Origin of the sequence: Caldanaerobius fijiensis DSM 17918 (assembly GCF_900129075.1) — a bacterium.
GTDB classification, from domain to species: Bacteria; Bacillota; Thermoanaerobacteria; order Thermoanaerobacterales; family Caldanaerobiaceae; genus Caldanaerobius; species Caldanaerobius fijiensis.
In genome coordinates this window covers 1-57,671 of sequence record NZ_FQVH01000009.1, presented here as the reverse complement: position 1 = coordinate 57,671, position 57,671 = coordinate 1, and the positions used below count along the sequence as shown (strand labels likewise).

The following is a 57,671-nucleotide window of genomic DNA, read 5'->3' as shown; positions in this document are numbered from 1 at the left end:
TTTTCGTCCCCTTTCTTTATGTTCAAAAACGACATGGCAGAAGAATACACATCTAAAAATGTAGTGGTAACCGTAGACATAACGACTATTAGCAGGGCATAAATCCCCAAGCCCGCTTTCAACATTATCTCCGTTGGATCACTGCTTTTGAATGCGAGAGCTGTACCCAATCCTATAATATACATCCACGCACTTCCTATAAAGTAACCAAACCATGTTGCAATAGCTGAACCCTTTTCTGATTCCGCTGCCCTAGTGTAATCAGATACCAGTGGAAGCCACGATAAAGGCATCACTACCGCCAGCTCAAATCCCTGCCCAAAACTCATGCCACCACTAACTTTAGCTGGTATACCCCCTCTAAACACCAGAAAGCTCATAACGATGGTCAAAACAAATAGCAATACCACTGCAGTGTTGTTTATCTCATTAAAACCTCTATTACCAGAATATAACCACAATATAACCAGAAACCCTGTAATCATTGCCCAGACGTAGAAGTTATCAAATCCCCACAACTTTATAGATATGGTATTCATTGAACGCCCGGCCACAATAATCATCACAGCAGTCCATCCTATAAGTTGAAGGATATTGAGTAGCGAAAACAAATAAGAACCGTATACTCCGAAGGTGTAGCGGGTAGATTCCATGGAACTAGCCCTTTCTCTAAAGCCTATTATACCAGTCAGCACAAGAAAGGTATTTCCAAGGATGTGACCCAACAGGATGGCTAGTACACCTTTTTTAAATCCCATGGGAGCATATAAAGCCCCGGTCATTATCTCAGCCATAGAAACAGCTGCTCCAAACCAAAGCAAAAACATGCTTCGATTAGAGATCTTAACGTTCACGGGCATCTCCTCCTATGCGAAGGTTCCAAAAATGATTGGTAGGGCCTACCCCATGTCCTATATCCAGCGAGTTTTTTATAGCACCTGTGATGTAATGCTTTGCTCTTTTTATAGACTCCAGCAGGTCATATCCTAAAGCCAGATTAGCAGCAATGGCTGAGGAAAATGTACATCCGGTGCCATGGGTGTTTTCCGTATCAATCCTCTCTGATGTAATCTCATAAAATTCCTTCCCATCATAAAAGACATCCAAAGCATCGCCGGTGAGGTGCCCACCCTTTACCACCACCGTCCTGGCTCCAAGGTCCAGTATCCTCCTGGCAGCCTCTTTCATGTCTTCTTTGTTTTCAATCTCCATGCCGCTTAATGCTCCCGCCTCCATAAGGTTAGGTGTCACCACAAGGCTTAATGGGATAAGCTCTCGCTTTAAAGCCTCCATAGCTTCCGGTTTTAATAAGTGACTTCCACTTTTTGAAATCATCACCGGATCCAGCACAACCTTATCAGGCTTATAAGTCTTTAAGCCTTCAGCAACGGCTTTGATGATACCTTCACTGGATACCATGCCTATTTTCACAGCATCAGGATACAAATCTTCAAAGACCGCTTTCATCTGCAGAAATACCATCTCCGGGCTTATATCTTCTATCCCGAGAACACCCGTGGTATTCTGCGCTGTAATAGATGTGATGACACTCATGCCGTAAACTCCATGAGCCGAATAAGTTTTTAAATCAGCCTGTATACCCGCTCCGCCACCCGAATCAGAGCCAGCAATAGTAAGTGCCAGTTTCATAATACCACCTCCGCATAAATTAAGCCCACCTGCATGGGTGGGCATTTTCGTAAAATCAAAGTATTTTATTCAAACACTTTGATGCTTCCCTACGCAGGCATTATCCTGACAGGTTCCAAGGGTCGGGAACTAATCCCCTCTCAGCCTCATACGAAGCTCCCCTAGCATCCATTCTATTTAATTTTTACATAACTTCACTGCAATCCCCTGTGCCATATTATGTGTTTTGCTTTAGTATATCACAATTTTAAATCAAATCCAAGTAATTAGTTATGACATGTCGCTTTAAATATATCCATTGTCTGTTTAGCTGTTTTCCTCCATGAAAACTGAGCTGCTCTTTTTAAACTTTTTTCTCTCAAAATGTTTATAAGCTCTTTGTTTGTTAATATTTCTGCCATTTTATATGCGATTTCCTCAGGATTTAAAGGATTTACAAGCACCGCTGCATCACCTGCAATTTCTGAAGTAGCCCCTCTGTTAGAGGTTAAAACCGGCAATCCACAAGCCATAGCTTCTATTATAACCAAACCAAAACCTTCGTATAATGATGGAAAAACAAATAAATCTGCAGCATTGTATAAGAAAACAAGTTCTTTTTCTGTTAAATCATTAATACAAATTAAATCATATCCAATTTTTATCCCTAGCCTTTCTAATAGTACGCGTTTTTCTTCAATTTGATTTATATATTCACTCACCATTACAAGTTTGTGTTTTAAATGATACTTATTCTTTGAAATTAAATATGCCATTATAAGGTTATTTATATTTTTTCGTCTCTTAGCACTCCCTACGTAAAGTATAAATGGCTCATTGATACCATATTTATCTCTTACATGACTTTTTGCCTTTTCCTTATTAATTGCAGAAAATTCATCACCTGGAGCTAAATAAGTCACTTCTACTTTATTTTCGGGTACTTCAAGATATTTAATAATATCACTTTTAGATGCATAAGATCCCGTTATTATTTTAGCAGCTTCTTTAGCTGATATTGGAACCCATTTTTTTAAATAATAATACTTGCTTTCTTCATAATCATACGGATCAAAATAATAATAAATATCATGTATCATTACTATCCCAGGACTTGAAATATTTGCTGGTAAAACAAAATTTGGTGAAAAAAAACAATCTATGTTTTCTTTATTAACAGCTTAAGCTAAATAACATCTCTCCCATTCTGCACTTCTTGGGTTCAATACTTCCTTTGTAGAAACAAAGCGCATGTAAACATTTTTACCATGAACTGACGTACAACCTTTTTTCTGAAAAAGGATTATATCATTTTTCTCTTCCTCGTTAATAGCTAATAAAGAATAGATAAGCCGTTGTGCATATGTTAATATTCCACTATTCCCATTTTCTTTTGATAAAATGTCAAATCCGCAAAACACATCTATTCCAATTCTCAATTTAACTTTCACCGTCCTCCCTTTCCTGATTTATAAACAACTTATAATACAATCCTTTTTGCTCCATAAGTTCATGGTGTATACCTTTTTCTACTATCTTGCCTCTCTCAAGCACTACTATCTGGTCCGCATTGGTTACCATCCCAAGATCATGGGTTATTATTATCACCGTTTTGTCCATTGCTAATTTATCTATCTCTTCTACAAATCTTCTGGAAGCTTCTTTATCTAACCATGATGTGGCCTCGTCAAATATCAATATCTCTGGATTTCTTAACAGTACTCGGGCTATTGCAATTCTCTGCTTTTGACCACCTGATAAACCTGTTCCCATCTCTCCCAGTTCCGTTTCATAACCATCAGGCATTTTTATTATAAAATCATGGGCATTAGCTCTCTTCGCTGCCTCTATTACTTCTTCATCAGTAGCATCCCATTTCCCAAACCTTATATTCTCTTTTATACTCGCCTTGAACAAAAAGGGCTCTTGAAACACCACTCCTATATGATCCCTCAACGAATTGTCTTTTATTTCACTTATATCTATCCCGTCTATGTATATATGCCCTCTATTAGGCTTATAAAATTTTAATAACAAATCTGCTATAGTGCTCTTGCCAGCTCCGCTCAAACCAACCAATGCCGTCTTACTTTTTGCTTTTATTTCTAAATCTATACCCTCTAACCTGAACTCTGAGCCAGGGTACTGAAAAGATACATTTTTAAAGAAAATATTTCCTTTTATATTTTTTAACACTTTCAATTTTTTTTCTTCTTTTTCTTCTTCGATTATATTTAAATTCTTTATTCTATCCCATGCTCCATCACTAGTTCGTATACTGGCAAATAGGTTTCCAAAATTCTGCAAAGGCACTATTATATTCCCTATATACATGATCGACGCTACTGCTGTACCTGGCTCTAACCTTCCTCTTTGTATCTCGAAAACCGATATTAAAAATGCTAAAGCCTCTAATACATAAAAAAATAAATAAGGACCAGAAGAACTTTCCAGAGAAACAAATTTTTCTTTAAGCGACTTGTGCTTTATATCTTCAATAATATTTTTTAACCGATCATTTACCAAATCACAAGCGTTTAATGCTTTTATCTCCCTTGCTGCCACTAAGCTCTCCTGTAATGTAGAATTGTAATTGGATATTTTATCCTGTAATTTAGTACTTATTTCTCTTAATCTTTTCGATAAATAGTACGGTAGAAGAGTAAAAACGATGCAAAACGCAGGTACGAGCCATAATAGTTTTACATTTATAACTTTTATAATTACAATCGTTGTAAAAAACAATATTATATCTACAATCATTTCACCGACGGCTTCATATTTTTCGGCATACACAGGAATATCGTTTGTAAGGCATGACATTATGTCACCTATCTGCATCCTTTTGAGTTTGTGTATAGGTACAGAGCAAACGTGAGAATAAATCCTGTTCCGAAAATCAACAATAATATTCTGTTTAACCTGCGTATACAAATATGAAGATAAATTTATAAAAATTTCACCTAAAACTCTTCCTATAAAAAGCAAGATAATAACTTTATACAAACTTATATCAATTTTATTATTTTCAAAGCTATCAATAAGGATTTTAAATGCCCACGGATACAAAAGCCATGAGGACATCATTCCAATCAAACCTATTAATACGGCCAATACTTCAAAAATAATACTTTTTTTATTAAATTTCATTTAATCCCTCCACATAAAATTCTTATATAGTTTATTGTGAACTCCACAAAATTCTAAAACAATAGAATTTTCGCAATATATATTCAAAGAATTTCCCCACTTTTGTTTAATCTACACCATATGAGATGATAAAGCTAAGTTTAATCAAACTCTTTGATGCTTTCGTTGATTTCTCTGAACCTATCCTTTCTTCTTTCTACAACCATTATTACTTTTTTATCGATCGTTATAGGGATTTTAGCTTTGAATCTATGATTTGTGCCATCGTTCAAAAAATTCTTTCTACCCATACTCCTCAGTTGCTTGTTCACAATTTTTAACTCTCTAAAGAATTAAGAGAACTTTGCAGTTTTCCCGCGGTACCCGACCCTTCTCAATTCTCTAGATTTAAATCTCTATTTTTTCATGACCTTTAATCTTTCTTCTATAATCTCGTTAATATTACCGAATATATACCGTACTATCAGTTTTACTCTCTCTAATATCCTAATCGGCGATACTATTAGCTTCGAGCTTTATGTCAAGGAGAATAATCCCAAAATATTTGATTCTCTATATCGCAATGTTAAAAAATTTTCTAAACCCAATCCCGATTTTAATCCTCATTCCCATGCCTGTAATAAAATACCTAAGTCTGCTTCCTCTAACCTCGATGTCAAATTCTTTCACATAAACGGATATTTTCTATTCCATTAAAACCGCTGTTATTATTAACAGCTTAGCGTTGTCCAACATATAAGCTTCTACAATGATTCTCTTGACGTCAAAATATTCCTTCCACCGCCGCTGAATCTAAAACCTTGTATGAATCTGGAACTTCAGTACTCGCTCTTAATAGTTCCTTTAAATAACCCTCATTTTTTCTACAGGTACTTTTTAGGCGACGTTTACTTTGACACTTTTGATAATTTATCTAATATCTTTCTGTTAAACAGCCATGTTTGAGCAAACACAACCAGGAATGAAAATCTATTTTCGTGTTAAACATAGAAGCAACTCTATAGTGCTATGAAATTCTAAAAAATGGTATAAACTCTATAAAAAGCAAATGGTCATTGAAAAATCTATCGATAACTTAAAGATTTTATGTCTGTGAATAACTTTAAAAGCAGGTATTTTAATTGCATGTATAACATAGCACAGGGTTAATTATTACAGCCAATGTCGGGATGTGGACAATTCTTTATCTTTAAAACAACTTTTAGACTAACAAATGTTATCTTTTGATTTGACACGCCCGACATTTTTTAACAATTAGGTAGGTTTATTAGCTTGCTTTTTAAAGCATACTCTTTTTATTATGTAATTACCTCGATATTTTGACTCTTATAAATACTTTATTTTATCCCCATATTAGTATTTTCGCTGTTATTTATTTATTTTGCAATTATTTAAAGATTAAAAAACTGCAAACATGACTAGGATCATAAATAAATATCAAAAAAATTCCTTATGATCTAGCATGAGAAGCATATGATTCATATTTTGAACCACCGCTACCTTTTATAATTCTTATTGCTGAACCATATTTAATAATTGATGGTTTGGAATATTGTTTTTTAGTAATGCGAAGCATCCTAACTACCTCCCTTCCAAATACTATTAATTTTTTTTAATTATAATATTTTAATTTAACAATCAATCCTGTCATGTTTGCAGTTTATAAGCAAAATTAATTTTTAAAATATCTTAACCATATTTCCGCCGATAAAGTACGACCAATCGAAAACAAATATGGATCTTTTACATATCCTTGTTTTGCATAGTTCAAAATCTGCAAAAATTTTTCCTTATCAATAAATTTTAATTCATTAATTATAATTGAATTATTAATAATTTGTTCGAGCCAAGGCCACTCTTTTTTTAGGCCTATATAAAATCGCCGTTCACCACCCGCTTTATTTTTTCTGTTAAGAACATCTTCTGGTAAGATACCTTTTAATGAATATCTCAAAATATATTTATTTAATTCCCCTGCACGTATTTTTTTATCTATTGGAATTCCAAATATAAATTCTATTAAAGGTAGGTATAAAAATGGATACTTTATTTCAACTAATTTAGCAAATACATTTCCGTCTAATATTTCATGAATATTATTCATTATACTTATTTGATAACTATCAGTAATTGTATCCACTTTTATTGTTCTGTAATACTTTTCTATTCTCTCATTCAAATTAGTAAACATTATCAATTTTTTACTAACCCAAGGTGGAACAGTACTGTTAAACAAACAAACATTTCTTTTTAATATAGGTAATAAACAATTTTCCTTTATTACCTTAAATACTGGACATTTTAACTGTCTACTCCATTTAAGAGATTCAATTAACACCTTAATTAAGGATCCTTGACGTAAATAATCAGCTAAATAATAATTATTCCATGATAATAAATGATCTCCACCTTCTCCACTTATAATAGTATCTATATTATATTTTTCAATTATATTGAGCATAAATTTATTTTGGTCATGTATTAGAATATTCATATTAGGTTCGTCATAAAATAATTTATCTTCCCCCTCTATTTGGCCTAAATTTTTTAAAAACCAAAATTCCCTTCCATCTACAATAATAGGATTAAAATTTGGATTACTATTTATAACACTCTTTGCAAAAGGCATGTCGTCTTCTTCAACTAATAATGAACCATAATCAATAGTAAATGTATTAATTTTATTTTTTAAATCCCTTCTCTTCTCTACTAGCTCTCTAACTAAACATACAATAGAAGATGAATCTAATCCTCCACTCAATTCTATTAAAACATTGTTACTAATGTTAAAATTTCTATAAACTGATTCCATTAATAAGCTTTTAAAATGCTCAAAATAGTCATCCTCGTTTTTATAATTTACCTTTTTTATATTTGAGATATTCCAATAATTTACTAATTTAGCATTTTCATCGTTTATAATTAATATACTACCAGGCATTAAACGCTTAATATTTTTATACGGAGTAAGGTGTTGTTCAAAAAGGCCAAACGTCAAATATTCTGAAAAATATACATCATCCAAATCACTTCTTACTAAATTATATTTTAATATATTACTTAAGTTAGTCGCTAATACTACTACATTATTATAAATGCTATAAAATAATGACTTAATACCTATAGAATCTCTAACGCATATTAGTTGTTTTTTATTTCCATCCCAAATAATAAAAACAAATTCTCCATTAATTTCCTTTACAAAATCAATACCAAACTTTTTATAAGCTAACAATAATACTTCATTTACATTCGTTATATTAATCTTATTTACTTTTCTAGCTATTTCATTAATATTATTTACTTGCCCATTGCCTACAATTAAATAATTATCTTCTCTATGTACACTTATCATATTTACATTATTTTGTTTAATTTCCTTATAAAATATTGCACTTTTTTCGCTATTTAACTTTTCTGATAAAATAAGTTGAATAGATTTATCGTTTACCCACTTATATATTATGTTATTTAATTCAAGGTTTTTCGCTATATCTTTCCTATTTAAAATTCCTACTATTTCGTTCATATTACATTCCCTCAAATCTCCTCTATAACTGAATAATCTTTCTTATTAAATTCTATATTGCTTAATACAATACCATTATATTCCACCCAAGCATGAGCGGAAAACGGATATTTACATACTCCAATCTTTAATTTAGCATTATAAATATTCTTCTTTAACAATAAATAAAACAATATCAAAGATTGTTCCAAACATTCAGCTGAATATATTTGAAAAATATTTACATTATCAATTTGCTGTTTGATATATAATACATCTAAAGAGTTTTTTTCATTTGCTGGTCGATTCTTTAAATAAGTCCTTGCTTTCATCCTCTTTAAAAAATTCAATATTCTTCGTAAACCAAAAATATATAACAAAATTTTAATCACTATAAAATAAATATATATCTTGACAAATTGAATACATTTACCTATTTTCAATTCACTCTCCACCTATATTGTTTTATTTTTTTATGTTATTATTTGCTTCAAAAGCTAACCTCAGCACTTTTTTAATTTTTAAACCCATCACTTTTTATAAAATTATTCAAAATCAACTCATCGATTAAATTTTTCACATCACTTTCTAATCTAGATATTTCCACATCATATTCTTCCATAAGTGTGTCTATAATTTCTCTAACCATCTTGCCTTCAGAAATAAGTATCCATATTCTTGAAGCCACCTCATCTAAACCAAAAAAAATACCTCTTTTATTATCTAATAAAATAACTTCCTCATTATTAATAACCCAACTAATATGGTCTAATATTTTATACCTAATTGATTCTTCATCCAACATCAGAAGAATTAACCTTCTTTCTTTTTCATATTTTAAACGTTACTATATATTAATTTTCGCCTCAATTATAATTTTTTTTTATTTTTCTTCAATACTCTAAAATACCAAAAATAGTCCATATTTAGCGATTATATCATTTTATTGTTAATTTTCTCTCTTTTCCTCACTTTTACTCACTGTATCACCAATTTACTTACAATTTCGCGGAAGGAAAGATACAGAAAGATAAATGGTCAGCCGATGCTGTTGTTGGTATTAAACCCTTAAGTTTAAATTAAAACCAAAGAAAGATTTGACGTTCGCTTAGGTTCAAAGCCTGCGCAGCTTCCCTGATAGTCAATATTCCATCAATGGTTTTATTGATAACGATTAATTTTTGTACTTCTCTTTTTGTCATACAATATCGTTCCTTTCTCATACTGACATTATTACAGAATACTTTTAATATGACAATATCATAGAATAACAACAAAAAATCACAAAATATATTGACAAATCGTATAATTTTATATAAAATAAACTTGTTAGCACTCATCAGTTTTGGGTGCTAATACTCATTATTAGCCGATTTTATACTGTTTCTAATATCCATATCTCTTTATAATCTGTGTGCGCCATTTATATCATTTATATAAATTCAATTAAATAAAAAGAGGAGGGGGTTGCATATGGTAAAGGCACTTCTTCTTGCAGGAGGTAAAGGTACAAGGTTGCAGCCACTTACTTATAAATTGCCTAAGCCAATAGTGCCCATCATGGGTAGACCTCTTCTTGAAAGGGTTATAATGAATTTAAAATCCAATGGTATCGATGAGGTAATTATAAGCACGTTTTATAAGTCCCAGCATATTAAAAATTATTTCAAAGATGGACAGGAGTTAGGCGTAAAAATCCACTATGTCTCCGAAATATCGCCGTTAGGTACCGGTGGTGCAATAAAAAACGCAGAAAAGTTCTTTGACGATACTTTTGTCGTTTTAAATTCTGATATAGTCAGTGATATCAATTACCGGGAATTAATAGAATACCACAGGAGCAAAGACGCCCTTGCGACCATCGCTATGACAGAGGTAGATAACCCATCTCAGTATGGCGTCATAGAATTTGATGATGACAATTACATAAAATCTTTTAAAGAAAAACCCAGACCCGGTGAATCCAGTTCCAGCTGGATAAATGCTGGCGTGTATGTTTTTCAGCCGGAAATATTTGACGAAATCCCGGCTAAAAAAGCCATTTCCTTGGAAAAAGATATCTATCCGACTCTTTTACAAAAAGGATACAGGCTGGCCGCTTATCAGTTTTATGGGTACTGGCTGGACATAGGGACAGTGGAGAAATATACAAAGGCCCACAAGGATATATTGAGTAGAAGGTGCGATTTCTGTCGGTTTGATGGTAAATCAGAGGATAGTGACAATGTGATTGTAGCAGAAGGCGTAAAAATTCACCCTGAAGCAGAAATTATAGGTCCTGTATATATAGGCAAAAATACGGTGATAGAGGCCGGCGCAAGGGTAGGTCCTTATTCTGTCATAGGTGAAAATAACCTCATAAGCAAAAACAGCAGAATCATTGGCAGCATATTGTGGGATAATGTTATCGTAAATGACGGCGCAGAGCTGATAAACACTGTGGTAGTTTCAGATTGCTGCATAGACTCAAACAGTCGTATTTCCCATACCGCTTACATCAATGACGTCTACACAGAAGGACTGCAGCTTATATAACAGCAATTACTCTAAAAAGCACAATTTAAATTCCAATCTGAAAGGAGGGACTCCTGGTTCTTATTTAAACCAGATGTGTTATGGTACGGAATATTGGTAAATGCGCTAAAATTGCTTTTCTTACCACATATCCACCTAGGGAATGCGGTATAGCTACATTTTCTCAGGATCTAGTAAGAGCTTTGAAAAAAATCAATTCTGGCTTTAATATAAATGTGATCGCTATAAATGACAACCACTATGATTATCAAGAAGAAGTGTTTTATGAAATCAACCAGCACAGCAGAGGCGACTATATCCAGTTGGCCCGCAAACTCAACGATTCCGATGTAGACATTTTAGTGATAGAACACGAATACGGGATTTTTGGCGGAAATTGCGGCGAATACCTTCTGGACTTGCTTGAAAACATCAAAATACCTGTCATTACATGTTTGCACACAGTACTGTCAAATCCTTTTTTTGAAAAGCAGAAAGAAATATTGATGGCAATTGGCAAAAAGAGTGCAAAAGTTGTTACAATGGCTCATAACACGGTAGAATTGTTGACCACGATTTATGGTATAGATAGAAGCAAAATAGAGGTAATACACCATGGTGTCCCGTATAAAGATGTAGTGCCAAGAGAAAAGTTAAAAGAAAAATACGGGTACAGTGGAAGACCCGTGATAAGCACTTTCGGATTGATAAGCCCCGGAAAAGGGCTGGAGTATGGGATTCAGGCAATACAAAAAGTGGCTCAAAAATACAATGATGTGCTCTATTTAATCCTGGGGCAAACCCATCCCAACATAAAAAGAGAATATGGCGAAAGTTACAGGGAAAAATTAATTGAACTGGTGAAAAGCCTGGGCTTAGAGAATAACGTAAAATTCGTAAATAGATATCTAACCAAAGATGAAATAATAGAGTATCTCCAGCTTTCAGATATATATATGACACCTTATTTAGGTAAAGAACAGGCTGTAAGCGGAACACTGGCTTATGCTGTTGGATATGGCAGGGTGGTGGTATCTACCCCTTATAAGTACGCCGAAGAGATGCTGGCAGATGGCAGAGGAATGTTGGCTGATTTTATGAATCCAGACTCTTTAGCAAAGTGTATATTATATGTACTTGATAACCCTGAAGAAAAAAAGAAAATGGAAGAGAAAACATTGAACTTCGGAAAAAATATGACATGGGAAAATGTGGCAAAGCGGTACATCGACCTTTTCGCGGCAATAATAAATAGCTCAAAAAAGGTAGGTGTTGCTTGATGAATTCCACAACTCTAAATACCAATCACCTTTTTAATTTGACAGATAACGTAGGGATTTATCAGCATTCTAAATATTCAGTGCCAAACCTTAAAGAAGGGTATACCACAGATGATAATGCCAGGGCCCTGATAGTTGCCGTGGCCCTGTATGAAAACTACAAAGATAAAAAATATCTGGATCTAATCTACAGGTACATGTCCTTTTTACTTCACGCTCAAAACGAAAATGGTAAATTCAGAAATTTCATGGACTATGAGAGAAACTTTAAAGATAAAGAAGGCACAGAAGATTGCTTTGGAAGGGCTATATGGGCCATAGGATATACCCTGGCTGATAAAAATATACCTTGGGGGATAAAAAATACATGCGGTCACATGATGATAAGGGCATTACCCGATATACGGGATTTAAAATACGTGAGAGGAATGGCTTATACCCTTATTGGCTTAAGTTACGTAGATTTATACATTAAAGAGAGTACAGTTGACAACAACAATGAAAATATGGGAGAGGTATTTTCAATTAAAACATGGGATATAAAGGAATTGATGAAACTTTTAGCTGATAGGTTAGTAGATAAATATAAAGAAAACAAAGACGAAGGCTGGTACTGGTATGAGGATATAGTAACCTACGGAAATTCAGTATTCCCATGGGCGCTGTTTGAAGCCTATAACATATTTGAAGAGGAAAAATATTTAAATGTAGCTCAGGAGAGCTTAAAGTTTTTAGAAGATATCTATTTTAGAAACGGCTACTTCAAGCCTGTAGGATGTAAGGGATGGTATAAAAAAGGCAGTAAACCTGCAGATTTTGACGAACAGCCCATTGAAGCCAGCGAAACCGCATTGATGTATTTTAACGCATTTAAAATATTCAATGATAAATACTTTTTAAATATGGGCATTCAAACCTTTAACTGGTACCATGGAGAAAATTCTCTCAAGGTAAAGCTCATTGATGAAGATACCGGTGGGTGTTATGACGGTATAACTGAAAACGGCATAAACTTAAACGAAGGTGCAGAAAGCCTCCTCTCATATTTGATGGTAGCGTTAGAAAAAGATAAGGTTCAAAATCTACAGCGGGCGTGGCAATAACTGCCCACAACCCGCCGTATTACAATGGTTATTCTTTAAATCAAATTCCCAACAGCTTTGACGCGTATTCTCACAGCATTTCCTGGAAGATAAGCAAGCGGAACATCTTCCACATAAACAATGTCTACAGAAGCAGGATCAGCACCAGCTTTAACAGCTTCAGATATTGCTAACTTCTTCGCATCACCAATTGCTTCTTCGCGTGACATTTCATTTAATGCATAAATGCGATCTACTTCACCACTAACCTGGGCAATTGCAGCTCCCAGCGCGTTGGCCACGCCAAAATTTTGTGGTCGAACTACTTCACTTACACCATCGATATCATCACCAACAAGAATACTGCCGCCACCGACAAGAATAAGGGGTTGCGGTTCTTTACGGGTTTTTATCTTATCGATCGCTTCTTCAATCATCTTTTGCATTTTATCGTAAGCTCTTTTAGCAAACTCTAAAGGTAAATCTTTGACTTTTTCTCTGTCTCCAATATTTGCCAACCCCAAACGTACTGCTATGTCCGTGGCCGTAACCGTGTTTCCACCAAAAACAAGAGCCTCTTCCGTTATCCGATAGCCAACGCTGTCAGGTCCGATTTTAACCTCTCCATTCTCTTCCCGAACAATCGAGCCACCACCAAGACCAATCGAAATCAAATCTGGCATCCTAAAGTTAGTTCTGACTCCGCCAATTTCTACTGCAATTGAGGATTCCCGTGGAAAACCTTGGGCAAGAATACCTACATCACTGGTAGTACCACCTACGTCCAGAACCATAGCATTCTCAAAATTGCTGAGAAAAGCCGCCCCGCGAATACTGTTGGTTGGACCACAGGCAATAGTCAAAATTGGATAGCGTATAGCATAGTCTATTGACATCAATGTACCGTCATTCTGACAAAGGAACACCTTCGCATTGGTAATCCCTTCACGAACCAATGCTTCTTTAAAACTATTCGCCGTAGTTTTAGCAACTTCTACCAATGCAGCATTTAATATAGTAGCATTCTCTCTTTCTATAAGGCCAAGGGAGCCGATTTCGTGAGAAAGAGAAATGGGAATTTCACCAAGTTCTTCCCGTAGTATCTCCTGAGCCCTTAATTCATGCTGATTGTTTACTGGTGAAAAAACCGAAATTATTGCAATGCTCTCCACTTTGCCTTTAATTTCTGCGGCAATTTTCCTGAGTTCATCTTCATCCAATGCACCTATTTGCCTTCCATCAAATTCGTGGCCACCAGCAATTAGATAATAATAATTTCCTATAGCTTTAACAAGGTCATCAGGCCAGGCAACCAAGGGCACAATCGCCTCGGTTGCAGGGCGCCCGATTCTAATAATCGCTGTTTTGCAGAGCCGTTTACGCTCTACAATAGCATTGGTTGCATGGGTGGTACCCAGCATAGCATATTTAATCTTCTTGCGATCAACCTTGCTTTTTTCCAAAACCCGAGTCAAGGCCTCAAATATCCCACTGGAAACATCTTTTGTTGTCGGAACCTTCACGCTTTCTACCAGCTGCAAATTTTCGTCAACCACTACTGCATCGGTATTAGTACCGCCAACATCAATTCCTATCCGATATTCCATTTCTACTACCTCCCTTACTCCTTAATAAGCTCTTCAATAGGAACGTAATCAACATCATATCCAAAATAACGCGGCCCAACGGTAGCTATACCTTTTTCGCTTCTCCATTTTTTATCACATGGAATGCCAAGAATAAATATCCGTTGGCCATAACGCAACCCTTCAGTTGTAATAGGCGTCGCTGTATGCGCATCTACCGTACAGATGAGATCAGGCACTGTAGCCACAATCTTTCCATTGCGACGAGCTATTAAATTTTCGTTCTGGAAGTCAATTATCATTCTCTCACCTTTATACTGGTCAATTCCTTCTATATGGGCTTCACCTCGAACAAATCCGCCAGTAGTGCGCCTTTGAACATCAGAAATTTTTCCTTTAAAGAGGATATATCCCCCAGTAGCACTTAAAAGTGCTTCAATGGGATCACTGCCATTCTTACGAGCTTCTCTAATCGCTCGACCAATTTTGGCTGAGTATGTTACTATGTTTCTAATGCCGGCCTGTTTTAAATCTTTACCTCTCATTGGATAAATGGCAACCATAACTGATCCACCCATAACCACTGTAGCATTCCTAGCAAGGCTTTCTGTCCAGAAATTATTAATAGTATTAAGTAACAAAGAATTACCTTTCTCATCTGCTAAGACCATAGGTGTTGCTGAGATACCATATAAGTGGAAAGTAACCATCTGCAATTCTGGAAAAGCCCGTCCCATTCCATCAACGTCTACAAGCGGAAGCCTTTTCTCTGCTGCCACGGCTATTGGAATCATTGAATTAACCCCACCCGCTTCAATGGGGATAACGGCATAAACCTCATCTTCAAGGTAGCTTTGCAAACTGTCAAATGCCTTAAAAATTTCTTTCCCTGATGGGATTTTTTCTACTAATACCGTTGGCGCTCCCATCATCGCTGCAGGAACTATTAACGCCTCATCTGGAACCTCTTCCACATCAATAAGCTCTACCGGCCCATTCTTTTTTAATGCTTGAATAGCCATTAGCTTACCAACGTAGGGGTCTCCCCCACCACCAGTCCCAAGAAGTGCAGCTCCGACTGCAATATCTTCAACCATTTGTACATCAATCTTAGTCATTTCTATTCCCCTTTTCCTAAAGTTTAATATATTTTTTCATTGATAAATTTTGCGTTTTTATTTGGCACTATAACCATGTATAACTTCATTAATAAATAGTATACAATCATCCCAGCTAATAAAGAATTTAATGTCGGATTTAAGCCTCCTTTGAAGAAATACCCAATTAAAAAGGCTATAACAAGGCTAACTATGGCGATAGGATTCCAATCTTCCAAAACTTCAGGCAACTGGCCCTGTTCTCTTGATTCTTCCAATTCATGACGATATCTTCTTAATATAAAGTAATCTACTACCATGATACCTCCAATAGGTGGAATTGCAGTGCCAAGGATAGTTAAGAAATTAACAAATCTATCCAGTATCCCTAATATAGAACCTAACGTTCCTAAAAGTCCAATAATAATCGTTAAAACAGCCCTGTTCATCTTAATTCCAAATACCGCATCCAAAAAATTAGATATCCCTAGAGAAGCAGCATAAAGATTTAAATCATTGATTTTAATAGTAGATAATATCACCAGTGCTGCAGCAAGCCATCCTCCCAGATCAAGAGCTATAGTCACAACATCCGCACTCTTAACTGCATGGGACATCAAAACTGCCAAAAAAGTAACCAACAATTCTCCACCAAAAATACTGAGAAGCGTCATCCAGAAAACATCTTTAGCATTACGATTATACCTGGATAAATCAGGTGTAATGACTGCTCCAATCATAAAGCCGCCAGCAACAACTGTTATAGCAACACCAAGACTTAAGTGGGGACCAGGAGGAGAAGAATTCATAAGGGTATTAATGTCATATTTACTCAATAACCTATAAGTAGCAATACCCATTGCAAGCAAAAAACCCGGAACAGCAATGTTGGCAGTATAGCTCAACATTTTATAACCATAGACTACTAACAAAGTGATTGCCAGCCCTGTTAATAAAGACATGATTTTAATATCTATAATGCCACCTAAAGCCTTATTCATACCTTGAGCAAAAACCGAATTTTGAACACCAAACCAGCCAATACACGAAATACCAATAATCAGGCCAATTAAACTCGAACCCAATCGACCAAAACCACTCCAGCGGGTTAAAAGCGAAGTAGATAGCCCTTCCCACGTTCCAGCAACCCCACACAAAAAACTAATAACTTCTAAAAGTACTGCTCCTAGTAATGTAGCTATCAAAGTTTCCTTTAACGTCATACCATAACCAAGTGTTGCGCCTACAATAAATTGAGAGAGAGTAACTACAGCTCCAAAGCGGATCATAAACACTTCCCACATTGGACGCCGTGCTTCAGCAGGAACCCTCGATAAAGCAAAATCATCACCTTTCATTATGTTGCAATCCTCCTTCGTATTAACATGATTTCATTGCAAAAAGTATCAGCTACCGTATAGATATACACCTATTAAATTTTTTTAATAACACGTGAGTTTATTATATATCATTAAATAAATTTGTCAATAAAACCAAGTCGCATTTATTAATAAATTTTAATAAGTACAAAAATATAATTACTTTGCACACGAAAAAACCGGCATATTAGTTGCCGGTCTTTTTAATCCTGATCAGTCTACTGTCAAAGTCCCCTCTCATATCAACGTTTATGCCTATATTCATAAGTGCCTTGCCGCTTATTTCCCTATCATAACCCTCTACAGCATAAAGGGCGTTTTCGTCAAGTCCTTTCAATCGTATGGCAGGAAGTTCGTCACCGAAACTATTGGAATGAAGGAATGTAAACAGGATTGCCTCAGCCTTATCCTCGCTTACATACATAAAGGCAGCAACCTTGCTGTTCCTCGGCGATAAAAGCCTGTACTGCTGACCGTGCTGTATAATCGGCCTTATTTCCTTATACAGGCTTATGAGCTCTTTAGCCTCCTGCTTTTCCTCATCACTTAGCTTCATTAGATCCACACCTATGCCCAGATTGCCCATCATGCTTGAATGGAACCTGTACCTAAGAGAAAGTTTTCTTCCATTGAGCCAGTTGAGTCCATCGGTCACCCATGCCTCCATTATCTTAGCGCAATACGCGTAAGAAAATCCTTCCTGTATCTTCAACCTATCAAAAGCATCGGTGTTATCGCTGGTCCATACCTGGTCAAAATACCTCAATATCCCTAGATCCACTCTTCCGCCTCCGCCTGAACAGGACTGGAATACCACGTCAGGGTGCTTCTTCCTGAGCCTATCCACGATCTCATATACCCCCTGCACGTGCCTCACCCATATCTCTCTCTGTTCCTCTTCAGGCGCTGAAGGATATCCCGGCTCACTGAAGTTGCGGTTCATATCCCATTTTATAAACTTTATATTATATTCAGATAGCAATCTGTCCATAAAGTCATATATGTATTCCCTTACATCTTCTCTGGCCAAATTCAATATAAGCTGATTGCGGGCCTCTGTTCGCTCTCGGGTTGGAAAATGATATACCCAATCGGGGTGTTTTCGGTAAAGGTCGCTGTCAGGGTTCACCATTTCAGGCTCTACCCACAATCCAAAATCCATACCCAGGGCGTTTACCTTATCTATTAATGGTTTAAGCCCATTGGGAAACTTTTCTTTATTTACATACCAATCTCCAAGGCCAGCTTTATCGTTATTCCTTGCTCCAAACCAACCATCGTCCATCACAAAAAGTTCCACTCCTAAAGATGCAGCTATTTCTGCCAGTTTAATCTGTCCTTCTTCGCTTATATCGAAACCGGTAGCCTCCCATGAGTTATATAGAACTTTTCGCAAGCTGTTTCTATGATTTTCAGGCAGAACGTATTTAAGCTGATATGAGTGGAGATTTCTGCTGGCCTGACCAAAACCTTTATTGGAAAACCCTACTATAAATTTAGGCGTAACAAACTTCTCTCCAGGCTTTAAATGCCACGCAAAGTCAAAATCGTTAACACCTGCACTGACTTTAATTAAATTGAAGTTGTCCCTTTCAATGACGATTTTCCAGTTTCCACTCCAGGCCAAAGCTCCAAAGTAAACATCGCCGTTGTCTTCTGTAGCCTCCGCATTTTTATCCAGGGCAAACCAGGGATTTGCATGATGGCTGGTAGTTCCCCGCCTGCTTTCCAGCACGATCTTTGTCTCAGGAACCATCACCTGGTTTAGCTGGGTTTCGCCAGCCCATTTGCCGGTAAGATACGAAAGCCTGTATGATGTTTCCCTGGGAACGTATATAGAACCTGATAACACATTTTCCAGCCTGATGCCTTGCGTCCCTTTATTTATTATCTCAGCATATCTTTCAATGAGGTCACAATCTTCTATCACCGTATAATGAAGTCTTACCTCAAGAGGATAATAAACATCTTTCAGTATTACCGTCAGCGTATTGTCCTTTATATCAAAACTATCGTATTTAAGGACCACATCTCTTACGTTGTCGTGAAATGTGGCTTTAATGCATGGCTCGGTATACTTTATCTTAGACCACGCCATATATTCTTCTTTGCTCCTGCCTTCACCGCTGGTAAATGATGCCCAATCCCTGGAATTACGCGCTTCAGGGTAGTCCGATATATACGGAAGCTTCTCATCAAAATATATGTTGTTGATTAATCCTGTTTCGCTAACCCCCAGCGCATACGAAATATTACGGGCTTCTAAAACCCAGATTTTTCTATTTTCATCATACTTTATCATAGACAAACCTCCATTTATATGTTATTTTGCACTCATTATATTATTGAATTATATATTGTGTAAATAGAAAGATGTAGGCTTTTTATGTATTATAGTTAAATAGCATCTGTTGAAACGTTGTGTATACAATTTTAAAAGATTATCTGTCATGGCCAGAAGATGAGCATTGGGAGATAATAGATGGAAACGCATATCTTATGGCTCCACCACCAAGAATCCATCAGGAGATTTTGGGGGCCATATTCAATCAGTTTTACAATTATCTTAATAATAAATCCTGTTTTGAATGAGTATAGTATAAAAAAAGAGAGCATGTTCATATCTAAACATGCTCTCTTTATCGTATATTACATCATGTCCATTCCCGGATTTGAAGCGGGTGCTGCCGGTTCTTTCTCTGGAATATCTGCCACAACAGCTTCTGTGGTGAGAATCATGGCTGCAATACTTGCAGCGTTCTGCAATGCTGAGCGGGTAACCTTTGTAGGATCAACGATACCGGCTTTAATCATGTCTACATACTCTTCCTTATATGCGTCAAAGCCTACGCCTGGTGGTGAGTTCTTTACCTTTTCTACTACAACAGAACCTTCCAGACCTGCGTTAAACGCAATCTGCTTAACAGGTTCTTCCAGAGCCTTCATCACGATCTCAGCACCTGTTCTTATTTCGCCCTCTAAGGATTCAACCACTTTTTGAACAGCAGGTATGCAATTGATAAGTGCCGTTCCACCGCCAGGTACTATACCCTCTTCAACAGCAGCCCTTGTTGCAGACAAAGCATCTTCGATTCTATGCCTCTTCTCCTTGAGCTCTGTCTCGGTCGCCGCACCAACCTGGATCACCGCTACGCCACCAGCCAATTTTGCCAGTCTCTCCTGCAATTTCTCTCTATCATAATCCGATGTGGTTTCTTCTATTTGTACCCTGATTTGCTGGATTCTGTTCTTTATCTCCTGTTTGTCGCCGCCACCATCGACGATAGTGGTATTCTCTTTGTCAACCCTTACCTGTCGAGCGGTACCCAGCATGCTTATATCAGCTTCTTTTAGATCATAACCCAGCTCTTCAGAGATCACCTGACCACCTGTGAGGATAGCAATATCTCTGAGCATTTCTTTTCTCCTGTCACCAAAGCCAGGTGCCTTTACACCTACACATGTGAAGGTACCGCGCAGTTTGTTGACAACCAGTGTTGCCAGTGCTTCACCTTCGATGTCATCAGCAATGATCAAGAGTTTCTTACCTGTTTCTACGACCTTCTGTAACAACGGCAAGATTTCCTGCACATTTGAAAGCTTCTTATCAGTTATGAGGATCAGAGGATCGTCCAGCACAGCCTCCATTTTCTCAGTATCTGTCACCATGTAAGGCGATACATAACCCCTGTCAAACTGCATACCCTCAACTACTTCAAGGGTTGTACCCATGGTCTTAGACTCTTCAACGGTTATAACGCCATCTTTACCAACTTTCTCCATAGCTTCAGCTATGAGGTTTCCAATTTCCTCATCGGCCGCTGATATAGATGCAACTTGTGCAATGGCCTCTTTGGATTCTACGGGGTGAGATATTCTCTTTAATTCCTCAACAGCTGCCTCTACAGCTTTCTGCATACCTTTTCTGATCAGCATGGGATTGGCGCCTGCTGCCACATTTTTCATGCCTTCTCTTACAAGTGCCTGTCCTAAAAGGGTAGCTGTAGTTGTACCATCACCAGCCACGTCATTAGTCTTTGTGGCAACCTCTTTTAACAGCTGTGCACCCTGGTTTTCAAAAGGATCTTTCAGCTCTATTTCCCTTGCAATAGTAACACCGTCATTGGTAATGGTAGGAGAACCGTATTTTTTATCCAGTACTACATTTCTCCCCCGAGGTCCCAATGTTACTTTTACAGTATTCGCTACAGCATTTACGCCTCTCTCTAAAGCTCTTCTAGCTTCTTCTCCATATAGAATCTGCTTTGCCATCTCTTTCAACCTCCTTATGCGCGTTTTTAATTAAGAATAGCTAATATATCACTCTGTTTCAAGATGAGATATTCCTGACCATCCAGTTTTACTTCCGTACCGGCATACTTTGAATAAATGACTTTATCGCCAACTTTTACCTCAAGCTCCACCTTTTTGCCATCTATGTATTCACCGGTACCAACGGCAACGACTTCACCTTGCTGTGGCTTTTCTTTTGCTGTGCCAGGAAGTACTATGCCGCCAACTACCTCTTCTGCTTCGATAGGCTTTATAACAACTCTGTCCCCTAATGGCTTAATATTCATACTCCCTACCTCCTATCTCAATTTTATTGGCATTCATTTATTAGCACTCATCATTATCGAGTGCTAATCACATAAACTATGATAGACTAAAAAAAAAGAGAATGCAAATCTCTTTATAGTTAATATTCCACCATTTTAGCCAATTATACACCTTTATATCAACTTTTTAGGTCTTTTTCTTCGTTTTTCTCTGTTTTTTTCTCGTTTTCTTTTATTTCTATCGACTGGGCCTCAATCTCTTTATTGTTGTCCTGCCTATCTTCCCCCTGATTTCTTAAATAATTTAGTAACTTGTCAAAAGCCTCTTTCTGCTGGTCATTCATTAGGGTTTTAACGTTGTTTAAAAATCGCTCTTTTTCATCCCCGGAATCAGATCTCATGATATTGTTTTTATCCCCTTTTCCTTTGTTATCCTTATCATTTATAACAGATTCAGCCTTTGTAACCAGGTCTATTATCTTTATATTCTTAATTAATTTATCGAGTTTTCCCTCATCGTCTCTAAAAATAGGTTTAAATAATTCTATGATCTTTGCCATCTTATCTACCTGGCTGATGTGCTCATCGCCCATTATGGCCTTTATTTTATCGACATATTCATTCCAGTTGCTCATCAAGCCATCCAGCACTTCTAATAAATTTAATGAAAAATCAAATAACTCCTGTTTATCCTCAGCTATATGGGATTTTACTGCTTTCAGCATCTCGATCTTATTTTTTCTTTCTTTTCTCACATCTTTTATTTGATGCAAGGCTTCAGATTTATTAACATTGTTCAACCGTTTGTAACAATCATAGATATTTACGCTGTTTACGTAAATCTCCGATAATATTTGCTCGTATTCTGGTAAGTAAGGCTTTATACTGGACATAAGGTCTCTCAACTTATAAAAGTGTTCTTCTTTTAAGTGAATCTCCGGTACTTTAAACTTAGGTATATCTTCATCTTTTCCATCCTTCCTATCCTTTTCCCCTCTCATTAAAGGCAAAGTTTTTCTAGTTGTGCCTGAGTCGCCTACTTTTTCTTTAAACACCACCAGTAAAAGCAGCAAAAGCAGCATAGCCTCTCTATTCAAGCGAATCCCTCCTTAAATTCACATTTGAAACCATATGTACAGGGCCAGTCCATGCTGGCCCTCATAAATTCCTATTTTTCATTAATCATTGGCACAAAGAAAAATATGAGGAGTATTATTATTATAATCCAGAAAAAGCCTCCATCCCATTTTGCTTCTGGCATCTTGATAACCTCCTTTTTAAGTGGTCTAATACATTATACGGTGGTCACATAAAAGTGTTACTGTAATTCAAGGCCAAATAATCTTCCAAAAAATCTCCTGACGTTTCTTCTCGGCTTATCCTTTGAAACCATTATAAGGATGAGAAAAAAGAAAAGCAGGCTCTCCTCTTCAAAATGTACGTCCAGCATAATGGTCAAAAGCAAGAAAAAAAATAATAAAGTATCTCCCGATATCTTCACATTTTACAACCCCTTCCACCCACGGACTTGCCCTGTTATCCCTCAAAATCACAGAAGGTCCTATCCTGCGATAGGACCTTCTGTAGTGCAGATTAATTGAACCAACCGCCCTGGAATATAATGACAAGCAACAAGAAGAAGAACAACAAGGAACTATTATCTTCAAATAGACCTTCGAAAAATCCACCAAATCCATGGCCGTTAAATATTAAAACAAGTAGCAGGAAGAAGAAGAGTAAAGAGCTGCCATTTTCGAAAAATCCTCCCTGTGTCAATTTATTCTCTCCCATCATAAACCCTCCTTTACTTTGAATTTTGTAAACCTTCATCCTTATCCCTGTGATGATTCATTGGGAAAAATATGAAAAATAGCAAAATTATTATTATGATGAAGAACAGCCAATCGTCGTCCCACCAAAACCATTGTTTGTCTGCCATCTACACCCCTCCTTATTTTTCAAAAATATCGAATCCTGGCATGAATAAGAAGATTATGATTATTATTATGATGATCCAGAAAAATCCACCACCAAACCATTGGTTCTTTCCTGACATGTTCTCACCTTCCTTATTAGAGTATAAATAAATACGCGATTGCAGCAGCGTTTTATCTTGAGCCTAGTTTATAATATGTAGATATCCATTTAAGTGTTACACAAAAGGATGCCTTTTCATAGTATGTATTAAAACAACTATGAAAGGGTGAACATCCATGACAAACCTCCTTTTATGGACCTTACTGGCAAGATTAGCAAAATATCGGATGGCCGGAAGTAAAATAGACAGAAGATTAAAGATCAAAGCCCTAGATAAAAGCAGAAGTAGCATCACAGCCATAGTACAGACAAAGACTCTAAAAAATGATGTAATAAAGCATTTTCAAAACTGTGGCGCAAATATAAAATATGAATTACCTTTTATAGAGAGTTATGTAGTAGAAATACCTTGTGAAAATATAAAAAGACTGGCATCACATCGAGATGTAATATTTATATCCGATGACTCGGAGATTAAAAGTACCCTTAATATCGCTACAAAAGTTATTGGATCTAATATGGTAAATGATTCAGGTTACACAGGAAAAGGTATTGGAATAGCTTTTTTAGATACAGGGGTGTATCCCCACCCAGACCTCACAGAACCAGAAAATAGAATAGTTGCCTTTAAAGATTTTATCAACAAAAAGGAAAAACCCTATGATGATAATGGACATGGAACCCACGTAGCAGGAGATGCTGCCGGCAATGGATATAGTTCCGACGGAAAGTACAAAGGTATTGCGCCAGAAGCTAACATCATAGCCGTAAAGGTACTGGATGCAAGGGGAACAGGAAATACCTCAGACATTCTGGCAGGTATGCAGTGGATATTGGATAACGCTGACAAATACAATATCCGCATCGTATCTATGTCGTTAGGAGATAAAGCTATGCTACCCCCATTTTTGGATCCCATGTCAAGAGGTTGCGAACGGCTTTGGCGAGATGGGCTGGTGGTTACAGTAGCTGCCGGAAATAATGGACCCGATCCTATGACTATAACGACACCAGGCATAAGTCCATCAGTTATAACCGTAGGTGCTCTGGATGATAGAAGAACTGTAGACACGTCCGACGATACAGTAGCAGATTTCTCCAGTAGAGGCCCCACTCCCACAGGTCGGCTCAAACCCGACGTCCTTGCACCTGGTGTAAATATTGTATCTCTTAACCGGAATCCTCTAGCTGCTGGCCCAGGCAGTTTGTTATTGTTCGAAAAATTATACCGCACGGCTTCAGGTACCTCCATGGCAACACCTATGGTAGCAGGCGCAGCCGCCTTATTATTACAAAAAAACCCAAACCTTACTCCAAATCAGGTAAAAAAATTAATGCAAGAAACAGCACGACCGGTAAATGGCGCTGATAAATACTCTGAAGGTTACGGATTAATAGATATAAACGCGATGTTAAAACAGGTATAAAAATGAGCACCTCTACGTCAGGGTGCTCATTTTTACTCTCTATATTTTCTGGCTATCTTTAGACGATTCAAAGCTCTTGCCAAAGCTACCTGTGAGCGTATATACTCTTCTCTGCTCCTCTTCTGTCTCAACCTCTCCAGCGCTCTTTCTCTGGCAGCTTCTGCCCTCTTTATATCAATCTCCTCAGGCCATTCCACCGCATCAGAAAGGATGAGAGTGCTTTCAGGCTTTACTTCCATAAATCCACCTGATATGAAGGCTTCACGCCACTGTCCTCCAGTCAATATCCTCAAAGAGCCTATGCCAATAGGGGCAACCATAGGCATGTGGCCACGCAGTATCCCTAAATCGCCGTCAACACTTCTAACTATTACCATCTCCACATCGCCTTCAAAAAATCTCTTTTCAGGTGTCAATACCTCTAACCTGAATGTTCCCATAAAATCACCCCTACTTCATGCTTTCTGCCTTCTTAAGCACCTCATCTATAGTGCCCACCATGTAAAAAGCAGCCTCAGGAATATCATCCATTTCTCCCTGTACAATCCTCTTAAATCCTTCGACAGTATCCTTCACCGGTACATACCTCCCCGGCATACCTGTAAATGCCTCTGCCACAAAGAATGGTTGCGATAAGAATCTCTGTATTTTTCTCGCTCTGTTTACTATCAATTTATCTTCTTCTGTCAACTCATCCATACCCAATATAGCGATGATATCCTGTAGCTCTTTATATCTCTGCAATATTTGCTGAACACTTCTGGCAACGGTGTAATGTTCCTGTCCTACTACCTCAGGTTCCAGTATTCGTGACACTGAATCCAGGGGGTCCACTGCCGGATATATACCCATTTCCGCTATCTGCCTGGACAAAACTGTAGTGGCATCGAGATGGGTAAACGTGGTGGCTGGCGCCGGATCTGTGAGGTCGTCAGCAGGAACATAAACCGCCTGAACTGACGTAATAGATCCTTCTGTGGTAGATGTTATCCTCTCTTCCAGAGCGCCCAACTCATTCGCCAATGTAGGCTGATAGCCAACAGCAGAAGGCATCCTGCCTAAAAGCGCTGATACCTCAGATCCTGCCTGTACAAACCTGAAGATATTGTCTATAAACAACAACACATCTTGCTTTTCTACATCCCTAAAATATTCAGCCATGGTTAATCCTGTAAGAGCTACTCTCATTCTTGCACCAGGAGGCTCGTTCATCTGACCGAAAACAAACGCGGTTTTATCTATAACTCCAGACTGTTTCATCTCATACCAGAGATCATTGCCTTCACGAGACCTCTCGCCGACACCGGTAAAAACTGAATAACCGCCATGCTCCATAGCCACGTTTCTTATGAGCTCCATTATGAGAACGGTCTTGCCTACACCAGCGCCACCAAAAAGACCTATCTTTCCACCTTTCGCATAAGGCGCCAGCAAATCAATAACCTTTATGCCCGTTTCTAACATCTCAGCGACAGGGCGTTGCCTATTGTACTCGGGTGCATTCCTGTGAATAGGCCAATAATCTGATGCCTTTACTTCACCCAGGTTGTCTATGGGAGTCCCGGTCACATTAAACATCCTGCCAAGTACACCCTTGCCCACAGGCACTTTTATAGGAGCTCCTGTATTTTCAGCCTCCATACCTCTCCTTAGACCATCTGTGGGTGCCAGAGCTACACACCTTACCACATCGTCTCCTATATGCTGCGACACTTCTGCCATGATATCCTTGTCTCCCAGCTTAATTTTTATAGCGTTATTTATATCGGGAAGATTATTCCTATCAAATTTGACATCGATAACAGGTCCTATTATCTGTACGATCTTACCAATATTATTCATGCCTTCACCTCCTTTACAAACTGTTAGCAGCGACTACAATTTCCTGAATTTCCTGGGTAATCTGAGCTTGTCTAGCCCTATTGTACATCAGGGTTAATTTTTTAATCATCTCGTCGGCATTTTTTGTAGCTGAATCCATGGCCGTCATCCTGGCACCCTGTTCACTGGCAAAGGACTCTACCATAGCACCATATATTAAGCCCTTTATATACTCCGGTACCATTTCATTGAAAACTTCCTCTGGCGATGGATGATACATAAATTGGTAGTGATCCGTTTTGTTGATTTTTTCATCTAAATCAAAATTTTTTAGCTCTAAGGGGAGAAGCCTCATCACCGTGGGCTTTTGCGATAGCGCTGATATGATTTGAGTATACACTATATATATTTCATCCAAAAAATCTCTATTATAAAGTTTCAATACAATATCAGCTATATCCCTAGCGGTGTAAATCGTAGGATTCTGGGCCGTATACATAAATTCTACATCAATATTATAATTCTTCTTTGCAAAATAGTCCCTTCCCACATTGCCGATAACCATCAAGTAATTGTTGCTCGTCTTTTTTATATTTTCCTCAGCTAATTTTATCACATTGTGATTATAGCTGCCGCATAAACCTTTATCGCCTGATATGACGATATAACCTACTCGTCTCTCGCCTTTGGACTCTTTGTCGCCAAGGTACGGATGTGGGAACTTCTCGCTGTGCGCCAAAATGTCAGCAATAGTATCCTGTATCTTTCTAAAATACGGCATTGTTGTCGCCAGCTTTATCTGCGCCCTTTTGTACTGTGAAGCAGCAATCAGGTGCATGGCACTGGTGATCTGCCTTGTTTTTTTTACGCTTTTTATCCTTGACATAATCTCTCTACGGCTCTGCACCCTACTTCACCTCGGAAAAATTGGCTTCTTTATACTTCTGTATGGCTTCTTTCATCCTATTTGCCAGTTCTTCGCTTATATCTTTTTTCTCTTTTATTTCCCTTAAAATATCAGGATAATTATCTTTCACATATTCAATAAGACCCTGATGGAACTTTCTAACATCACTGATAGGTATATCTACAAGGAATTTGTTGATGACAGCAAAAATCATCAAAACCTGATACTCCAGCGGCAACGGCTTATATTGTTCCTGTTTTATGGATTCAACGATTCTCTGACCTTGCTCCAACAACTCCCGCGTACTCTTGTCGAGGTCTGACCCGAACTGAGCAAAAACTTCCAGCTCCCTGTACTGAGCCAAATCCAACCTTAACCTTGATGCCACCTTTTTCATGGCCTTTGTCTGCGCTGCACCGCCCACACGGGATACTGAAAGTCCCACATTGATTGCAGGCCTCACCCCTGAGAAAAACAATTCACTCTCTAAGAATATCTGACCATCAGTGATAGATATGACGTTTGTCGGAATATAAGCGGATATATCACCTGCCTGGGTTTCAATAATAGGCAATGCAGTAATAGATCCTCCACCCAAATCGTCACTTAATTTTGCCGCTCTCTCCAAAAGTCTTGAGTGCAGATAAAACACATCACCAGGATAAGCTTCCCTTCCAGGTGGCCTCCTCAACAGCAAGGAAAGGGTTCGATAAGCCACTGCATGTTTTGACAGATCATCGTATACAATGAGCACATCTCTTCCTTTATACATAAAATACTCAGCCATAGAGCACGCTGCATACGGCGCTATATACTGCAAAGCTGCCGATTCACTGGCCGTTGCTGAAACCACAATAGAATAATCCATCGCCCCATGCATCGTCAAAGTATGAACAACTCTCGCAACTGTTGAAGCTTTTTGTCCTATAGCTACATATATGCATATGACATCCTGATCCTTCTGGTTTAATATGGTGTCAATAGCAATAGCCGTTTTACCCGTCTGTCTGTCACCTATTATCAATTCTCTCTGGCCTCTACCTATAGGTATCATGCTATCTATAGCCAATATCCCGGTTTGAAGCGGAGTGTCTACAGATTTTCTATCAAGAATAGCAGGTGCAGGGTTTTCTATAGGCCGTCTCTCACTTGCGTTTATATCGCCTTTATTGTCTAAAGGCTGACCCAAAGCATTCACCACGCGCCCTATCAGTTGTTCTCCCACGGGAACGTCAATAACCCTATTGGTCCTCTTGACGATCGTTCCCTCTTTTATCCCTTCAGAAGAACCCAGTATAACACATCCTACATTGTCTTCTTCCAGGTTTAAAGCCATGCCGTATTCTCCATTTTCAAATTCTAAAAGCTCGCCAGCCATGCAATTATTTAAGCCGTATACCCTTGCAATACCATCTCCGCTTTCAATGACATAGCCTATTTCCTGTAGCTTTTCATGAAATTCCAGATTTTCTATTTCTTGTTTTAAGATGCTGCTTATCTCTCCTGGCTTTAATTGCATAATATCACCTACTTACATCTACATTTTGAAGTGATTTCTTTACCTCTCTCAATCTGTTTACAACAGAAAGATCCAGAATCCTATTGTCCAACTTTAATTGAAATCCGCCAAGGATACGGGGATCTACTTCATTTTCTATCTTTACAATATAATCTTTTTTTACATTTAGCTTCTTATGAATTTTTTCCAACACTTCAGCATTCAGTGGCCTCGCTGAAACCACTTTCACAACTTTTACATTGTGCATATCCATATACATGCGATTTGCATATTCATAAACATCTTTTAGCTCATCGATGTGGTTGTTTTTAATCAACAACAACACCAGGTTTACGACCCTCGCGTCATAGCCTGAAAGAGCTTTTACGATGGCAGTCTGTTTTTTTTCGTATCCGATAACAGGATTTTTTAAAGCTTCTATATAATTGCTTAACATGCTGCATACTTCGCCTAGTTGAGCAAGGCATAGCTTTATATCAGTGTCCTCGCAGGCATTATAAAATGCCGTACCATATCTTTTTGCTATTATCTCGGCCATAGCTCCAGACCTTCCTCATGGAGTAATTTATCGATGTACACTTCATCTTTAACAAAATCCAGCTGTTGATTTATAACCTTTGTAGCAATCTTTATGCTTATGTCAACTATCTCGTCTTTCATCTCATCCAAAGCCTTCTGTCTGTCGCGCTCTATCTGCTCCCTGGCCTGAGATATAATAAGCTCAGCCTGCTTTTTAGCTTCATTTACGATCTCTTCATGGGTTTTCATGGCCTGCTGCCTTGCCTGTTCTATTAATTCCCTGGATTTTTCTCTGATGTCTGCCAATTCTTTTTCATAGCTTCGCTTGATTTCATCGGCTTCAGATAACTTCTCTTGTGCCTCTCTCAATGATTCTTCAATTTTCGCTGTGCGTTTATCCATAAAATTGGTCACAGGTTTAAAAAGGTACTTTCTAAAGACCAAATAAAGGATTATAAGGTTTGCAATCTCAAAATAAAAGGTCCAGCTGGTAAAGTCAATCAAATTACCGCCTTCTTTCCCGAATTAAATATAAATGTTAAATATCATTTCACCACAAACATTATAAGTATAGCAACCAAAAGACCATATATGGCTGTTGCCTCGGATAACGCCACACCCAGCAGGAATATCTGGTTTATTTTGCCCGATGCTTCTGGCTGACGTGCTACAGCCTCAGTAGCTTTAGCAGTAGCTATTCCAATACCTACACCGGCGCCGAGGCCTGTCAAAGCTGCTATTGCTGCTCCAATTGCTACCAATGACATAATCTCACCTCCTCCCTAGATCTCGTGTTCATTAACAGCTTCAGAGACATACAACATGCTCAGAAATACAAAAATAAGCATCTGAATAAAACCGTCAAAGAAATCGAAATAAAGGCTTAACGCTGCAGGTATTACAATAGGTATAACCCTGTATATCAGTTCCATAATTATAACGCCTGCCAGTATATTCCCATAAAGTCGAACCGTAAGAGATAGAGGCCTTGTAAAAAGGTCTAAAATGCCTAAGAGAGGAATAGGTTTCACAAAAGACACCAGCCAATTTTTAAAGCCCTTGTATTTTATATAAGCTCCTATATAAATAGCCATAGTCATAACTGCTAAGGCCGCCGTTAAGCTTATGTCTCTTGTGGGCGGCTTAAAACCTATAACTCCTATGATGTTAGCAAAAACAAGGAATATCGCCACAGTACCAAAATAAGGGGCAAATGACCGCCATTTTTCTCCGATTAGTTGTCTGGTTAAATTGTTTATGGACTCTACTATAATTTCAAGCACATTTTGAGCGCCACGAGGAACCTCTTCAAATCTTCTCGTCAGCAGGATCATCAACACGATCAATATAGCCATTATAATCCACGTGACGACCACAGTATCAGTGACGGGAATCCCTTTAAACAGAGGAATAGTGAAAACCACTTTAGGCCCTACATCCAAGCTCCCACCTCCCTTGCCAAAATTACAAAATTATCCACTTGATTTTTGAATAAAACTAACAAAATTCATTATACTCCTTTTTATGTATCAATTCAAATACAAAAAAAATTAAAAGTTGAAATAATATCAAGGGATATCGTTTTTTTCTCCTTATAACGCTTATTTTCTCTTTGATTCACTTATTTTCTCTTTAATTCGCTTATTTTCTTAAAATCATACTTTTAAACCTTTTATACGGGCAACGACCTGTGTGCAAGTCCTATAGCCACTTCGTTGAGATTCAAAAGGCCTATTTCAAAGAAAATAGCTACGCTCAGATGCTCACCCCATCTGGCAATGCCGATCTTACCTCCCACATTTAATCCAAAAGCCTTTGGGGCAATCTGTGATAATGCTTCTCTCGTCACTCCTACAATAGCCCCTTCTCCTACATGGGTGTCTTCCACAACACCTTCTCTACGGGCTGCCACAGCTGCCCTCTCCAATATTTTTTTTATAGATCCATTAAAATCCCCACCAAAGTCTACTGCTACAGCTTTTATTCCTCTTTCTTTGTACCTTTGCTTTAGTAACTCTTCTTCTTCACGACTCGATATAGCCATCTTTATGGCTACTTTAGCCACGTCAATGCTTTTCATCTGGCACCATCCCTCAATTATTTATTTTGCTGGTGACATCAACTATTATACTATTAATTTACATGGCCTTTTCTCTCATATAATAAAAAAGATACTGCTGAGCATAACCTGCATAGTCTCCAAATTTTTCTTTAACAAAACGCCTTATGTCATCGATATTATTCTTACTGAAGCCATAGAGATCTGTAAGCACTCTTTTTATCCATACATCTACAGGAAAGGCCTGTGTCTTGCCATATGCAAAAAGTAATATGCAGTCAGCAACTTTATCGCCAACGCCAGGAATCTCTTTTAATTTTAGCCTTGCTTCATTTATGCTCATTTCATAAACCGAATTTAAATCAAATCCATTTTGAACCATCCTGGCAGCTTCTATAATGTACTTTGCCCTAAAACCACACTTGGTTTCTCTTAAAACCTTCTCGCTAAGATTTGCAATACGATCGGGTCCCGGGAATGTATAATAGGTACTCCCCATATAATCAACGGGATTTCCATAAAGCCTGCAGATATTCTCAATAACTCGTTTTATTTGAGGTATCCTGTTATTCGCCGAAATTATAAATGAAACAAGGCATTCCCACGGATCCTGCCTTAATATCCTCAGTCCCTTGCCCATCTCAATGGCTCTATCCAACACCCTATCGCCCTTTAGCGCTTTTGCAACAGCATCATAATCATTTCCCATATCAAAATAATTGTACCAAATAGCCTCAAAATCGTGCTTTGACGTCTCTTTTAAATACAATACTCTGTCGCCGATTTTAGATATATTCAAAACCTTTTCAAAAGCAACTCCCGTATAACTCCCGTCAGGTTCAGCATTCCATCGAAAGCATTGACCACACTCAAATGTATTTTTAAGATCCATGTCAATATCGTATACAATAATTCCTCCGTGTACTTCTTCTACCTTCAAATTCATCCCTCAATCAATATAATATTTGCTATAATATTTTAGCGCTCTAAAACTCACATGTCAAATGCGCCAATATAGCTTCGTTTAATGAATAGCATTAAAATCGATATAAAACCCATTATAGCCCTGGCAGGGTTTGTGGTAAAATTAATCATGAGGTGATTTACATGGCAACAGTTATATTAAACAGGAAAACTCCCGACAGGACAGTGCTTGGACATCCCTGGATATACCGCACAGAAATAGATCGCATTGAAGGTGAATACAAACCCGGCGATATAGTGGACGTCATCGATAAAAACAAACGGTTTATTGGGAAAGGTTATATAAATCTGAAATCCATGATCAGTATAAGGCTGCTCACGAGAAAAGATGAAAAGATCGATGAAGAGTTCTTCAGAAAGAGAATCTCCGATGCATGGGAATACAGAAAAAAAGTCATGGACGATTTGAACTCCTGCAGGATCATATACGGCGAATCCGATTTTTTGCCCGCCCTTGTTGTAGATAAATTCGGAGATTATCTGGTGGCTCAGTTTTTGTCTTTGGGCATGGATATTAGAAAAGATATGATAGTAACTCTTCTTGAAGAAATTATAAAACCCAAAGGCATATTCGAAAGGGATGACGTCCCTGTAAGAGAAATAGAAGGCCTGGAGCAAAAAAAAGGATACCTCAGAGGTTTTTTTGAGCCTATACAGGTATTTACTGAAAACAACCTCAGGTTTTATGTGGACATACAAAACGGTCAAAAGACGGGGTATTTTCTGGATCAAAAAGAAAACAGGGTTTCTATTGCAAAATATGTAAAAGGCGCCCGCGTTTTAGATTGCTTTTGCCATACCGGTTCCTTCGCCGTACACGCAGCCCACTACGGCGCGAAAGAAATAACCGCTGTAGATATATCCGATGATGCACTGGCTATGGCAGAAAAAAATGCCCGTTTAAACTCTCTAGAAGACAGAATATCCTTCGTGTGCGCCAATGTCTTTGATTTGCTACGCCAGTACGTAAGCCAAGGCAAGTCTTATGACGTGGTAATACTGGATCCGCCTGCATTTACCAAAAGCAAAAATACCGTAGATTCCGCCATAAAAGGGTACAAGGAGATAAACCTAAGGGCTTTAAAACTCATAAATCCCGGCGGTTTTCTGATAACAGCATCCTGTTCTCAACATATATCTCCAGAACTCTTTAGAAATGTGATACTGGATGCTGCCGTAGATGCAAAAAGATGCATAAGGCTGGTAGAGGAGAGGTCCCAGGCAAAGGACCATCCTATATTGCCAGGTGTGCCTGAGACCAGATACTTAAAATTCCTGATCTTTCAGGTATTGTAGTCAGCCTTATTTCATTATTTTTCATGCGTCACCTGATGCAGCTCATTGAAAAGCCAGTCATAGGAAATCCTGCCGCTGATCTGGTGCTCTCCTTCAAAGCGATCTCTCGCCAGATTTTGAGGAACACCCAGGAGCTCATAGGCCTTTTTTACTCTCTCATAAGCGTAGTCGACGGCTTTTATTGGAAAGATAGGATCATCGGTACCACTTTCTATAAGCATAGGCCTTGGCGCTACAAGACAGGCGATATCATACATTTCACCGTATTTAAGTATGCCAGGTATATAGTTGTCCTCACAGTGATAAATAGACATAACCGAATCCTTAAAAGTGCATAAGTATCCGCTCACCACTACCGCTTTAATCCTATCCTCAACAGCTGTAGTAAAAAGGGCCATCATGCCTCCTCCTGATATACCCATACAGCCGATCCTGTAAGGATCAACCTCAGGCCTCTCCTGAAGGTAATCCAATGCCCTTATAGTGTCCCATACCCTCATGCCAATGAGGGTTTTACCCATCATCATAGCGTAAAAAGACGCTTTTCTACACGACGTAGCATGAGGTCCTTTGGCTATGTCTTCTTCTTCTCGCCTTTCCCCAAAACCCATGGGCTCTGGCGCTATAACTACCATCCCTCTTCTCACCAGCTCCAGGGCAAAATCCTTATGATAACCTGCAGGAAGGGGACGCGGCATATCTCTATCGGTTCCATCCTCGTTAATACCCACGATATCCTTATTGCCATAACCATGGCCGCACAGGGCTAAAACAGCAGGAACTCTATCTTCTATACCATCAGGAATCAATACATAGGCCGATGCCATAACATAAGGCGCCGTATGGTACAACACCTTCTCTCTGGTATAGCCATTGAAATGCACCTTTTCTACTACTTCAGGGTTAAGATCAACCTTCTCTGGAAAACCACCTAAAAGCTCTATAAGCTTGGTCCTGAAACCGCTTTTCCAGCCTTCAAATTCCCCCGGATGGTTTAAATTAAATTCGTAAAGCGGCTTCAGCTCATCATAAGCTTTCTCCATGGCATACAATGGCCTCATTTCATCTCTCATTTTCCTCTCCCCTTTTATATTTAATTTTTAACTGCCGACTTTAACTTAAAAATCTCTTCTTCTGTCAGTTCTCTAAAGTGCCCTGGCTTTAAGTTTTCATCCAGCAGCAGAGGTCCCATCGATACCCTCTTGAGGTATTCAACTTTTTTACTTAGCGCCAAAAACATTCTCTTGACCTGATGGAATTTGCCTTCAACGATAGTAACGTATGCTTCAGATATGTCCCCTCTTTTCAATATCTCCAGTTCTGCTGGCAAAGTAACATATCCGTCATCCAATTTAATACCCTTTCTGAATTTTTCCACTTCGTTGTCTCCCAATCCGCCAGCAACCCGCACATAATACTTTTTCTCTACTTTTTTATTAGGTGATAGCAACCTGTGTGCGAGGTCCCCATCATTGGTCAAAAGAAGCAATCCCTCTGAATCTTTGTCAAGCCTGCCCACCGGGAAAACTTTAAAGTGTCTGTATTCCTCAGGCAATAAGTCAAGAACCGTTCTTTCCCTATCGTCTTCCGTCGCCGTTATGTAGCCCATTTTCTTATTGTGCATTAAATATATATATTTTCGATACACAAGCTTAATTCCATTTACATAGATCGCGTCAACAGACGGATCCACATGCACTCCTGGATCATCGACAACAGTATCATTTACCATCACATTACCTTGTTTTATTAACGCCTTTACTTCTTTTCGCGTTCCAATACCGCTGTTGGATAAAATCTTATCAAGCCTTTCCATACCATCACCACATTTTTTAATATTATTATACCAATTACTTGTGAGCATTTTAATATTTTTTTTGATTCTGTCAATATTAATTAATGGAGGTGTGATAATGAGGCTGACAGCAGTGTTGTCAAGACAGGAACAGGTGGGTGCTTTAATAGACAATCTAAAAAATATAGGTTATGACAGGCGTGATCTTATCATCACTGATATGAATAATGAAGGCGATTATCGAGAGCCCAATGACAGAGGTAGTATCGTAGATCTTCAAACTGAAAGAGAAGGTTTTGGGGAAAAAGAACCATATAATGAAACGTTTGATTTAAAAGATATCAACGGTGGAATACTCGTATCCCTTGAGACATCAACAAAAGAAGTTTCAAAGGTAATGGAGATAATGGAACAATCAGGAGCCACAAAAATCATAAGAGGCTAAAGGATTGCTTTACAGCAATCCCATAACCTCGCTGTTAAAAACTTGCCACTAAAATATTACAGTATTATTGACCCTTTTAAGACATTCTGTTATAATATATTTAGAATATTGTCTAACTATCTAAAAGTAGAGGTGATGTGAGATGGGATGAGTCTGGTATTTAAGGCTATAACAGACGAAACCAGAAGAAAAATACTGCAAATGCTTAAAAATGGTGATATGACCGCCGGAGAAATCGCAGAGCGCTTTGATATAACAAAGCCCAGTATTTCCCATCATCTAAATGTATTAAAACAGGCAGGTTTGGTGATAGACGAAAGAAAAGGTCAAAACATATATTACTCTCTGAATACCTCAGTATTAGAGGATATCTTAAAATGGGCTATGGATATGCTCAATATAAAAGGTGAGGAGGATCAAAAATGAGTGAAACGAAATATGACGTGGGCTCTGAAATCAAAAAAGATTGGTGGTTAATTGCAATCATAATAATTATGTGGATCATTACCTTTACAATCTATGGTAAATTACCTGAAAAAATACCTACTCATTGGAATGCCGTCGGTCAAATAGATGGATACGGAGCTAAAAGCACTGTATTTATCTTTCCCGCGATAATCACCCTGATATATGCAGGCATGCTTTTTACTCCATTAGTCGACCCGAGAAAAGCCAATTATGCAAAATTTGCTGGCGCCTATAGAATCATTCGAGGACTTCTGGTACTTGTTTTCGTCGCCCTATATTCGGCGTCCACAGGCGCTGCGCTGAGCTATAACATCAAAATAGATAGGGTTATACCTTTGATATTATCCATAATGATCATCGTCATGGGAAACTATATGGGCAAGCTTCGCCACAATTATTTTGTCGGCATAAAGACTCCGTGGACATTAGCAGATGAGGATGTCTGGAATAAAACCCATAGGCTTGGCGGACAGTTATGGGTATTAGCGGGAATAACAGGACTTATAGGATCCTTTATCGGTGGCACGTGGGCTTTTATATTGTTTATAATACCATTAATAGCAACGTCTATTGCAGCCACAGTATATTCATATTTTATATACAAAAATAAATTCAAAGACTAATATCTTAACCGAAAAATACTCCATAAAAAACCGTAAAATCATAGAAGGCTTACCCTCCCAGGTAAGCCTTCTGTACTTGTGGGTTGTCTGCCAGTTCTTTTGCTGGACCTTCCAATGTTATCCGACCTGTTTCTAAAACATAACCCCTATGAGCTATGGATAATGCCATCCTGGCATTTTGCTCTACCAGCAATATAGTGGTCCCGCTCTGATTTATTTCCTTTATTATATTAAATATATCCTTTACAATAATCGGCGCAAGACCCATAGAAGGTTCATCCATTAACAGCAACCTGGGTCTTGACATCAATGCCCTGCCTATTGCCAGCATCTGCTGCTCGCCGCCGCTCAAAGTACCTGCCAGTTGTCCTTTCCTTTCTAAAAGGCGCGGAAAACGCCTATAGACATCTTCCAGGTCTTTTTTTATACCTTCTTTATCAGACCTCAAATAAGCTCCCAGCTCCAGATTTTCCAAAACCGTCATATTCGGAAATATACGCCGTCCTTCAGGTACCTGGCAGATACCCAGTTTTACTATATCAGGAGGAGACATCCTTGTAATGTCCTTTCCATTGAAGATTATACTCCCATTTTGCACCCTGTTTAGCCCGGATATAGTATTGAGGGTAGTAGATTTACCTGCACCATTGGCACCGATAAGGGTCACTATTTCTCCTTCCTCAACTTTCAGTGAAATACCCTGCAAAGCGTGGATAGCACCATAATAAACATGCAGATCTTTTAATTCAAGCATCATATGTTTATACCTCCCCTAAGTAGGCCTTTATAACCCTGGGATCGTTCTTTATCTGTTCGGGGCTACCTTCTGCAATGAGGCTTCCATAATCTAAAACATATATTCGTTCACAGATTCCCATGACCACAGACATATCGTGCTCTATGAGAAGAATTGTGAGATTAAATTCTTTGCGCATCCACTTAATGAGTTCCATAAGTTCCGCCGATTCCTGCGGATTCATTCCTGCTGCAGGTTCATCTAGCAACAAGAGCCTGGGTTTTAATGCTAATGCACGAGCTATTTCCAACCGGCGTTGCTCACCGTATGGAAGGTTTTTAGCGAGGGTATCTCTTTTCCTGTCTAAATTAAAAATTTTAAGCAAATCCAGGGCTTCTTTCTTTAATTGTGCTTCTTTCTTATTAAAAGAAGGTAGGTGAAGAATGGCTTCCCACATGCTATAATTCACATGGGTGTGAAAGGCTAAAAGCACGTTATCCAACACAGTCATATTTTTAAAAAGCCTTATATTCTGAAACGTCCTCGCTATCCCCATACGGGCAATCTCATGAGGTGATGCTTTAGCCAGGTTTATTTCCACTTCGCCGTGTAATGTCAGCGAGCCATTAGTAGGAATGTAAACACCTGTTATCAAGTTAAAAAGGGTGGTCTTTCCCGCCCCGTTAGGCCCGATGAGACCCACGATTTCGCCCTGATGAACCTCTATGTTTACATTGGAAATGGCACTTAACCCACCAAAGGTTTTGGTTAAATCACTGAGTGTTAATAGTGGCGGCATTCCTATCACCTCTTCTTAATACTTTCCACGATAATTCTTTGTTGCCCATGAGGCCCTGAGGCCTGTACAGCATGATAATCAACAACAACAGGCCGTAGAGTATCATACGTATTTCCGGGAAATTCTGAAGATACATAGACAAAAGAGTAAGAACTGCTGCTCCCAGGATAGATCCTGTTATACTGCCCATCCCGCCAAAAACCACCATCACAAGAATATCTATGGACTTCATAAAGCCAAAGGAATTGGGTTTCAACATGTAGAAATAATTGGCGTAAAGAGCTCCTGCTACACCAGCAAAAAGTGCACCCATGGTAAACGCCAATATTTTATAATAGGCGATGTTTATGCCTGCTGATTCTGCAGCAATCTCATCCTCTCTAATAGCAATACACGCCCTACCATAAGACGAATCGATAAAATTACGTATGATCACTATTGTAGCTACCGTAGTGAAGAATATCCATGTCCAATTGGTATATCTAGGTATATCAGGAAGACCACTGGCACCTCCGATGTAATCTATATTTAATGCAATAATACGTATTATCTCGCTCAATCCTAGTGTTGCAATAGCAAGATAATCGCCCCTTAGTCTGAGCGTAGGAATGCCAACAAGTATCCCTATAATGCCCGCTGAAACAGCAGCTGCAATTATACCCAGAGGGAAAGGGAGGTTAAGTTTTAGGGTAAATATTGCCGACATATAAGCGCCTATAGCCATAAAACCTGCATGTCCTAATGAAAACTGTCCTGTAAATCCTGTAATAAGGTTCAAACTAGCGGCCAATATGACATTTATGGCCAGTAAAAATAGATTTAATTGAATATACTCATTAATAATTCCTGCTGATATCAAAATTTGAACTGTAATATATACCAACACCAATACGACCACATTTAAAATTGATACTCTCATTTTTTTGCTCATATACTTACACCTTCTCCACCGTATTTTTGCCCAGGAGGCCTGAAGGCTTGATAAGCAATATGAGGATGAGTATGATAAACGCCACCGCATCTCTGAAATTAGAATTTATATAACCACTTACCAGCGTCTCTATCATGCCCAATAAAAGTCCTCCCATCATAGCACCAGGAATGCTGCCAATGCCTCCAAACACAGCTGCAATAAACGCCTTCAAACCTGGCATAATTCCCATTAGTGGATCTATGGAATTATAGTAAAGTCCAACGAGTACACCAGCCGCCCCTGCCAGAGCCGAGCCCAAAGCAAAAGTAACCGATATGGTGTTATCTACATTTATACCCATCAACTGTGCAGCATCCTTATCTATGGATACAGCCCTCATGGCTTTTCCTATTTTTGTCCGCTGAACGATGAACTGCAGAAGAACCATCAACGCGAGAGATATAACAAGTATATATATCTGCATATTACTTATGCTTATCTGACCACCCCAAAAGGTATATTCGTGATTGACCAGTACTTTAGGAAATGTTCTTGTATCAGGCCCTGCAATATACATAGTAATGTATTCTAGCAGGAGAGATACCCCTATAGCCGTAATAAGCAGTGTTATCCTCGAAGAATTCCTGAGCGGCTTATAAGCTACTTTTTCTATAACTATACCCAATACCGCCGATATGGCCATCGACAAAATAAGAGACGGAACAAACCCAAGGTGAAGAACCGTAGTTGCCACAAAGCCTACATAGGCACCCACCATATATACATCACCATGGGCAAAATTTATAAGGTTGATAATTCCATAAACCATCGTATAACCCAATGCCAGAAGTGAATATATACTACCTAAAAAAAGTCCATTTAACAACTGCTGTATGAAAACTCCCATCAATCTCTCACCTCTTACAATACACAAATTATGCCAAACAGGAGCATCACCTGTTTGGCAGTTTGTCGTTTTTTATGGGTTGATCTTTGTCACAAATACCTGTTTATCGCCTTTCCACTCAACGACGACCACTGATTTTATTGGATTATGTTTGTCATCCACCGATAATGTCCCTGTAACGCCTTTGAAATCCTTAGTCGACGCCAGAGCATCCGTTATTTTCTCTGGATCCGTAGAATTCGCCCTCTTTATGGCATCTGCCAAGAAGTACATCTCATCATAGGCCAGGGCGTGAAACGCATTAGGCTCTTTATTATATTTGGCCTTAAATGCCTTCCTGAATTCCACAACCTTCGGATCTGTGTCATCAGCAGAATAATGGTTGGTGAAATACACTTTATCAAGCGATGCACCTGCTTCCTGAGGCACTACTTCAGAGTCAAAACCATCTCCTCCCAATATCGGCGCCGTTATGCCCATATCTCTTGCCTGCTTGATGATAAGACCAACCTCGTTGTAATACCCAGGAACATATATGACATCCGCATTGTAACCTTTTATCTTGGTCAAAACACTTCGGAAATCTTTATCCTTACTTTGATAGTACTCCTCACCTAAGATCTTACCGCCATTTGATGTAAACACTTCTTTAAAACTCTTGGCAAGGCCTTTGCTATAATCTGATGTGGTCTCAATATACATAACGGCCGTCCTGGCTTTCAAGTTTTCCAGCGCGAATTTAGCCATACTACCGCCCTGGAAAGAATCGTTAAAGCATGTTCTAAAAATATATTTAGCTACCCCATTAGAAGTCAATGTTACATCATCAGCTGTGGCCGAACCGGTTATCAGCGGAATCTTATTTTGGGTAACCACAGGTCTCACCGCTTTTACGTTGCCTGACGTGGCTGGTCCAAGTATAGCTACAACTCCAGCCCCTGCTAATTTTGTTGCTACGTTAGTAGCTTCAGCGGCGTCTGATTTATTATCCTGAATATTAAGCTTTATCTGTTTGCCCAACACTCCACCAGCTTTGTTTATCTCCTCAACAGCTAATTTTATACCGTCTAATGAGGCCTGTCCGTATTGGGCAAGATCATTGGACAATTCATAATCGACGCCTACATTGATGGTATTTCCTCCCTTTGAAGATGTAGATGTACTTTTACAACCTGTCAAAGTGAAAATGATAAGCATTACAATTGCGATAACCGCAGTAAAACGTTTAAACATAATTTTCTCCTTTCTTTATGAATTTAATATATTTGTGATTTTACCGCACAAGTAAATTCCCGCATTTATGACTTTAATATATCAATGTAATAAAATACAGTCAAGTTGCATTTGTTGAATAATTTCAATAATATTTTAATCACACTTCAAAAAAATCTAGATAAATAAAACTGTAGGACTATTGCCCTACAGTTTTACCTTCAAATTTATTTTTCATGGCACGTATAATATATACCCTAGAACCTATTATTGTAACTACATTGGCAACCAATGCTATGATAAGTATCACAAATTCTCCCGACCTGACATCTACAAACAGCAGATTTATAAGGCACATAATCGTAAGAAATATAGAGAAAAACATGATCAGCTTACATAAACCGATCTTTTCGTCACTTCTCATCATTTCACCTCTTTATCCTATTTTCCATGCAGGCACCTTTTCTGCCAGATGACACGAAACCATATCATCTTCATAATTCCTTAAAATTGGCTCATTTTGCTGACAAATTTCTCTGGCATATGGGCAGCGCGGATTAAACCTACACCCCGGAGGTGGACTGGTAGGATCCGGCATATCCCAGCTGCGCAACGGAAGCTGCTTCATATTTCTGGCAATATCCGGATCAGGTATGGGAACTGCCGAAAGAAGCGCCTGAAGATAAGGGTGGTGGGGATGTGATAGTACCTTATTTAACTGACCTGTTTCTATAATTTTCCCCAAATACATCACAGCTATACGGCCGTTCGATGCTATGTACCTTGCAGTAGACAAATCATGGGTTATATAAATAAAAGCAATACCAAATTGTTTATTCAAATGTGCCATGAGGTCTAATATAGATATCCTTAAAGACACGTCGATCATAGATACCGGTTCATCGGCTACTATTAACTTCGGCCTTAAAGATATAGCTCTGGCCATTAATATCCTTTGCCTCTGCCCACCGCTCAATTGGTGCGGAAATTTTTCTAAGTAAAGCTCTGGCGGCGTTAGTTCAACAGTCTCTAATAACTCGCATATTATCTCATAAGCTTGTTTACGATCTTTTGCAAAACCATTTCTTATTATAGGTGCACTCAATGACTGATATATAGTTCTCGTTGGGTTTAGAGCTGCATATGAATCCTGATGTACCATCTGTACGTTCCTTCTAAACTCTTTAAATTCCTTCTTGTTAAGTTTTGAAATATCTTTTCCTTGAAAAATCAGGGACCCTTTTGACGGTTTATATAATCCACAAATAGCTTTCCCTAATGTGGTCTTGCCACAACCGCTTTCACCCACCACAGCTATTATCTCTCCAGGATAGATATCCAAATTGACACCTGAAACCGCTTCAACCGTCTTTGGTTTCCCAATAAAGCCTTCCCTGTGCTCAAATATTATATATAAATCCCTAATTGACATCAGCGGATCCATCTTTTAACGCCTCCTTATCATACAAGTGGCACGCCACCAGGTGCTTATTACCTAAATCCTTCATGCAGGGTTCGTATTCTCTGCAGTATTCATTAGCCAAAGAACATCGTGGGTGAAAACGACATCCTTTTGGAGGCGATATCATATCTGGCGGTAAGCCTTTTATTGCTTTCCGTTTGCTTACATCGTCAAGCAACGACGGCGCTGCATTTAGCAATCCTCTCGTATATGGGTGTTTAGCATTATAGAATATCTCTCTAATATCACCTACTTCTACAATCTTCCCTGCATACATAACCGCCAAACGATCAGCGATTTTAGCCACTATAGCTACATCGTGAGTAAACATCAGCATGGTAATACCCGTATCTTTATGTAATTGCACAAGTATGTCAAATATATAGGCCTGGGTTATCACATCCAATGCCGTTGTAGGCTCATCTAATATAAGGAGTTTTGGATTTAGCAAAAGGCTCAATGCGATTATAACTCTTTGCTTCATACCTCCGCTGAGTTCATGGGGATATGACTTTAAAACCCTTTCAGGGTCCAGCCTTACATAGTCCAATAATTTGGAGGCTCTTTCATATATCTCTTGATCAGTAGCACTCCTATGGGCTTTATAGGTCTCTAAAATTTGATCTTTTATTTTTACTACTGGATTTAAAGAGTTTTGAGCCGCCTGGAAAACCATGGCTATTTCATTCCACCGGTATTTGCGCATTTCTTCCTCGCTTAGCTTTAATAAATCTACGCCTTCAAATAATATTTCAGAACCTTCTACTATAATCCCAGGGGTTTGTACTACATTTAATATCGCTGAAGCAAGAGTTGATTTCCCACTGCCGCTTTCACCCACTACAGCTGTTATCTGGTTTTTATAAACATCCAATGATACACTATCAACAGCTCTCAATACACCTCTCCTTGTATAAAATTCCACTGATAAATTCCGTATCTGTAATATCTCATCCATGATAACCGCCCCTATCCCCTTAATCTCGGATTTAAAACTTCATCCATCCCATAGGCGAAAAACAGACAACCTAATTGAAACAATATAATGCAGACAATGGGTGAAAGCACATAGAATAAAGCATTGGGATCAAATACTCCTCCCGATTGGGATATAGCTAGATTCAACATCATACCCCAGTTAGTTGGTGAAAAAGGTATTAAACCTAACAACATCAATCCAATACTCGCGGTTATAGCGCCTCTCATAATGAATATAAAATTTACGGCTATGTATGAAGTCATATTGGGTAACAGCTCATTAAAAACTATATGAAACACAGGTAAATCCATTAATTTTGCCGCTTCAATGAAGTCTCTCTGCTTTAATGACATTACCTGAGACCTTACAGCTCTGGCCAGACCACCCCATGACCATATACTTAAAACGATAGCAAATGTTACCGGGTCTTGAATACGTATTAAGGCCGATAATATCATCATCACCGGAAAGCTAGGAATAGTGAGCATAATATTAGTTATGAGCATTAATACAATATCTACTTTACCACCTGCAAAGCCTGATATCATTCCTATTAATAGAGCTAAAAAAGTAGTAAAAAGAGCTGCCAAAAATGCGATTATCAATACGTCCCTTGAACCGTGGACAATTTGAGCAAAGACATCCCTGCCCACGTAATCGGTCCCCAAAATATGTTTAGCTGAGGGCCATTGAAATCGCTGGTCAAATCTTGCCGTCATATCTAATTTTACAAAAAAAGGTCCAACCAAAGCCATAATCAAAAAAGCAAACAGGATGATAAATCCGGCCAATGCTCTTTTGTTTCTTTTAAACACCTCGTACATCCTTAACACAAAATCCATAATCCAATCACTCCTCGATTTTGATTCTGGGATCCAGTGAAGAATAAAGGAGGTCAGCTATAAAATTGGCCACGATGACAGTAATGGTTGTGAGCAAAAACAGACCCTGCATTAATATATAATCTCTCCTGCTAACCGCCTGGCCAAAAAAGTAGCCAATACCCGGATAGCCAAAGGTATTTTCCACCAGTGTTGAACCACCAAACATCATAGCAAAGGATATAGCCAGACTGGTAACAAGAGGCAATATGGCATTCCTTTGTATATAATTGTGCATTATTTGATTATGGGGAATGCCTCTTGCTTTGGCAGCATTTACATAATCTTCACCTATGACACTTATGGCACTACCCCTCATGGATAAAGCCCACGACCCCAGTTGCGTAAGAGTATAGGATAGAATAGGAAGTACTGCGTAGTAAAGAGCACTTAATATAAAGGCCAGATTAAACCCCGGCTGAACATAAGGACTATAAGCTCCCCTCTGTGGAAATATATTTGTGTTTATAGCCAACAATATAAGTAATAATAGTGCCATGATATAATCGGGTATAGCATTGGTTATAACCGCATAAAAAGAAACCACGGGATCCAGTAAAGATTTCCTACGCCATGCCATATTTATACCCAGCCATACCCCTATAAAAAAGCTCAGTAATAGAGATATACTTAACACAAAAAGAGTCCACGGCAATGCTCCAAAAATGATCTTGCTAACAGGCATATGGTATACCATAGATTCTCCAAGATTTCCCTTTAAAATTCCAACCATATATCGAATATACTGTTTATTTAAAGGTTCATTGGGATCATAGTTGATCATAAGCTTTACCTGTTCATATGCCTGTTGATAAGTTATTCCCCTGCTTTGGGCCAGTTCAACAGCCCATTGTTTTATAGCATCACCTGGCATCATATGTATAAGGGTAAACGTAAAGGTAATGGCAAAAAAAATGGTAATTAGCGCTATAATAACTCTCTTGACAAGTACCTGTATGCGCATGATCCGTACCCTCCAGTATTAATATTTGTCTTGCCCCAGTATGGGGCAAGACATACAATCAACGCGGCTTCAGCTGACCATTGACGATCATCTGCCAGCCTGCATAATAAATCAATGGATCGTCCTTATCAGGCCAGCCCTCAACATATTTGGTGTTTATCCACACAGGCTGCTTTTTCTCTAAGAAATCCATAAATATTACATTTTCATTGGTGACAAACACCAATTTATTTATAATCTCCTTTTGAGCCTGCTCATCTAATGTAACGGCCAGCTGCTTAATGCTTTCAATCACATCCACATCTTCACCATTGGGTCCTTTAAATTTCTTGGTCATCTTGGCATTGGGGTCATTGCGATTTATCAAGCCCAATTCCCTTGCAAGGCCATTGTATATCCTGTTAAATGTAGTAAACGGATGTGATGCAAAGCCCCACGCACCAACGCCAAATTCTATGGCCATATCGTAATTGCCTTTATTAAGCATATCCCAATACTGAGCATTATCTATGGTTCTGACCTTTGTAGGTATTCCAAACTGCGTAAGCTGCGTAGCCATATTCTCTGCCGCCAGGACCCAGTCGCTCCAACCACCAGGCACGCTGATTTCATACTTCATAGCCTTTCCTGACTTATCCCGCCATATATTATCAGAACCCTTACTATACCCTGCTTCTTTTAAAATGCTCTCAGCCTTAGATGGGTCGTAGGTAAATTTCGTTAATTTTTCTTGAAAGTCGGGCGTAAGCCATCTATCCTTAATCGAAGGCAATATACCATATGTTGCCACATCATTTACTGAACTAGAGTAATATAACGATACCTCTCTTACGGTATCTCTATTTATTGCGTACACAATAGCTTTGCGGAAATTTAAATCATTAAAAGGTGCCTTTTCCATATTAAATATCAGGCTAAACGTGGTAAGATCCGTTTCAGGATACATCTTTATATAGGAATTTTTTTGCAGTATCTCATCCATAACATTCTTGGGACCGACTCTTCCTGCATAATCAAGTTGCCCTGATCTTAACAACGACCACGCCACTTCATTAGTAGGCACTTTTACATATCTCACCTGGTTAAAATGTACATTTTTTGCACCCCAATATTGATTAAATTTCTCGCATATGATGTCAGATGCTGTAACCGTTTTAACCTTAAATGGACCCGTACCCAAAGGCAATTGTGGTTTAAATGCCTGAAGATCTGTTCTTATTTTAGAAAGCGCTTTATTGGACTCCTCATCTAACTGACCTTTGGCATCCCTTTTGCTTATATATGGCTTAACCTGGTCTCCCCACTTGCCGTAAATGTGATATGGTGCAACTTCGCCGTCTTGAGATACCAAAAATTTGTTCATTATTGTAGGTTGTTTCCATTTAAAAACTACCGTATAGTCATCGGGAGCTTCAATAGAATCCAGATACGTCCATATCATCCATCCTGACAAAAATCCCAGATAATAATTGTTCAGTACGTCTTTACTTGTAAAAGGCTTACCATCTTGCCACACCACACCTTTTCTCAGATGTACTATGGTCTCTGTACCCTTGTCTTCCATGGATTCACCCAATCTGGGATAATATTCGCCTGTAACCGATACCCACTGAAATAGCGGCTCAAAAACTACACCACCTACCGGCCCTATACCTCCAGCAGCAAACGGATTCCCATGGTACACAGGCGGCGCATCCCATATACCACCGTCTATCACCAGCCTCTTGTCCTTATTGACCAAAGATCCCCCTGAAGTATTTTCCTGAGTTGTATTAACCTTTGCTGTCCCAGAAGTCTGCTCTGTTGAAGACTTTTTACAGCCTACCAGAAAAATCGACAGCAAAAATACTACTGCCAATATTAGTGACAACCTTTTCATAATGCTTGACATACCTGACCCTCCTTTTATAAGTTTATTAGTTTATTGCGAAACCCCAAAAGACTCTAAAGTATTGGGTTTCGCGTTATATTTTCAAAGGATTTCCTCGCTTTTGCCTAATTTCATATATAGCAAACCTACTCCCATAAGAGATCGGAGGAAATCCTATGAAAACGACAATTATTAAGTCACAATCTTTTCCAAGCCTCTAGCTCTATTTAATTACTAATTATAGTTTAGTCTACTGTGCAGAGATTTTCAAAGTTCAAATTTGGCCAAATTCATTGAATATTCGCTGTTTTTTTTTTTTTTCTGAATATTACTCATGTTTTCTCGTTTTTTCTCCATTTTTCTCTTATATGTGTTTAAAATACCTTTATTCCCATATCAAACGCTATCATGCTTTTATACATCCCATAAAAAGTTCTATTTATGTACCTTTTTATCTTCATATTTTCATTTTTTATTTTATAATCCGCTTATGGCGTTCGTACCCTCAAACAAATTTTTATTACAGTACATTATATATATATCAATCTCTAAATATTACTCTAATCTTTCGCATATTAAACATATGCTTATTTATTTGAAATCTTATTCTTTTTTCAGCGTATAAAGGATAACAGAACAAGAAAAAAAGGTCGAAGTACACTGAAAAGATAATTGAAGGTAAAAAAGTCAAAGTATTATTTGAAAAACAAAAAGCACAGGCCAAACATCATAGGCCTGTGAAAATTTGAATTTTCACTAATTTTACAGTCCATCAAATATAACTATCATTTTGTATATTTATATAATGAAAGTTCCTCAAGCATCGCTTTTATATTCTCCAGCGGCGTATCAGGCATAATACCGTTTCCCGCCCCTAAAAGCAATCCACCTTCAGGTTTATAAAAGATGTCGATTACGCGATGGATCTCATTTCTGACGTCTTCAACGCTTCCCTCGGGTAAAACGTGCTGAACATCTATTCCGTAAAGAAAAGATATCTTATCCCCATATGTGGAAGCTATATAAACTTCATCCATGCATCCTTTTTGTATTGGATGCAACACGTCCACTCCCGCTTCTATAAGATAATCCATAAGCTTGGTATTATCACCGCAGGAATGCAGCCATACATGCATGCCTTTTGAATGTACATACGAAACAAATTCTTTATAGAGTGGCAAATACAGTTCTTTAAAAATAGCCGGAGACATCATCGGACCGGTCTGGTGCCCCAAATCGTCAGAAGTAAAAATGCCATCAAAGCCTAATTGGGCATATCGATCTACAATCACTTTATAAAAATCTAATAACTTTTCTCCTAGTACTTTAAGCTTATCCATATTTTCATAATAATCGATCATCAGATTTTCCATGCCCCTGATAGCCCAGAAACGCTCATGAAATAGCCTCCACCAACAACCTAGCTTGTATCTCCCATCTGCATGTTTAAGAGACTTTTCTACTGCATCGAAATTGCCTGGTTCATTGGGATTGGGGAAATCTTCTAAAAACCAATCAAATTCGTCCCAATCCAGCAGTTCATATGTTTCTCCTATACTGTGTTTTATACCGTGGCTATAATCCTTATAACCCCAACGGTAAGACGGATTATTATTTGAACTTATATGAAATCCCGGTTCTAAATACCATGCATCAAAAATATCATCAGGATAGTTTGAGGCAAGTGCTTCAAGTTTAGAACCATATTTGTCCATCAATCCAGCTCCCCAAAACTTATGAAGAAACAAAGGAATGTTTTTCCCACCTTTTCTCTCAATCGCCTTGATTACTTCTTCCCTGCTCAACGGCTCCCGAACCATTTTAACCCCTCTCCCTACAATAAATTATTAGATTTTCCAAATCTTAAATACAAGTAATCATCTTTATTCATCACAATCAATATAGCAAAATTGGCCATATCTTGCAACAAAAGTATCATTTAGACAAAAAAATAAATAATTCCGGCTATCATCTTCCCCTTAAGGAGAAGATTCTGCCGGAGCAAAATCTTATTTTATTTATTCTTCATGGCATATATTATAAACATCCTGGAACCTATAATTGTTACTATATTAGCTACCAGCGCTATAACCAAGATAACAAATTCTCCTGACTCTATACTTACAAAAGCCATGTTTATCAGGCATAAAACCGAAAGAAATATAGAAAAAAACATTATTATTTTACATAGGCCGATTCTTGCATCATTTCCCATTTCGGCACCTTCTCCACAAGATGGCATGCAACCATACTGCCATTAATTTCTCTTAGCTGAGGTTCTTTATTCATACATATGGATTCAGCGTAAGGACACCTGGGATTAAACCGGCATCCCGTAGGTGGATTGGCCGGATCCGGCATATCCAGACTCTTTAAAGGTAAAGCTTTTATGGTCCGTGCCAGGTCCGGATCTGGTATAGGCACAGCCGACAATAAAGCCTGCAAATAAGGATGAGAAGGATTCCTCAATACTTCATTTAATTTTCCTGTTTCAACTATTTTGCCTAAGTACATAACAGCTATGCGCCCGTTGGAAGCTATATATCTAGCTGTAGCAAGATCATGAGTAATATAGACAAAAGCGATTCCCAGCTGTTTGTTCATATTTGTCATCAAATTCAAAAGAGATATCCTCAAGGATACATCTACCATAGATACAGGCTCGTCGGCCACGATCAACTTTGGTTTAACAGAAATCGCTCTGGCTAGAAGCAACCTTTGCCTCTGCCCACCACTTAATTGATGTGGATATTTATCAAGGAACTGTTCAGGTGGAGTAAGTTCAACCAATTTTAACAGTTCATATAACTGATTTCTTGCCTCTTTCGAATTTTTAGCCAACTTATGCCTTATAAGGACATCTTTTAGAGATTGGAAAATGGTTCTCGCGGGATTAAGGGCCGCAAAAGAGTCTTGATGTACCATCTGCACGCTGCGCCTGTATTCCTTAAATGACCTTCCATCCATCTTCCATATATTCTTACCCTCAAATTTTATTTCACCTGAGGTGGGTCTGTATAGACCTGTTATAATCTTACCCAATGTAGTTTTACCGCATCCGCTCTCGCCAACTACCGCCAGTATCTCTCCCGGATTTAGCTGAAGGTTTACATCGACTACGGCTCCGATATTTCTACCTTTGCTAAAAAGGCTTTTTTTACTGGTAAAAACCATACTTACATCGTGTAATTCCAGGAGTGTGCTCATAGATTCACCACCTTTTCATTGTACTTCAAACACGCTACCATGTGTCCTTCTGATACCTCTACCAGAGAAGGATGTGCCTCACGGCATATACCAATGCACTGATCGCACCTGGGATTAAATCTGCATCCTGGCGGGGGATTTATTAGATCAGGAGGAGAACCAGGAATAGCCCTTCTATTGCTTATATCATCTATAAGAGACGGTGCTGCGTGTATAAGCCCATATGTATACGGATGCAGTGGATTATAAAATATATCCCTGACACTTCCCACCTCAACTATCTGACCTGCGTACATAACACCAACCCTATCGGCCACTTTAGCCACTATTGAAACATCATGGGTTAAAAATATCATGGTAATGCCAAGATCTTTGTGTATTTTCTGTAATATTTCAATAATATAAGCCTGAGTAATGACATCCAAAGCTGTGGTAGGTTCATCCAGTATCAGTACCTTGGGATCTAATATAAGGCTCAAGGCTATGATTGCCCTTTGTTTCATCCCACCGCTGAGTTCATGAGCATAGGAGTTCAACACGCGGTCGGGGTCTAATCTCACGTATTCCATAAGCTCCGCAGCTTTATCCAATATCTGCTTTTCTGCTCCTTTACTATGAGCATAGTAAGTATCAAGTACCTGGTCTCTTATCCTTATAACAGGATTCATGGCATTTTGAGCGGCCTGAAATACCATTGCTACATCCTTCCACCTGTACTTTCTAAGTTCTTCGTCGGATAAACTCAAAACATCTTTGCCGTTGTAAAGAATCTCTCCATGGGTAATCTGTCCTGGGGATGATACCAGGTTTAAAATCGCTGTAGCTAGAGTAGATTTCCCGCTGCCGCTTTCGCCTACCAAACCAAATATCTCTCCACTATATATATCCAATGAAACATTATCGACTGCTCTTAATGTTTTCCCAGAAAGATCAAAATCTACACTAACTTCCTTTATCTGAAGAATCTTCTCTGTTTTGTTCACTATCATCACCTTCCCCTCAACCTGGGATTAAGTGCCTCATCAAGTCCATTGGCAAAAAACAAGCAGCCCATTTGGAAAAACATAATTGCTAACACGGGAACCAAAAAGTATATTATAGCACTTGAGCCATATATGGCACCCGTCGTCGTAACTGCCATATTCAACATCATCCCCCAGTGAGAAGCCTGGAAAGGAACTAAACCCAGTACCATCAAACCAACGCTGGCCGTTATAGCACCTCTCATCATCATAATAAAGTTTATGGCTATATATGAAACCATGTTGGGTAACATCTCCTTAAATATGATGTGTATTAATCCCATGTCCAATATTTTACTCGCTTCTATAAAATCGCGATTCTTTAAAGATAGAATCTGTGACCTAATAGCTCGCGCCAAACCTGCCCACGACCAGATGCTCAACAATAAGCCAAACGTAATTGGGTCACTAATTTTGGCTACCATAGAAAGTACCATCATTATAGGGAAGCTAGGAACTGTTAAAACTACATTAGTTATCAACATTAATACTGCATCCACTGTTCCTCCTAATGTACCAGATATTGTACCAATTATAAATGCTATAATAAGTGTAAAAAAAGCTGCTAAGAAAGCTACTAATAATACATTTCTAGAACCATGTACAAATTGAGACAATGTATCTCTGCCTGCGTAATCAGTTCCTAAAGGATGTTTAAATGATGGTAATTGTAAACGCTCTGCATAATTCGTTTGTGTTGCAGGGGGAATAATATATGGTCCTACCAATGCTAAAAATAAAAATATTAATAAAATAATCATTCCTATAAATGCTCTTTTATTTTTTTTTAAAACTATCCAAATATTTACTATGGAAGCCATTAATTTTGAGCCCCCTCTCTTATTCTTGGATCAAGCACGTTGTATAGTATCTCAGCAATTAAATTAGCAAGTACAACAGCTATCGTAATCATAAAAAACATTCCTTGCATCAGCGGATAATCACGTCTCCCTACTGCCTGGTTTAAAAAATATCCTATGCCAGGATATACAAAAATATTTTCTATCAAAGGCGAACCTCCAAACATCATTCCAAAAGATATTGCCAAATTTGTAATAAGTGGTAATAAAGCATTACGTCCAACATAAGTTGTTATTATTCGTCTATCAGGCAACCCTCTGGCTTTAGCTGCCATTATGTAATCTTCTCCTAAAATGCTTATAGCATTTCCTTTCATTGTTAATGCCCAACTTCCCAAACTTGTTAAAACATATGCAGAAATAGGCAAAATAGCATGTTCTATAACACTAATAATATAACCTGAATTAAAACCTGGAATAACTGAAGAATCATATGGGCCTCTAGAAGGAAGCCATTTTAAATTAACTGCAAATATAATTATCAAAATCAAACCAACTATAAAATCTGGCAGAGAACCTGCTATAGAAGCATATACTGATATCATAGGATCAATAATAGTTTTGCGTTTCCAAGCTATATACATACCCAAGGAAATACCAATAACAAAAGATACCAATAGTGAAATCGAAAGAATAAATAACGTCCAGGGCAAAGCACCTGCTATTACCGAAGTAACAGGTTTTCTGTAAGACATGGATTCTCCTAAATTTCCTCTTAATATACCCGCTACATATTTTATATACTGATTTAACAAGGGTACATCTGGATCATAATTAAGCAAAGCTTTTGCTTTAGAATAAGCATCTTGATAGTCAAGGCCTTGATTTCGCATCATATCCATAGCTAAAGTTTCTACAGGATTTCCCGGCATAAAATGTATTACCACAAATGTTACAGACAATGAAAACAAAATAGTTATTATAATTAATAGCAATCTTTTCACCCACATATTTTTTCGCCTCCTAAAACCTAGTTAAAGCACACCTAAGCACAATACCAAACGTTGACTAATTATCAGTAGTTGTTGCAAAAACAACAACTACTGATAATGATCATTTTTTATAATAAAATTTTCCTAGTTTAATTAACTTAGCAATAGGTCTCATACCTGCTCCACCATACCATTCTGGCGCTTTTGGATCATCTGGATAACCAGTAAGATTTGTGTTGTAAAGTTTCCATGGTGCAGTTTTTTCCCCAATGGGCATAAAAGGAACATATTCATTAGTTGCTTGAGCAAGCTTTCGGACAATTTCTTTTTGCCTATTAACATCTTGTGTATAGAACAATTCATCAATTAATCCTACTGGTTTAACAACATCTCCATTTGAAAGCTTTATTGTTATATCCAAAGGTTTCGTATCCTTAGGACTTCTAAAACCTAACCTTACTGCACCATCTACATATAGGTTCCTATATGCTTCCCATGGATAACCATAAGAACCTATCCCAGCTCTAAAATCAAAACTTATCATAGCTCGACCTGTATCAAGGTATTCCCAGTAGGCACTTAATTCCATAGCTTTAAAAACAGTTTTTAAACCAAATTTATTAAGTTGGTTTGTTATTGCATCTCCACAAAGGAAGAAGATAGGCCACGAATTCATAGAAGCCACTTCTAATTGAACAAGTTGGCCTTTTTCATCACGCCAAAAACCATCAGAACCTTTTTTCCATCCTATTCCTTTTAATAGTTCCTCTGCTTTAGATGGATTGTAAGAATAATCCGTTAAACTATTTAGAAAATCACCCAACCATATATCTCTTGCCGACGGAACTAAACCTGTTATATAAGTATCTGGTGTTTGTGTCCCTGGTTCTGCTATGTCTAATAATGCTTTTTTATTTATAGCGTATACGATTGCCTTTCGTACAACAGGATTATTAACAGGATATTTACTCGTATTAAATTGCATTGATGGTTGACTATATTCTGGTATCCACATAATCTTCATATTTGGATGATTTTGTTGTATTTGTTTAAATACATCAGGTGTTGATCCATGAGGTTCGCCATCATATCTTCCAGCCATAACCATTGACAAATATGCTTCTAAGCTTACATAACGCTGTATTCTTATCTCGTCTATTTTTACATTCTTTGCATCTCTAAACTTTGGATTTTTAGTTAAAATTGCCTCCGATGCCGTAACATTTGAGACTACATATGGCCCAGTACCTACAACTTGAGTTACATCTGGCTTGTACTTATATACATCTTCTCTAATTTTCGAAACCGCATCGGATGTTGCTTGATCTAAGTTACCTTGATTATCTCTTTTGGCTGTCAGGGGAGCCAATTGATCCGCCCATTTACCATATATATGATTAGGTGCGTTTATAAAATTACTAAAAGCCATAACTGATAATATTGGTCCAGGATTCCTCCAAGTTATAACCACGGTATAATCATCAGGAGCTTCTATAGTATTTACATATTTCCACATTGGCCAACCAGCCATAAAGCCCATATAATATGACGTTAAAACATCTTTACTAGTAAAAGGTTTGCCATCACTCCATACTATACCTTTTTTTAAACTTATAATTGTTTTATTACCTTCTTCTTTAAAAGACTCACCAAGCATAGGTATGAACTTCGGTTGTGGAAATGGAACATACTCAAATAACCTATCAAATACATACTCACCTATTCCACCCAATCCTGGTGGGGCCCACGGATTACCGTGTATAGATGGTGGTGGGTCAAAATAGTCGCTGGTAGTAAAAGTCGACTTGCTTGAAGATGCTACTTTTTTACTGGTAGTAGTCTTTTTTTGGTTTCCACTGGAAACCGTGGACTGGTCGGGTGTACCACAAGCTGATAAGAGAATCGAAAATACCATCAAAAGCGATAATACAACAGCCAGCCTTTTTAATAATGGTTTCAAAAGTTTTACCCCCTTTAATAAATATATTTTCATCTTTCTAGAACAAAAAAATGTTTTCCCGATAATCTATAACATCCCCTCCTTTGTCAATGCTTTTTACCTGCTGCCCCAATTGATAGTTTCATTGTATCGGGAAAACAATATCACGTAAATAATCAATAACTCATTTCGATATTCAAAATCTTACACATGGATCTCAATTTTCTCAGGTCACGTCTCAATTATCTTAGATTGTAGACTGCTCCTGTATCTGCCAGGTGTTATACCCATTTCTTTCTTAAAGAGCCTTATAAGCCTATTGTCACTTCCAAGTCCAACTTTTGCCGCGATTTCGCTTAAAGACATATTTACATCGTTCATATACTCCTTTGCCTTTTCAATTCGTATTTTTGTTATATAATCATTTAAATTCTCTCCTGTCTGTTCCTTAAAGAAATAAGAAATATAAGAAGGATTCATATTATAATATTCAGCAATGCTCTGCACACATAGATTTTCATCTGAATAATTGCTATTTACATAGTTTATTATTTTATCAAGTAAAATTCTGTTATGACTCCTCCTATTGTGTTGAATATAATTACATATAATTGTATAAATGCGGGTAAGTTCATCATACATATCTTTAGCATTATCGCACGTTAAAAGATGAGATATCGGATCAAATTCTTCACAAAACACCTCTTTATAATCTATTTTGATCTCATCTAATGTCTTTATAGCCGTGCTCATTATATCAAAGAACAAACATTGAACAAGTTTATACGGAAGCCTTCTGTTGTTAAAGTTCTCATCAAACAGATGAGAAAGCAACTTCTCTACATTTTGCTTATCTCCAACCTTTACACTATTGACCAATTGCTGTTCCACATCAAGAGGATAAAAATAATTTTTATTATTTTCTTTAACATCTTCATAATTTATTATTTTACCTTTGCCCATCACTATTTTATAGTCACATGCTGCCACCGCATCATTGTACGATATATTAATATTTTCAATCCCCTCGTATAATATGATTTGTAATCAACCAAAAAGGTCGACCTTTAACAAGATTAATAAAGATCTTTGATATTTAAATATTGTTTCTTTAAATTTCACCATGATTAAATCTATCAAGTGCCACTTGATACTTATGCATACATCGCATAGCTACTACCCATGTTTGGGAAGATGGGTTGTCAAGCCCGAACGCAGTGAGTTCATTTTAGGCTTGACTACTCATCGACCAAACATATAATCCTCTCTGCGATGTATGCTCGATTGCTGCATTTTGTATTGTA

At 38.0% G+C, this 57,671-nt stretch carries 60 protein-coding genes and 1 riboswitch (1 of these 61 running past the window's edge); of the genes, 9 read left to right on the top strand and 51 right to left on the bottom strand.

All coding sequences use genetic code 11. From position 1 onward, the window contains the following. The 10 genes from cytX to BUB87_RS05535 all read right to left on the bottom strand — a co-directional run. A protein-coding gene (cytX, locus tag BUB87_RS05570; RefSeq protein ID WP_200792764.1) for a putative hydroxymethylpyrimidine transporter CytX crosses the window boundary here: on the bottom strand, nt 1-854 show its 5' portion. Its footprint begins 334 nt before the window's first position; 854 of the gene's 1,188 nt are visible here — the first part of the coding sequence; its start codon is at nt 852-854; the stop codon falls past the left edge of the window. Next, nucleotides 844-1,650: a bifunctional hydroxymethylpyrimidine kinase/phosphomethylpyrimidine kinase gene (thiD, locus tag BUB87_RS05565; protein WP_073342581.1), complete on the bottom strand. Its 807-nt coding sequence runs from the start codon at nt 1,648-1,650 to the stop codon at nt 844-846. The genes cytX and thiD overlap by 11 nt, the downstream gene beginning before the upstream one ends. Before the next feature lie 69 nt (nt 1,651-1,719). Beyond that, nucleotides 1,720-1,823, bottom strand: a riboswitch (TPP riboswitch). 93 nt (nt 1,824-1,916) lie between these two features. Continuing rightward, a complete protein-coding gene (locus BUB87_RS05560) occupies nt 1,917-2,729 on the bottom strand; it encodes a glycosyltransferase family 4 protein (RefSeq protein ID WP_073342578.1) in 813 nt (270 codons plus the stop codon). Nucleotides 2,730-2,810: 81 nt separating this feature from the next. Then, nucleotides 2,811-3,080, bottom strand: coding sequence for a hypothetical protein (locus tag BUB87_RS05555; protein ID WP_073342575.1), 270 nt, complete (start codon nt 3,078-3,080; stop codon nt 2,811-2,813). Then, on the bottom strand, nt 3,070-4,779 hold the full coding sequence (locus tag BUB87_RS05550; protein ID WP_073342572.1) for an ABC transporter ATP-binding protein: 1,710 nt from the start codon (nt 4,777-4,779) through the stop codon (nt 3,070-3,072). The genes BUB87_RS05555 and BUB87_RS05550 overlap by 11 nt, the downstream gene beginning before the upstream one ends. A 140-nt stretch (nt 4,780-4,919) precedes the next feature. Further along, on the bottom strand, nt 4,920-5,090 hold the full coding sequence (locus BUB87_RS14355; protein WP_159432370.1) for a hypothetical protein: 171 nt from the start codon (nt 5,088-5,090) through the stop codon (nt 4,920-4,922). 1,139 nt (nt 5,091-6,229) lie between these two features. After that, nucleotides 6,230-6,355: a hypothetical protein gene (locus tag BUB87_RS14870; RefSeq protein WP_268761603.1), complete on the bottom strand. Its 126-nt coding sequence runs from the start codon at nt 6,353-6,355 to the stop codon at nt 6,230-6,232. 96 nt (nt 6,356-6,451) lie between these two features. Next, nucleotides 6,452-8,308, bottom strand: a complete 1,857-nt coding sequence (locus BUB87_RS05545; RefSeq protein WP_143156623.1) for an asparagine synthetase B family protein — start codon at nt 8,306-8,308, stop codon at nt 6,452-6,454. 11 nt (nt 8,309-8,319) lie between these two features. Beyond that, a complete protein-coding gene (locus BUB87_RS05540) occupies nt 8,320-8,742 on the bottom strand; it encodes a lasso peptide biosynthesis B2 protein (protein WP_143156622.1) in 423 nt (140 codons plus the stop codon). A 59-nt stretch (nt 8,743-8,801) separates the two neighbouring features. Next, nucleotides 8,802-9,092 carry a PqqD family protein gene (locus tag BUB87_RS05535; RefSeq protein ID WP_073342563.1) on the bottom strand — a complete coding sequence of 97 codons (291 nt, stop codon included), beginning with the start codon at nt 9,090-9,092 and terminating at the stop codon, nt 8,802-8,804. Nucleotides 9,093-9,760: 668 nt separating this feature from the next. Here BUB87_RS05535 and BUB87_RS05530 point away from each other — a divergent pair. The 3 genes from BUB87_RS05530 (at nt 9,761) to BUB87_RS05520 (ending at nt 13,184) form a co-directional block, all read left to right on the top strand. Continuing rightward, nucleotides 9,761-10,822 (top strand): nucleotidyltransferase family protein, encoded by a 1,062-nt coding sequence (locus tag BUB87_RS05530; protein WP_073342559.1) that lies wholly within the window; start codon nt 9,761-9,763, stop codon nt 10,820-10,822. Between the two features lie 80 nt (nt 10,823-10,902). Continuing rightward, nucleotides 10,903-12,081 (top strand): glycosyltransferase family 4 protein, encoded by a 1,179-nt coding sequence (locus BUB87_RS05525; protein ID WP_073342556.1) that lies wholly within the window; start codon nt 10,903-10,905, stop codon nt 12,079-12,081. Then, nucleotides 12,081-13,184, top strand: coding sequence for a glycosyltransferase (locus BUB87_RS05520; RefSeq protein WP_073342553.1), 1,104 nt, complete (start codon nt 12,081-12,083; stop codon nt 13,182-13,184). Before BUB87_RS05525 ends, BUB87_RS05520 begins: the two co-directional genes overlap by 1 nt. A 35-nt stretch (nt 13,185-13,219) precedes the next feature. Here the strand turns inward: BUB87_RS05520 and BUB87_RS05515 are convergent, their stop codons facing one another. The 4 genes from BUB87_RS05515 to BUB87_RS05500 all read right to left on the bottom strand — a co-directional run bounded on the left by BUB87_RS05515 (nt 13,220) and on the right by BUB87_RS05500 (nt 19,527). Next, nucleotides 13,220-14,770: a hydantoinase/oxoprolinase N-terminal domain-containing protein gene (locus BUB87_RS05515; RefSeq protein WP_073342550.1), complete on the bottom strand. Its 1,551-nt coding sequence runs from the start codon at nt 14,768-14,770 to the stop codon at nt 13,220-13,222. 14 nt (nt 14,771-14,784) lie between these two features. Then, entirely contained in the window at nt 14,785-15,867 is a 1,083-nt protein-coding gene (locus BUB87_RS05510; RefSeq protein ID WP_073342547.1) for a DUF917 domain-containing protein, read from the bottom strand. A 23-nt stretch (nt 15,868-15,890) separates the two neighbouring features. Continuing rightward, nucleotides 15,891-17,204, bottom strand: a complete 1,314-nt coding sequence (locus tag BUB87_RS05505) for a purine-cytosine permease family protein (protein ID WP_073342544.1) — start codon at nt 17,202-17,204, stop codon at nt 15,891-15,893. 208 nt (nt 17,205-17,412) lie between these two features. Next, entirely contained in the window at nt 17,413-19,527 is a 2,115-nt protein-coding gene (locus BUB87_RS05500) for an alpha-galactosidase (RefSeq protein WP_073342541.1), read from the bottom strand. A 119-nt stretch (nt 19,528-19,646) separates the two neighbouring features. Here BUB87_RS05500 and BUB87_RS05495 point away from each other — a divergent pair, with 119 nt between their 5' ends. Next, complete coding sequence (locus BUB87_RS05495; RefSeq protein WP_084110940.1) at nt 19,647-19,817, top strand: Uma2 family endonuclease; 171 nt, start codon at nt 19,647-19,649, stop codon at nt 19,815-19,817. A gap of 57 nt (nt 19,818-19,874) precedes the next feature. On the opposite strand, the gene groL is transcribed toward BUB87_RS05495, so the two are convergent. The 6 genes from groL to BUB87_RS14865 form a co-directional block, all read right to left on the bottom strand. Beyond that, on the bottom strand, nt 19,875-21,497 hold the full coding sequence (groL, locus tag BUB87_RS05490) for a chaperonin GroEL (RefSeq protein WP_073342538.1): 1,623 nt from the start codon (nt 21,495-21,497) through the stop codon (nt 19,875-19,877). A 26-nt stretch (nt 21,498-21,523) separates the two neighbouring features. Then, on the bottom strand, nt 21,524-21,805 hold the full coding sequence (gene groES / locus BUB87_RS05485; protein ID WP_073342535.1) for a co-chaperone GroES: 282 nt from the start codon (nt 21,803-21,805) through the stop codon (nt 21,524-21,526). Nucleotides 21,806-21,963: 158 nt separating this feature from the next. After that, nucleotides 21,964-22,881 (bottom strand): hypothetical protein, encoded by a 918-nt coding sequence (locus BUB87_RS05480; RefSeq protein ID WP_073342533.1) that lies wholly within the window; start codon nt 22,879-22,881, stop codon nt 21,964-21,966. Nucleotides 22,882-23,102: 221 nt separating this feature from the next. After that, entirely contained in the window at nt 23,103-23,285 is a 183-nt protein-coding gene (locus BUB87_RS05475; RefSeq protein WP_073342530.1) for a hypothetical protein, read from the bottom strand. Between the two features lie 92 nt (nt 23,286-23,377). Then, a complete protein-coding gene (locus BUB87_RS05470; RefSeq protein ID WP_073342527.1) occupies nt 23,378-23,575 on the bottom strand; it encodes a hypothetical protein in 198 nt (65 codons plus the stop codon). 13 nt (nt 23,576-23,588) lie between these two features. Beyond that, nucleotides 23,589-23,723, bottom strand: coding sequence for a hypothetical protein (locus BUB87_RS14865; protein WP_268761601.1), 135 nt, complete (start codon nt 23,721-23,723; stop codon nt 23,589-23,591). Between the two features lie 274 nt (nt 23,724-23,997). Here BUB87_RS14865 and BUB87_RS05465 point away from each other — a divergent pair, with 274 nt between their 5' ends. Beyond that, nucleotides 23,998-25,248, top strand: coding sequence for a S8 family peptidase (locus BUB87_RS05465; protein WP_073342524.1), 1,251 nt, complete (start codon nt 23,998-24,000; stop codon nt 25,246-25,248). Nucleotides 25,249-25,280: 32 nt separating this feature from the next. Here BUB87_RS05465 and atpC read toward each other — a convergent pair whose 3' ends face one another. From atpC to BUB87_RS05415, 10 genes are all read right to left on the bottom strand, one after another. Then, nucleotides 25,281-25,688, bottom strand: coding sequence for an ATP synthase F1 subunit epsilon (gene atpC, locus BUB87_RS05460; RefSeq protein WP_073342521.1), 408 nt, complete (start codon nt 25,686-25,688; stop codon nt 25,281-25,283). A gap of 10 nt (nt 25,689-25,698) precedes the next feature. Further along, nucleotides 25,699-27,090, bottom strand: coding sequence for a F0F1 ATP synthase subunit beta (atpD, locus tag BUB87_RS05455; protein ID WP_073342519.1), 1,392 nt, complete (start codon nt 27,088-27,090; stop codon nt 25,699-25,701). 13 nt (nt 27,091-27,103) lie between these two features. Beyond that, nucleotides 27,104-27,976 (bottom strand): ATP synthase F1 subunit gamma, encoded by an 873-nt coding sequence (atpG, locus tag BUB87_RS05450; protein WP_234945966.1) that lies wholly within the window; start codon nt 27,974-27,976, stop codon nt 27,104-27,106. A gap of 1 nt (nt 27,977) precedes the next feature. Continuing rightward, on the bottom strand, nt 27,978-29,495 hold the full coding sequence (gene atpA, locus BUB87_RS05445) for a F0F1 ATP synthase subunit alpha (RefSeq protein ID WP_073342516.1): 1,518 nt from the start codon (nt 29,493-29,495) through the stop codon (nt 27,978-27,980). A 4-nt stretch (nt 29,496-29,499) separates the two neighbouring features. After that, nucleotides 29,500-30,033 carry an ATP synthase F1 subunit delta gene (atpH, locus tag BUB87_RS05440; protein WP_073342514.1) on the bottom strand — a complete coding sequence of 178 codons (534 nt, stop codon included), beginning with the start codon at nt 30,031-30,033 and terminating at the stop codon, nt 29,500-29,502. Beyond that, a complete protein-coding gene (gene atpF / locus BUB87_RS05435; RefSeq protein WP_073342511.1) occupies nt 30,021-30,518 on the bottom strand; it encodes a F0F1 ATP synthase subunit B in 498 nt (165 codons plus the stop codon). The genes atpH and atpF overlap by 13 nt, the downstream gene beginning before the upstream one ends. Before the next feature lie 41 nt (nt 30,519-30,559). Continuing rightward, on the bottom strand, nt 30,560-30,781 hold the full coding sequence (gene atpE / locus BUB87_RS05430) for an ATP synthase F0 subunit C (protein ID WP_073342508.1): 222 nt from the start codon (nt 30,779-30,781) through the stop codon (nt 30,560-30,562). A 15-nt stretch (nt 30,782-30,796) separates the two neighbouring features. Then, the gene (locus tag BUB87_RS05425; RefSeq protein WP_073342506.1) at nt 30,797-31,456 is read right to left on the bottom strand and encodes a F0F1 ATP synthase subunit A; all 660 of its coding nucleotides are present in this window, start codon (nt 31,454-31,456) and stop codon (nt 30,797-30,799) included. Nucleotides 31,457-31,686: 230 nt separating this feature from the next. After that, nucleotides 31,687-32,094, bottom strand: coding sequence for a HutP family protein (locus tag BUB87_RS05420; RefSeq protein WP_073342503.1), 408 nt, complete (start codon nt 32,092-32,094; stop codon nt 31,687-31,689). 58 nt (nt 32,095-32,152) lie between these two features. Next, entirely contained in the window at nt 32,153-33,019 is an 867-nt protein-coding gene (locus BUB87_RS05415) for a DNA-3-methyladenine glycosylase family protein (protein ID WP_073342501.1), read from the bottom strand. A 161-nt stretch (nt 33,020-33,180) separates the two neighbouring features. Here BUB87_RS05415 and BUB87_RS05410 point away from each other — a divergent pair, with 161 nt between their 5' ends. Next, a complete protein-coding gene (locus tag BUB87_RS05410; protein WP_073342498.1) occupies nt 33,181-34,353 on the top strand; it encodes a class I SAM-dependent rRNA methyltransferase in 1,173 nt (390 codons plus the stop codon). 14 nt (nt 34,354-34,367) lie between these two features. Here the strand turns inward: BUB87_RS05410 and BUB87_RS05405 are convergent, their stop codons facing one another. Both BUB87_RS05405 and BUB87_RS05400 read right to left on the bottom strand, forming a co-directional pair. Beyond that, the gene (locus BUB87_RS05405) at nt 34,368-35,426 is read right to left on the bottom strand and encodes an alpha/beta hydrolase family protein (RefSeq protein ID WP_084110937.1); all 1,059 of its coding nucleotides are present in this window, start codon (nt 35,424-35,426) and stop codon (nt 34,368-34,370) included. Nucleotides 35,427-35,446: 20 nt separating this feature from the next. Then, nucleotides 35,447-36,169 carry a pseudouridine synthase gene (locus tag BUB87_RS05400; RefSeq protein WP_073342496.1) on the bottom strand — a complete coding sequence of 241 codons (723 nt, stop codon included), beginning with the start codon at nt 36,167-36,169 and terminating at the stop codon, nt 35,447-35,449. 97 nt (nt 36,170-36,266) lie between these two features. On the opposite strand from BUB87_RS05400, the gene BUB87_RS05395 reads away from it, so the two are divergent. From BUB87_RS05395 to BUB87_RS05385, 3 genes are all read left to right on the top strand, one after another. Beyond that, on the top strand, nt 36,267-36,593 hold the full coding sequence (locus BUB87_RS05395) for a hypothetical protein (protein WP_073342493.1): 327 nt from the start codon (nt 36,267-36,269) through the stop codon (nt 36,591-36,593). 147 nt (nt 36,594-36,740) lie between these two features. Next, nucleotides 36,741-37,019, top strand: coding sequence for an autorepressor SdpR family transcription factor (locus BUB87_RS05390; RefSeq protein ID WP_073342490.1), 279 nt, complete (start codon nt 36,741-36,743; stop codon nt 37,017-37,019). Next, nucleotides 37,016-37,684 (top strand): SdpI family protein, encoded by a 669-nt coding sequence (locus tag BUB87_RS05385; protein ID WP_073342488.1) that lies wholly within the window; start codon nt 37,016-37,018, stop codon nt 37,682-37,684. The genes BUB87_RS05390 and BUB87_RS05385 overlap by 4 nt, the downstream gene beginning before the upstream one ends. A 49-nt stretch (nt 37,685-37,733) precedes the next feature. On the opposite strand, the gene BUB87_RS05380 is transcribed toward BUB87_RS05385, so the two are convergent. The 19 genes from BUB87_RS05380 to BUB87_RS05290 form a co-directional block, all read right to left on the bottom strand. After that, the gene (locus BUB87_RS05380; RefSeq protein WP_073342627.1) at nt 37,734-38,438 is read right to left on the bottom strand and encodes an ABC transporter ATP-binding protein; all 705 of its coding nucleotides are present in this window, start codon (nt 38,436-38,438) and stop codon (nt 37,734-37,736) included. Between the two features lie 7 nt (nt 38,439-38,445). Continuing rightward, entirely contained in the window at nt 38,446-39,219 is a 774-nt protein-coding gene (locus BUB87_RS05375; RefSeq protein ID WP_073342485.1) for an ABC transporter ATP-binding protein, read from the bottom strand. Further along, entirely contained in the window at nt 39,194-40,150 is a 957-nt protein-coding gene (locus BUB87_RS05370) for a branched-chain amino acid ABC transporter permease (RefSeq protein ID WP_073342483.1), read from the bottom strand. Before BUB87_RS05370 ends, BUB87_RS05375 begins: the two co-directional genes overlap by 26 nt. A gap of 4 nt (nt 40,151-40,154) precedes the next feature. Beyond that, nucleotides 40,155-41,039 (bottom strand): branched-chain amino acid ABC transporter permease, encoded by an 885-nt coding sequence (locus BUB87_RS05365; RefSeq protein ID WP_073342480.1) that lies wholly within the window; start codon nt 41,037-41,039, stop codon nt 40,155-40,157. A 72-nt stretch (nt 41,040-41,111) separates the two neighbouring features. After that, nucleotides 41,112-42,272, bottom strand: a complete 1,161-nt coding sequence (locus tag BUB87_RS05360) for an ABC transporter substrate-binding protein (RefSeq protein WP_073342478.1) — start codon at nt 42,270-42,272, stop codon at nt 41,112-41,114. 178 nt (nt 42,273-42,450) lie between these two features. Next, a complete protein-coding gene (locus BUB87_RS05355; protein ID WP_073342475.1) occupies nt 42,451-42,675 on the bottom strand; it encodes a hypothetical protein in 225 nt (74 codons plus the stop codon). 12 nt (nt 42,676-42,687) lie between these two features. Continuing rightward, nucleotides 42,688-43,695 carry an oligopeptide/dipeptide ABC transporter ATP-binding protein gene (locus BUB87_RS05350; RefSeq protein ID WP_073342473.1) on the bottom strand — a complete coding sequence of 336 codons (1,008 nt, stop codon included), beginning with the start codon at nt 43,693-43,695 and terminating at the stop codon, nt 42,688-42,690. Continuing rightward, nucleotides 43,673-44,671: an ABC transporter ATP-binding protein gene (locus tag BUB87_RS05345; RefSeq protein ID WP_073342470.1), complete on the bottom strand. Its 999-nt coding sequence runs from the start codon at nt 44,669-44,671 to the stop codon at nt 43,673-43,675. The genes BUB87_RS05350 and BUB87_RS05345 overlap by 23 nt, the downstream gene beginning before the upstream one ends. Nucleotides 44,672-44,682: 11 nt before the next feature. Then, nucleotides 44,683-45,534 (bottom strand): ABC transporter permease, encoded by an 852-nt coding sequence (locus BUB87_RS05340; protein WP_073342468.1) that lies wholly within the window; start codon nt 45,532-45,534, stop codon nt 44,683-44,685. 7 nt (nt 45,535-45,541) lie between these two features. Further along, a complete protein-coding gene (locus tag BUB87_RS05335) occupies nt 45,542-46,537 on the bottom strand; it encodes an ABC transporter permease (RefSeq protein WP_073342465.1) in 996 nt (331 codons plus the stop codon). Between the two features lie 58 nt (nt 46,538-46,595). Then, nucleotides 46,596-48,428 carry an ABC transporter substrate-binding protein gene (locus tag BUB87_RS05330; RefSeq protein WP_073342462.1) on the bottom strand — a complete coding sequence of 611 codons (1,833 nt, stop codon included), beginning with the start codon at nt 48,426-48,428 and terminating at the stop codon, nt 46,596-46,598. Nucleotides 48,429-49,192: 764 nt separating this feature from the next. Further along, nucleotides 49,193-50,227: a uroporphyrinogen decarboxylase family protein gene (locus tag BUB87_RS05325; RefSeq protein ID WP_073342459.1), complete on the bottom strand. Its 1,035-nt coding sequence runs from the start codon at nt 50,225-50,227 to the stop codon at nt 49,193-49,195. Between the two features lie 194 nt (nt 50,228-50,421). Next, nucleotides 50,422-50,622, bottom strand: coding sequence for a hypothetical protein (locus tag BUB87_RS14350; protein WP_073342457.1), 201 nt, complete (start codon nt 50,620-50,622; stop codon nt 50,422-50,424). Then, the gene (locus BUB87_RS05315; RefSeq protein ID WP_073342454.1) at nt 50,586-51,614 is read right to left on the bottom strand and encodes an ABC transporter ATP-binding protein; all 1,029 of its coding nucleotides are present in this window, start codon (nt 51,612-51,614) and stop codon (nt 50,586-50,588) included. The genes BUB87_RS14350 and BUB87_RS05315 overlap by 37 nt, the downstream gene beginning before the upstream one ends. Further along, nucleotides 51,611-52,603 (bottom strand): ABC transporter ATP-binding protein, encoded by a 993-nt coding sequence (locus tag BUB87_RS05310; protein ID WP_073342451.1) that lies wholly within the window; start codon nt 52,601-52,603, stop codon nt 51,611-51,613. The genes BUB87_RS05315 and BUB87_RS05310 overlap by 4 nt, the downstream gene beginning before the upstream one ends. Beyond that, a complete protein-coding gene (locus tag BUB87_RS05305; RefSeq protein WP_073342448.1) occupies nt 52,603-53,457 on the bottom strand; it encodes an ABC transporter permease in 855 nt (284 codons plus the stop codon). Before BUB87_RS05305 ends, BUB87_RS05310 begins: the two co-directional genes overlap by 1 nt. Continuing rightward, the gene (locus BUB87_RS05300) at nt 53,457-54,446 is read right to left on the bottom strand and encodes an ABC transporter permease (RefSeq protein ID WP_084110931.1); all 990 of its coding nucleotides are present in this window, start codon (nt 54,444-54,446) and stop codon (nt 53,457-53,459) included. The genes BUB87_RS05305 and BUB87_RS05300 overlap by 1 nt, the downstream gene beginning before the upstream one ends. Nucleotides 54,447-54,549: 103 nt before the next feature. Continuing rightward, a complete protein-coding gene (locus BUB87_RS05295; RefSeq protein ID WP_073342445.1) occupies nt 54,550-56,388 on the bottom strand; it encodes an ABC transporter substrate-binding protein in 1,839 nt (612 codons plus the stop codon). Between the two features lie 210 nt (nt 56,389-56,598). Then, nucleotides 56,599-57,357, bottom strand: coding sequence for a helix-turn-helix domain-containing protein (locus BUB87_RS05290; protein WP_073342442.1), 759 nt, complete (start codon nt 57,355-57,357; stop codon nt 56,599-56,601). Nucleotides 57,358-57,671: the final 314 nt, after the last annotated feature.

Bases quoted from the DNA above. Each gene is read 5' to 3' on its own strand.
- BUB87_RS14350 (WP_073342457.1), bottom strand. From the start codon at position 50,622: ATGGGAAATGATGCAAGAATCGGCCTATGTAAAATAATAATGTTTTTT.
- BUB87_RS05520 (WP_073342553.1), top strand. From the start codon at position 12,081: ATGAATTCCACAACTCTAAATACCAATCACCTTTTTAATTTGACAGAT.
- BUB87_RS05550 (WP_073342572.1), bottom strand. From the start codon at position 4,779: ATGAAATTTAATAAAAAAAGTATTATTTTTGAAGTATTGGCCGTATTA.
- BUB87_RS05370 (WP_073342483.1), bottom strand. From the start codon at position 40,150: ATGAGCAAAAAAATGAGAGTATCAATTTTAAATGTGGTCGTATTGGTG.
- BUB87_RS05365 (WP_073342480.1), bottom strand. From the start codon at position 41,039: ATGGGAGTTTTCATACAGCAGTTGTTAAATGGACTTTTTTTAGGTAGT.
- BUB87_RS05525 (WP_073342556.1), top strand. From the start codon at position 10,903: ATGGTACGGAATATTGGTAAATGCGCTAAAATTGCTTTTCTTACCACA.
- BUB87_RS05340 (WP_073342468.1), bottom strand. From the start codon at position 45,534: ATGGATTTTGTGTTAAGGATGTACGAGGTGTTTAAAAGAAACAAAAGA.
- atpE (WP_073342508.1), bottom strand. From the start codon at position 30,781: ATGTCATTGGTAGCAATTGGAGCAGCAATAGCAGCTTTGACAGGCCTC.
- BUB87_RS05535 (WP_073342563.1), bottom strand. From the start codon at position 9,092: ATGTTGGATGAAGAATCAATTAGGTATAAAATATTAGACCATATTAGT.
- BUB87_RS05335 (WP_073342465.1), bottom strand. From the start codon at position 46,537: ATGCGCATACAGGTACTTGTCAAGAGAGTTATTATAGCGCTAATTACC.
- BUB87_RS14865 (WP_268761601.1), bottom strand. From the start codon at position 23,723: ATGGCAGACAAACAATGGTTTTGGTGGGACGACGATTGGCTGTTCTTC.
- BUB87_RS05385 (WP_073342488.1), top strand. From the start codon at position 37,016: ATGAGTGAAACGAAATATGACGTGGGCTCTGAAATCAAAAAAGATTGG.
- BUB87_RS05560 (WP_073342578.1), bottom strand. From the start codon at position 2,729: ATGATACATGATATTTATTATTATTTTGATCCGTATGATTATGAAGAA.
- BUB87_RS05375 (WP_073342485.1), bottom strand. From the start codon at position 39,219: ATGCCGCCACTATTAACACTCAGTGATTTAACCAAAACCTTTGGTGGG.
- BUB87_RS05545 (WP_143156623.1), bottom strand. From the start codon at position 8,308: ATGAACGAAATAGTAGGAATTTTAAATAGGAAAGATATAGCGAAAAAC.
- BUB87_RS05345 (WP_073342470.1), bottom strand. From the start codon at position 44,671: ATGGATGAGATATTACAGATACGGAATTTATCAGTGGAATTTTATACA.
- atpH (WP_073342514.1), bottom strand. From the start codon at position 30,033: ATGGCCGAGATAATAGCAAAAAGATATGGTACGGCATTTTATAATGCC.
- BUB87_RS05530 (WP_073342559.1), top strand. From the start codon at position 9,761: ATGGTAAAGGCACTTCTTCTTGCAGGAGGTAAAGGTACAAGGTTGCAG.
- BUB87_RS05395 (WP_073342493.1), top strand. From the start codon at position 36,267: ATGAGGCTGACAGCAGTGTTGTCAAGACAGGAACAGGTGGGTGCTTTA.
- BUB87_RS05515 (WP_073342550.1), bottom strand. From the start codon at position 14,770: ATGGAATATCGGATAGGAATTGATGTTGGCGGTACTAATACCGATGCA.
- BUB87_RS05305 (WP_073342448.1), bottom strand. From the start codon at position 53,457: ATGGCTTCCATAGTAAATATTTGGATAGTTTTAAAAAAAAATAAAAGA.
- BUB87_RS05300 (WP_084110931.1), bottom strand. From the start codon at position 54,446: ATGTGGGTGAAAAGATTGCTATTAATTATAATAACTATTTTGTTTTCA.
- BUB87_RS05325 (WP_073342459.1), bottom strand. From the start codon at position 50,227: ATGGTTCGGGAGCCGTTGAGCAGGGAAGAAGTAATCAAGGCGATTGAG.
- BUB87_RS05505 (WP_073342544.1), bottom strand. From the start codon at position 17,204: ATGAAAGGTGATGATTTTGCTTTATCGAGGGTTCCTGCTGAAGCACGG.
- BUB87_RS05355 (WP_073342475.1), bottom strand. From the start codon at position 42,675: ATGAGAAGTGACGAAAAGATCGGTTTATGTAAGCTGATCATGTTTTTC.
- BUB87_RS05380 (WP_073342627.1), bottom strand. From the start codon at position 38,438: ATGCTTGAATTAAAAGATCTGCATGTTTATTATGGTGCTATCCACGCT.
- BUB87_RS05330 (WP_073342462.1), bottom strand. From the start codon at position 48,428: ATGTCAAGCATTATGAAAAGGTTGTCACTAATATTGGCAGTAGTATTT.
- BUB87_RS05315 (WP_073342454.1), bottom strand. From the start codon at position 51,614: ATGAGCACACTCCTGGAATTACACGATGTAAGTATGGTTTTTACCAGT.
- groES (WP_073342535.1), bottom strand. From the start codon at position 21,805: ATGAATATTAAGCCATTAGGGGACAGAGTTGTTATAAAGCCTATCGAA.
- BUB87_RS14870 (WP_268761603.1), bottom strand. From the start codon at position 6,355: ATGCTTCGCATTACTAAAAAACAATATTCCAAACCATCAATTATTAAA.
- BUB87_RS05465 (WP_073342524.1), top strand. From the start codon at position 23,998: ATGACAAACCTCCTTTTATGGACCTTACTGGCAAGATTAGCAAAATAT.
- BUB87_RS05310 (WP_073342451.1), bottom strand. From the start codon at position 52,603: ATGATAGTGAACAAAACAGAGAAGATTCTTCAGATAAAGGAAGTTAGT.
- BUB87_RS05420 (WP_073342503.1), bottom strand. From the start codon at position 32,094: ATGAAAAGCATTGACGTGGCTAAAGTAGCCATAAAGATGGCTATATCG.
- BUB87_RS05500 (WP_073342541.1), bottom strand. From the start codon at position 19,527: ATGATAAAGTATGATGAAAATAGAAAAATCTGGGTTTTAGAAGCCCGT.
- thiD (WP_073342581.1), bottom strand. From the start codon at position 1,650: ATGAAACTGGCACTTACTATTGCTGGCTCTGATTCGGGTGGCGGAGCG.
- BUB87_RS05415 (WP_073342501.1), bottom strand. From the start codon at position 33,019: ATGAATTTGAAGGTAGAAGAAGTACACGGAGGAATTATTGTATACGAT.
- BUB87_RS05470 (WP_073342527.1), bottom strand. From the start codon at position 23,575: ATGGGAGAGAATAAATTGACACAGGGAGGATTTTTCGAAAATGGCAGC.
- BUB87_RS05405 (WP_084110937.1), bottom strand. From the start codon at position 35,426: ATGAGAGATGAAATGAGGCCATTGTATGCCATGGAGAAAGCTTATGAT.
- atpA (WP_073342516.1), bottom strand. From the start codon at position 29,495: ATGCAATTAAAGCCAGGAGAGATAAGCAGCATCTTAAAACAAGAAATA.
- BUB87_RS05390 (WP_073342490.1), top strand. From the start codon at position 36,741: ATGAGTCTGGTATTTAAGGCTATAACAGACGAAACCAGAAGAAAAATA.
- atpC (WP_073342521.1), bottom strand. From the start codon at position 25,688: ATGGGAACATTCAGGTTAGAGGTATTGACACCTGAAAAGAGATTTTTT.
- BUB87_RS05400 (WP_073342496.1), bottom strand. From the start codon at position 36,169: ATGGAAAGGCTTGATAAGATTTTATCCAACAGCGGTATTGGAACGCGA.
- BUB87_RS05410 (WP_073342498.1), top strand. From the start codon at position 33,181: ATGGCAACAGTTATATTAAACAGGAAAACTCCCGACAGGACAGTGCTT.
- BUB87_RS05510 (WP_073342547.1), bottom strand. From the start codon at position 15,867: ATGACTAAGATTGATGTACAAATGGTTGAAGATATTGCAGTCGGAGCT.
- BUB87_RS05350 (WP_073342473.1), bottom strand. From the start codon at position 43,695: ATGGATCCGCTGATGTCAATTAGGGATTTATATATAATATTTGAGCAC.
- atpD (WP_073342519.1), bottom strand. From the start codon at position 27,090: ATGAATAATATTGGTAAGATCGTACAGATAATAGGACCTGTTATCGAT.
- groL (WP_073342538.1), bottom strand. From the start codon at position 21,497: ATGGCAAAGCAGATTCTATATGGAGAAGAAGCTAGAAGAGCTTTAGAG.
- BUB87_RS05360 (WP_073342478.1), bottom strand. From the start codon at position 42,272: ATGTTTAAACGTTTTACTGCGGTTATCGCAATTGTAATGCTTATCATT.